At 39.7% G+C, this 57,671-nt stretch carries 55 protein-coding genes, 2 tRNA genes and 1 riboswitch (1 of these 58 cut by a window edge); of the genes, 26 read left to right on the plus strand and 31 right to left on the minus strand.

The features are described from left to right. Window positions 1-263: 263 nt before the first annotated feature. Both M2R48_RS19725 and M2R48_RS19730 read right to left on the minus strand, forming a co-directional pair. On the minus strand, window positions 264-2,636 hold the full coding sequence (locus tag M2R48_RS19725; protein WP_262087226.1) for a Tex family protein: 2,373 nt from the start codon (window positions 2,634-2,636) through the stop codon (window positions 264-266). Between the two features lie 108 nt (window positions 2,637-2,744). Continuing rightward, a complete protein-coding gene (locus M2R48_RS19730) occupies window positions 2,745-3,164 on the minus strand; it encodes a carboxypeptidase regulatory-like domain-containing protein (protein WP_262087227.1) in 420 nt (139 codons plus the stop codon). Window positions 3,165-3,347: 183 nt separating this feature from the next. Here M2R48_RS19730 and ompR point away from each other — a divergent pair, with 183 nt between their 5' ends. The 3 genes from ompR (at window position 3,348) to M2R48_RS19745 (ending at window position 7,680) form a co-directional block, all read left to right on the plus strand. Next, entirely contained in the window at window positions 3,348-4,112 is a 765-nt protein-coding gene (gene ompR, locus M2R48_RS19735; protein ID WP_004816610.1) for a two-component system response regulator OmpR, read from the plus strand. A 378-nt stretch (window positions 4,113-4,490) separates the two neighbouring features. Continuing rightward, on the plus strand, window positions 4,491-5,951 hold the full coding sequence (locus tag M2R48_RS19740) for an ATP-binding protein (RefSeq protein WP_262087228.1): 1,461 nt from the start codon (window positions 4,491-4,493) through the stop codon (window positions 5,949-5,951). Between the two features lie 205 nt (window positions 5,952-6,156). Beyond that, window positions 6,157-7,680, plus strand: a complete 1,524-nt coding sequence (locus M2R48_RS19745) for an acetyl-CoA hydrolase/transferase family protein (protein ID WP_004816606.1) — start codon at window positions 6,157-6,159, stop codon at window positions 7,678-7,680. Between the two features lie 105 nt (window positions 7,681-7,785). Here the strand turns inward: M2R48_RS19745 and M2R48_RS19750 are convergent, their stop codons facing one another. Continuing rightward, window positions 7,786-9,432 (minus strand): GMC family oxidoreductase, encoded by a 1,647-nt coding sequence (locus tag M2R48_RS19750; RefSeq protein WP_262087229.1) that lies wholly within the window; start codon window positions 9,430-9,432, stop codon window positions 7,786-7,788. 213 nt (window positions 9,433-9,645) lie between these two features. Here M2R48_RS19750 and M2R48_RS19755 point away from each other — a divergent pair, with 213 nt between their 5' ends. Then, on the plus strand, window positions 9,646-10,065 hold the full coding sequence (locus tag M2R48_RS19755; RefSeq protein ID WP_004725355.1) for a GNAT family acetyltransferase: 420 nt from the start codon (window positions 9,646-9,648) through the stop codon (window positions 10,063-10,065). A 45-nt stretch (window positions 10,066-10,110) separates the two neighbouring features. Here M2R48_RS19755 and M2R48_RS19760 read toward each other — a convergent pair whose 3' ends face one another. The 5 genes from M2R48_RS19760 to M2R48_RS19780 all read right to left on the minus strand — a co-directional run bounded on the left by M2R48_RS19760 (window position 10,111) and on the right by M2R48_RS19780 (window position 13,441). Beyond that, window positions 10,111-11,382, minus strand: a complete 1,272-nt coding sequence (locus tag M2R48_RS19760) for an OmpP1/FadL family transporter (protein ID WP_262087230.1) — start codon at window positions 11,380-11,382, stop codon at window positions 10,111-10,113. Between the two features lie 85 nt (window positions 11,383-11,467). Continuing rightward, complete coding sequence (locus M2R48_RS19765; RefSeq protein ID WP_262087231.1) at window positions 11,468-12,229, minus strand: class I SAM-dependent methyltransferase; 762 nt, start codon at window positions 12,227-12,229, stop codon at window positions 11,468-11,470. Between the two features lie 201 nt (window positions 12,230-12,430). Beyond that, window positions 12,431-12,506, minus strand: a tRNA-Phe gene (locus M2R48_RS19770). Between the two features lie 132 nt (window positions 12,507-12,638). Further along, window positions 12,639-12,714, minus strand: a tRNA-Phe gene (locus M2R48_RS19775). 349 nt (window positions 12,715-13,063) lie between these two features. Then, window positions 13,064-13,441, minus strand: a complete 378-nt coding sequence (locus tag M2R48_RS19780) for a GNAT family N-acetyltransferase (RefSeq protein ID WP_004816597.1) — start codon at window positions 13,439-13,441, stop codon at window positions 13,064-13,066. A gap of 102 nt (window positions 13,442-13,543) precedes the next feature. Here M2R48_RS19780 and hisB point away from each other — a divergent pair, with 102 nt between their 5' ends. The 3 genes from hisB (at window position 13,544) to M2R48_RS19795 (ending at window position 15,484) form a co-directional block, all read left to right on the plus strand. Further along, window positions 13,544-14,137 (plus strand): imidazoleglycerol-phosphate dehydratase HisB, encoded by a 594-nt coding sequence (gene hisB / locus M2R48_RS19785; protein WP_004725347.1) that lies wholly within the window; start codon window positions 13,544-13,546, stop codon window positions 14,135-14,137. Then, window positions 14,137-14,754: an imidazole glycerol phosphate synthase subunit HisH gene (gene hisH / locus M2R48_RS19790; RefSeq protein ID WP_262087233.1), complete on the plus strand. Its 618-nt coding sequence runs from the start codon at window positions 14,137-14,139 to the stop codon at window positions 14,752-14,754. Before hisB ends, hisH begins: the two co-directional genes overlap by 1 nt. Window positions 14,755-14,947: 193 nt before the next feature. After that, the gene (locus M2R48_RS19795) at window positions 14,948-15,484 is read left to right on the plus strand and encodes a DUF805 domain-containing protein (protein ID WP_262087234.1); all 537 of its coding nucleotides are present in this window, start codon (window positions 14,948-14,950) and stop codon (window positions 15,482-15,484) included. A gap of 41 nt (window positions 15,485-15,525) precedes the next feature. Here the strand turns inward: M2R48_RS19795 and M2R48_RS19800 are convergent, their stop codons facing one another. After that, window positions 15,526-15,927, minus strand: a complete 402-nt coding sequence (locus tag M2R48_RS19800; RefSeq protein ID WP_004725342.1) for a transcriptional regulator — start codon at window positions 15,925-15,927, stop codon at window positions 15,526-15,528. A 124-nt stretch (window positions 15,928-16,051) separates the two neighbouring features. On the opposite strand from M2R48_RS19800, the gene M2R48_RS19805 reads away from it, so the two are divergent. Beyond that, window positions 16,052-16,714 (plus strand): 3'-5' exonuclease, encoded by a 663-nt coding sequence (locus M2R48_RS19805; protein ID WP_262087236.1) that lies wholly within the window; start codon window positions 16,052-16,054, stop codon window positions 16,712-16,714. 77 nt (window positions 16,715-16,791) lie between these two features. Then, the gene (gene hisA / locus M2R48_RS19810; RefSeq protein WP_004725338.1) at window positions 16,792-17,523 is read left to right on the plus strand and encodes a 1-(5-phosphoribosyl)-5-[(5-phosphoribosylamino)methylideneamino]imidazole-4-carboxamide isomerase; all 732 of its coding nucleotides are present in this window, start codon (window positions 16,792-16,794) and stop codon (window positions 17,521-17,523) included. 89 nt (window positions 17,524-17,612) lie between these two features. Here hisA and M2R48_RS19815 read toward each other — a convergent pair whose 3' ends face one another. After that, window positions 17,613-17,906 (minus strand): antibiotic biosynthesis monooxygenase family protein, encoded by a 294-nt coding sequence (locus M2R48_RS19815; RefSeq protein ID WP_262087238.1) that lies wholly within the window; start codon window positions 17,904-17,906, stop codon window positions 17,613-17,615. Window positions 17,907-18,058: 152 nt separating this feature from the next. Here M2R48_RS19815 and M2R48_RS19820 point away from each other — a divergent pair, with 152 nt between their 5' ends. Then, complete coding sequence (locus M2R48_RS19820) at window positions 18,059-18,994, plus strand: DMT family transporter (RefSeq protein ID WP_262087240.1); 936 nt, start codon at window positions 18,059-18,061, stop codon at window positions 18,992-18,994. An 83-nt stretch (window positions 18,995-19,077) separates the two neighbouring features. Here the strand turns inward: M2R48_RS19820 and M2R48_RS19825 are convergent, their stop codons facing one another. The 3 genes from M2R48_RS19825 to M2R48_RS19835 are packed head-to-tail and all read right to left on the minus strand — an operon-like array spanning window position 19,078 to window position 21,112. Beyond that, window positions 19,078-19,470 (minus strand): DUF4870 family protein, encoded by a 393-nt coding sequence (locus tag M2R48_RS19825; protein ID WP_004725331.1) that lies wholly within the window; start codon window positions 19,468-19,470, stop codon window positions 19,078-19,080. A gap of 31 nt (window positions 19,471-19,501) precedes the next feature. Continuing rightward, window positions 19,502-20,140 (minus strand): DUF1294 domain-containing protein, encoded by a 639-nt coding sequence (locus M2R48_RS19830; RefSeq protein ID WP_262087241.1) that lies wholly within the window; start codon window positions 20,138-20,140, stop codon window positions 19,502-19,504. Between the two features lie 21 nt (window positions 20,141-20,161). Next, the gene (locus M2R48_RS19835) at window positions 20,162-21,112 is read right to left on the minus strand and encodes a homoserine kinase (RefSeq protein ID WP_244014317.1); all 951 of its coding nucleotides are present in this window, start codon (window positions 21,110-21,112) and stop codon (window positions 20,162-20,164) included. A 110-nt stretch (window positions 21,113-21,222) separates the two neighbouring features. On the opposite strand from M2R48_RS19835, the gene hisF reads away from it, so the two are divergent. Beyond that, complete coding sequence (gene hisF / locus M2R48_RS19840; RefSeq protein ID WP_303576666.1) at window positions 21,223-21,984, plus strand: imidazole glycerol phosphate synthase subunit HisF; 762 nt, start codon at window positions 21,223-21,225, stop codon at window positions 21,982-21,984. Window positions 21,985-22,447: 463 nt separating this feature from the next. Then, complete coding sequence (locus M2R48_RS19845) at window positions 22,448-22,750, plus strand: sel1 repeat family protein (RefSeq protein ID WP_262087242.1); 303 nt, start codon at window positions 22,448-22,450, stop codon at window positions 22,748-22,750. Between the two features lie 45 nt (window positions 22,751-22,795). On the opposite strand, the gene ettA is transcribed toward M2R48_RS19845, so the two are convergent. From ettA to M2R48_RS19860, 3 genes are all read right to left on the minus strand, one after another. Beyond that, window positions 22,796-24,457, minus strand: coding sequence for an energy-dependent translational throttle protein EttA (gene ettA, locus M2R48_RS19850; RefSeq protein ID WP_004816581.1), 1,662 nt, complete (start codon window positions 24,455-24,457; stop codon window positions 22,796-22,798). Window positions 24,458-24,637: 180 nt separating this feature from the next. After that, the gene (locus tag M2R48_RS19855) at window positions 24,638-25,510 is read right to left on the minus strand and encodes a hypothetical protein (protein WP_262087243.1); all 873 of its coding nucleotides are present in this window, start codon (window positions 25,508-25,510) and stop codon (window positions 24,638-24,640) included. A 69-nt stretch (window positions 25,511-25,579) separates the two neighbouring features. Next, the gene (locus M2R48_RS19860) at window positions 25,580-27,154 is read right to left on the minus strand and encodes an esterase-like activity of phytase family protein (protein ID WP_262087244.1); all 1,575 of its coding nucleotides are present in this window, start codon (window positions 27,152-27,154) and stop codon (window positions 25,580-25,582) included. 241 nt (window positions 27,155-27,395) lie between these two features. On the opposite strand from M2R48_RS19860, the gene M2R48_RS19865 reads away from it, so the two are divergent. After that, entirely contained in the window at window positions 27,396-28,673 is a 1,278-nt protein-coding gene (locus tag M2R48_RS19865) for an O-acetylhomoserine aminocarboxypropyltransferase/cysteine synthase family protein (protein WP_004725315.1), read from the plus strand. 408 nt (window positions 28,674-29,081) lie between these two features. Here the strand turns inward: M2R48_RS19865 and phoU are convergent, their stop codons facing one another. Continuing rightward, window positions 29,082-29,804 (minus strand): phosphate signaling complex protein PhoU, encoded by a 723-nt coding sequence (gene phoU / locus M2R48_RS19870; protein ID WP_004725313.1) that lies wholly within the window; start codon window positions 29,802-29,804, stop codon window positions 29,082-29,084. Window positions 29,805-30,066: 262 nt separating this feature from the next. Here phoU and M2R48_RS19875 point away from each other — a divergent pair, with 262 nt between their 5' ends. The 8 genes from M2R48_RS19875 to M2R48_RS19910 all read left to right on the plus strand — a co-directional run bounded on the left by M2R48_RS19875 (window position 30,067) and on the right by M2R48_RS19910 (window position 38,245). Continuing rightward, the gene (locus M2R48_RS19875; protein ID WP_262087246.1) at window positions 30,067-31,272 is read left to right on the plus strand and encodes a hypothetical protein; all 1,206 of its coding nucleotides are present in this window, start codon (window positions 30,067-30,069) and stop codon (window positions 31,270-31,272) included. A 65-nt stretch (window positions 31,273-31,337) separates the two neighbouring features. Next, window positions 31,338-32,390, plus strand: coding sequence for a hypothetical protein (locus M2R48_RS19880; protein WP_262087247.1), 1,053 nt, complete (start codon window positions 31,338-31,340; stop codon window positions 32,388-32,390). 53 nt (window positions 32,391-32,443) lie between these two features. Further along, window positions 32,444-32,577: riboswitch (TPP riboswitch) on the plus strand. A gap of 135 nt (window positions 32,578-32,712) precedes the next feature. After that, window positions 32,713-34,608 (plus strand): phosphomethylpyrimidine synthase ThiC, encoded by a 1,896-nt coding sequence (thiC, locus tag M2R48_RS19885; protein WP_262087248.1) that lies wholly within the window; start codon window positions 32,713-32,715, stop codon window positions 34,606-34,608. Window positions 34,609-34,683: 75 nt separating this feature from the next. Then, window positions 34,684-35,304: an NUDIX domain-containing protein gene (locus M2R48_RS19890; protein WP_004816566.1), complete on the plus strand. Its 621-nt coding sequence runs from the start codon at window positions 34,684-34,686 to the stop codon at window positions 35,302-35,304. Between the two features lie 9 nt (window positions 35,305-35,313). Next, window positions 35,314-36,123 carry a 3',5'-cyclic-AMP phosphodiesterase gene (gene cpdA, locus M2R48_RS19895; RefSeq protein WP_262087249.1) on the plus strand — a complete coding sequence of 270 codons (810 nt, stop codon included), beginning with the start codon at window positions 35,314-35,316 and terminating at the stop codon, window positions 36,121-36,123. A 208-nt stretch (window positions 36,124-36,331) separates the two neighbouring features. Then, complete coding sequence (gene dksA, locus M2R48_RS19900) at window positions 36,332-36,859, plus strand: RNA polymerase-binding protein DksA (protein WP_004725300.1); 528 nt, start codon at window positions 36,332-36,334, stop codon at window positions 36,857-36,859. A gap of 4 nt (window positions 36,860-36,863) precedes the next feature. Further along, window positions 36,864-37,778, plus strand: a complete 915-nt coding sequence (gene gluQRS, locus M2R48_RS19905; protein ID WP_262087250.1) for a tRNA glutamyl-Q(34) synthetase GluQRS — start codon at window positions 36,864-36,866, stop codon at window positions 37,776-37,778. Window positions 37,779-37,858: 80 nt separating this feature from the next. Then, on the plus strand, window positions 37,859-38,245 hold the full coding sequence (locus tag M2R48_RS19910; protein WP_262087251.1) for a hypothetical protein: 387 nt from the start codon (window positions 37,859-37,861) through the stop codon (window positions 38,243-38,245). 61 nt (window positions 38,246-38,306) lie between these two features. On the opposite strand, the gene ftsW is transcribed toward M2R48_RS19910, so the two are convergent. From ftsW to glnK, 9 genes are all read right to left on the minus strand, one after another. Then, on the minus strand, window positions 38,307-39,503 hold the full coding sequence (gene ftsW, locus M2R48_RS19915; protein WP_004725295.1) for a putative lipid II flippase FtsW: 1,197 nt from the start codon (window positions 39,501-39,503) through the stop codon (window positions 38,307-38,309). Window positions 39,504-39,526: 23 nt separating this feature from the next. Next, on the minus strand, window positions 39,527-40,873 hold the full coding sequence (gene murD, locus M2R48_RS19920; protein WP_262087252.1) for a UDP-N-acetylmuramoyl-L-alanine--D-glutamate ligase: 1,347 nt from the start codon (window positions 40,871-40,873) through the stop codon (window positions 39,527-39,529). 846 nt (window positions 40,874-41,719) lie between these two features. Continuing rightward, the gene (locus M2R48_RS19925; protein ID WP_004725292.1) at window positions 41,720-42,265 is read right to left on the minus strand and encodes a VTT domain-containing protein; all 546 of its coding nucleotides are present in this window, start codon (window positions 42,263-42,265) and stop codon (window positions 41,720-41,722) included. 109 nt (window positions 42,266-42,374) lie between these two features. Continuing rightward, entirely contained in the window at window positions 42,375-43,034 is a 660-nt protein-coding gene (locus tag M2R48_RS19930; RefSeq protein ID WP_096735324.1) for a riboflavin synthase, read from the minus strand. 91 nt (window positions 43,035-43,125) lie between these two features. After that, window positions 43,126-44,430, minus strand: a complete 1,305-nt coding sequence (locus M2R48_RS19935) for a DNA adenine methylase (protein ID WP_004725289.1) — start codon at window positions 44,428-44,430, stop codon at window positions 43,126-43,128. Beyond that, complete coding sequence (gene ribD, locus M2R48_RS19940; protein WP_262087253.1) at window positions 44,427-45,539, minus strand: bifunctional diaminohydroxyphosphoribosylaminopyrimidine deaminase/5-amino-6-(5-phosphoribosylamino)uracil reductase RibD; 1,113 nt, start codon at window positions 45,537-45,539, stop codon at window positions 44,427-44,429. Before ribD ends, M2R48_RS19935 begins: the two co-directional genes overlap by 4 nt. A gap of 33 nt (window positions 45,540-45,572) precedes the next feature. Beyond that, window positions 45,573-46,037 (minus strand): transcriptional regulator NrdR, encoded by a 465-nt coding sequence (nrdR, locus tag M2R48_RS19945; RefSeq protein ID WP_004725286.1) that lies wholly within the window; start codon window positions 46,035-46,037, stop codon window positions 45,573-45,575. 144 nt (window positions 46,038-46,181) lie between these two features. After that, complete coding sequence (locus M2R48_RS19950) at window positions 46,182-47,588, minus strand: ammonium transporter (protein WP_262087254.1); 1,407 nt, start codon at window positions 47,586-47,588, stop codon at window positions 46,182-46,184. 67 nt (window positions 47,589-47,655) lie between these two features. Continuing rightward, complete coding sequence (gene glnK / locus M2R48_RS19955) at window positions 47,656-47,994, minus strand: P-II family nitrogen regulator (RefSeq protein WP_004725283.1); 339 nt, start codon at window positions 47,992-47,994, stop codon at window positions 47,656-47,658. Window positions 47,995-48,285: 291 nt separating this feature from the next. On the opposite strand from glnK, the gene M2R48_RS19960 reads away from it, so the two are divergent. The 3 genes from M2R48_RS19960 (at window position 48,286) to M2R48_RS19970 (ending at window position 50,615) form a co-directional block, all read left to right on the plus strand. Beyond that, window positions 48,286-48,513 carry an accessory factor UbiK family protein gene (locus tag M2R48_RS19960; protein WP_004725282.1) on the plus strand — a complete coding sequence of 76 codons (228 nt, stop codon included), beginning with the start codon at window positions 48,286-48,288 and terminating at the stop codon, window positions 48,511-48,513. A gap of 71 nt (window positions 48,514-48,584) precedes the next feature. Then, entirely contained in the window at window positions 48,585-50,072 is a 1,488-nt protein-coding gene (locus M2R48_RS19965; RefSeq protein WP_262087255.1) for a YifB family Mg chelatase-like AAA ATPase, read from the plus strand. A 33-nt stretch (window positions 50,073-50,105) separates the two neighbouring features. After that, window positions 50,106-50,615: a GNAT family N-acetyltransferase gene (locus tag M2R48_RS19970; RefSeq protein ID WP_262087257.1), complete on the plus strand. Its 510-nt coding sequence runs from the start codon at window positions 50,106-50,108 to the stop codon at window positions 50,613-50,615. A gap of 64 nt (window positions 50,616-50,679) precedes the next feature. Here M2R48_RS19970 and M2R48_RS19975 read toward each other — a convergent pair whose 3' ends face one another. After that, entirely contained in the window at window positions 50,680-51,450 is a 771-nt protein-coding gene (locus M2R48_RS19975; protein ID WP_262087258.1) for a TorF family putative porin, read from the minus strand. A gap of 499 nt (window positions 51,451-51,949) precedes the next feature. Next, window positions 51,950-52,720: a TorF family putative porin gene (locus tag M2R48_RS19980; protein ID WP_262087260.1), complete on the minus strand. Its 771-nt coding sequence runs from the start codon at window positions 52,718-52,720 to the stop codon at window positions 51,950-51,952. Between the two features lie 309 nt (window positions 52,721-53,029). Between M2R48_RS19980 and M2R48_RS19985 the strand changes: the two genes are divergently transcribed. Next, a complete protein-coding gene (locus tag M2R48_RS19985) occupies window positions 53,030-54,355 on the plus strand; it encodes an OprD family outer membrane porin (RefSeq protein WP_096735327.1) in 1,326 nt (441 codons plus the stop codon). 103 nt (window positions 54,356-54,458) lie between these two features. Here the strand turns inward: M2R48_RS19985 and ppa are convergent, their stop codons facing one another. Together ppa and M2R48_RS19995 are read right to left on the minus strand one after the other, a co-directional pair. Beyond that, complete coding sequence (gene ppa / locus M2R48_RS19990; protein ID WP_004725270.1) at window positions 54,459-54,983, minus strand: inorganic diphosphatase; 525 nt, start codon at window positions 54,981-54,983, stop codon at window positions 54,459-54,461. 121 nt (window positions 54,984-55,104) lie between these two features. After that, complete coding sequence (locus M2R48_RS19995) at window positions 55,105-55,503, minus strand: MAPEG family protein (protein ID WP_004725268.1); 399 nt, start codon at window positions 55,501-55,503, stop codon at window positions 55,105-55,107. A gap of 67 nt (window positions 55,504-55,570) precedes the next feature. Between M2R48_RS19995 and M2R48_RS20000 the strand changes: the two genes are divergently transcribed. Further along, complete coding sequence (locus M2R48_RS20000) at window positions 55,571-55,996, plus strand: hypothetical protein (protein ID WP_051065591.1); 426 nt, start codon at window positions 55,571-55,573, stop codon at window positions 55,994-55,996. 84 nt (window positions 55,997-56,080) lie between these two features. Here M2R48_RS20000 and M2R48_RS20005 read toward each other — a convergent pair whose 3' ends face one another. Beyond that, window positions 56,081-57,671, minus strand: the 3' portion of a protein-coding gene (locus tag M2R48_RS20005) for a long-chain-fatty-acid--CoA ligase (protein ID WP_004816532.1). Its footprint extends 83 nt past the window's final position; 1,591 of the gene's 1,674 nt are visible here — the last part of the coding sequence; its start codon lies off the right edge, out of view; it ends in the stop codon at window positions 56,081-56,083.

Below are 57,671 nucleotides of genomic sequence, written 5' to 3' on the forward strand. Positions count from 1 at the left end.
GACATTTCATAAATGGCTTGCGTTGTAGGTTAAAATTGAGCAGGCAAGGCATGAAACGAAGAGAATAGCGAGACTATTTTCGAGTTTCATAACGTAGGCTGAGATAATTTTAGCCACAACCCTTCGGGACTAGCGTGTTTTTTGCCGCTACGTCGTTACGAACTACTCATTTAGAATGACTAAATTTCGTATTTCGCGCCTAGTATCGCCTAAAAAACACACGTAGTCGCAAACATAGACGAATTGTCAACAGACCCTAAGGCTTATTTAGACCCTTTAATCCCTGCTTGTAATAACAACGCACCTAAACCACCAATTTTGTTTTCTTGAGGTTTAGCTGCTTGTGGTTTCTTGTCATGACGTGGTGCTTTGTCTTTATTGTCATGGTTTGGACGACCTTGCTGTGGACGTTTACCCTGAGGCTTACGCTCACCACGTTGTTCATTGTTATTGAACTCACGCTTTTGACGTGGTGCTTTAGTTGGTGCTTCCGAACCTTCTGGGCGCATCGATAAATTCACACGATTTCGCTCAGCATCTACAGTCAATACACGTACTTGTACGATTTGCCCTGGTTTCACCACTTTATGTGGATCAGAAACAAATTCATTGGCAAGTTCTGAAATATGTATTAGACCATCTTGATGCACACCAACATCGACGAATGCACCGAAGTTAGTCACATTGGTAATCACACCCTCAAGCTGCATTCCTTCAGTCAATTGACTGACTTCAGTGATATCTTCACGGAATTTTGCTGTACGGAATTCTGGACGAGGGTCACGACCTGGTTTTTCCAACTCGCTTAACACGTCTTGAATTGTGGGTAGACCAAATTTGTCGTCCGCAAAATCTTCTGCTTTCACTTGACGAATAATTTCAGTATTACCAATGATATCTTTCACTGTAGTCGCTTTTGCTTCAACAATTTTGTTGACCAAACCATACGATTCAGGGTGAACAGATGATGCATCTAAAGGTTCTGAACCATCTTGAATACGTAAGAAACCAGCAGCTTGCTCAAAGGTACGCTCGCCTAAACGTGGTACATTTTTCAATGCTTGACGATTGTCAAAACGACCATTTTCTTTACGATAATCTACAATTTGCTGCGCAATGGCTTTATTTAAACCTGCGATATAGCCCAAGATTGCTGGAGAGGCTGTATTTACATCTACACCTACCGCATTCACACAGTCTTCAACCACAGCATCCAATGTTTTTGCCAAATTGGTTTGATTCACATCATGCTGATATTGACCAACACCAATAGATTTAGGATCAATTTTTACCAGTTCAGCCAATGGATCTTGTAAGCGACGTGCAATTGAAACAGCGCCACGAATCGCAACATCAAGCTCAGGCAGTTCAGCAGAAGCCAATTCTGATGCTGAGTAAACAGATGCACCCGCTTCACTTACTGAAACACGCGTTAATGTAAGATCTGCATTTTCAGCCATCATTTCTGCAACAACAGCTTCAGTTTCACGACTCGCAGTACCATTGCCAATTGCGATTAAATCCACATTAAATTCACGGCAAAGACGTGCAAGTTCAGCAATCGAGCCGGCTTTATCTTCTTTTGGTGCAAATGGATAAATCGTGCTATGTGCAAGCACATCACCTGAATTTGAAACAACCGCCAGTTTCACCCCTGTACGAATACCAGGGTCAACACCTAAAGTTGTACGTGAACCTGCAGGTGCAGAGAGTAATAAATGACGTAAGTTTTCTGCAAACACGTCCATTGCTTCTGATTCCGCTGCAAGGCGCTTTTCAGTCAACAAAGAATGCTCAATCGTTGGGCGAATTTTGCCTAACCAAAACAGCTTTGCGATTTGCTTTAAGAAATCTTGACGTGCTTGTGGTTGCACACTTTCAAGCGCGTATTCAGTTTCAATACGTGCAAGTGGTGCATGATCATCACCATCAACTTTAAGTCCCAATACATTTTCTTGGCGGCCACGTAGCATTGCCAATAAACGATGCGAAGGCACTTTATTTAAATTCTCAGAGAAATCAAAGTAATCACGGAATTTCTTACCGACTTCTTTTTTCTCATCAGACGCCACTAAACTTTTTAACACCGCTGTTTTGGCAAATGTTGATTTAAGTTCTGTGGTTAATGAAATATTTTGTGCCCAGTCATCAATGATGATGTGTTGAATCGCGTCTAATTGGCTTTCAACATCTGGGTATTCTTCATGGCTAAAACCAGCCAAGGCTTCAGTCGGATCAATTTGCTCTGCGATAATTTTCTCAGCAAATTCCCCTAATCCTGCTTCTCTTGCTTTGAATGATTTACTGGTACGTTTTGGACGGTACGGTGCGTAAAGTTCTTCTAATGCATTTTTTGTTTCAGCGCCATTGACCCGAGCAAGTAAGTCATCAGAGAGCTTATTTTGTTCTTTTAATGATTCGATTACTTTTTCACGGCGTTCAAATAAATCACGTAGATAAACAAGGCGTGTATCAAGTTGGCGTAATTGGATGTCGTCTAAGCCTTGCGTTACTTCTTTACGGTAACGTGCAATAAATGGAACACTAGAGCCTTCATCTATCAGTTTAATGGCAGCTTCTACTTGGTTTGGACGTACGGCAAGTTCACTTGCCAACTGCTGAACTAAGTCAGTCATCGTGTTTAATTCCACAAGGATAAGGACTAAAAGTTAGTGATTATAAAGACCAAGACCATAAAATCCACAATTGTTTTGCAAATTAGCAGTGAAAAAAGTGATAAAAGATCATTTTTCTTGAGTTTTTACAGTGCAATCGGGTATTTCATCCTGCTTTGCTGTATTTAAATTGCTTTGTAAAATAATTTTTCCAACTTTCCATTGTGCACCTTTGCGCTGTCCACCGCCATGAGAATTGAAATATTGCAAATCACACGGCTGATAACCCTGTTTACTTAGACGTTCTTGTACAAATACTGGTGGCGCTTCCATATACATGATTTCTTTCAGCAAAAATGCAGCATAGCGTCGCTCCTTGAGTCGAAAGTTGCCTTGCATGTCGGTTTGCGTTTCACCGACTTGGACCTGACCAAGCGGTTGGTCAAATTGGTCAATCACTTGTCCTGAGATTTCAGGTCTGGAAAGTCGGCTAATACATGCACTTAAAGCAAAACTTATTGCCAAAATACATAAAACTTTCATTTGCATATGGTATATCTTTTTATTTATAAACATAGAATCATCTCAAATCGTTATAGATGTTGTTTTTTGGTTTCAAAACAGCCTGAAAATTGTATTTTTGAGCAATTTGATACATAGTCTTAACAAGAGCTTAGGCAGTATACTGAGATTGACGAATATTTATAATTTACAACATTAAGGGAGTACATCATGAGTTTGGTTGTACCTGCTGAAAATACAGATATCGTACAAAACGAAACTGACCGTGTCGAACGCATTTTAGTGGTCGATGATGATGTGCGTTTACGTACCCTTTTACAGCGTTTCCTTGAAGATAAAGGCTTTGTGGTAAAAACGGCCCACGACGCAACGCAGATGGATCGCCTATTACAACGTGAGTTATTTTCACTCATCGTTTTAGACTTTATGCTTCCTGTAGAAGATGGTTTAAGTATTTGTAGACGTTTACGCTCATCAAATATAGATACACCTGTCATTATGCTGACCGCACGAGGCAGTGACTCTGACCGTATTGCTGGCTTAGAAGCTGGTGCGGATGATTATTTGCCAAAACCATTTAATCCAAATGAGTTATTAGCACGTATTCGTGCCGTACTGCGTCGTCAGGTTCGTGAAGTTCCAGGTGCACCAAGTCAAAACGTAGAGGTTGTGTCTTTCGGCCCTTGGTCTTTAGATTTATCAACACGTACCCTGACACGTGAAGGGCAAGTGGTCACATTAACCACAGGTGAGTTTGCAGTCTTGAAGGCATTAGTTCAGCACCCACGTGAACCATTAACACGTGACAAGTTGATGAATCTTGCACGTGGTCGTGAATGGGGTGCTATGGAACGTTCAATCGATGTTCAAGTTTCTCGCTTACGTCGTCTGATTGAAGAAAACCCTGCACGTGCACGTTATATTCAAACAGTTTGGGGCGTAGGTTATGTGTTCGTTCCAGATGGTGCGGAATAAATAGATCTTGATTCGATAACATGAATCAGTTTCAAAAGTACTGGTCACATATTTGGTTTTGCATGTGACCAGTATTTTTTTATCCATATTTATTCATCCAAAACAATAGTCTTGATGGCTTTGCCCTAGAGCGACGCTTTACTAATGATTTCACTGGTATTTTAAATATAAGCATATTTGGCGATTCTACAAAAACGGTGTGATCTCAATGCCATGCATCTCTTATTTTGTTGAGTTTAAAATACTTTAAATCTGAGTATTTATGACCATAAATAAGTTAAAGCCGAGTAACCTAACATTTTTAATATTGCGATAAATCTACCATCCTTTAAACTAAAATCCATAGATTAACAATATCGCACAGATTGGAATGCTCCTGTGAAATTAGAACCCATAGACCCACAAGAATTTACCGACTTTGTCAGCTACAAAGAACGCAAACGTACACCTTGGGAACGCTTCCTCGATAAAGTTAAACCGCGTTCGGCAGCAATGCGTACTACGGTATTGGTGGTATTCGTGGTGTTCTTTAGCCTGTTTATGTCATTGTGGTTTTTCTGGAAAACACTTTATTTACCTGAAATTCAACAGCATGCACGTTTTTTGGCGGTTGAGCTGGAAATGGTCAATAATCCGCGCTTGCAGATTTACCATGACGAGATTCAACTCGATATTGACGAATGGTTAAAGCAACGGGTTGGCGTTGAATATGTTACAGATCCCAAAGAATACCCAAATGTAAAAGACAAAATTATTGCGGATTTCTTTACCAATCGCATTGAGAATCAGCTTGCAGAAGAATTAAAAATCAAAGATGTGACGGTTTATTTCCAGTTTAAACCCAGTCCGCGCATTTGGGTCCAAACCCCTGAAATGAATGGCAATTGGGTCCGTGAACCTCTGAATACCTATGCCAACTATAGTCCTGAACTCATTTTAGCTTGGTTATTGGGTATTCCACTGATTGCTGCGGCGATCATCCTGACACTGGTCAGACAGCTTAATCGCCCGTTACGTCGCTTACAACATGCTGCGAATAGCTACAGTAAAACAGGGAAAGCACCCTACTTGGAAACCAATCATGGACCACAAGAAATCCGTGAGGTAAACCAAGCTTTTAACCAGATGATCTATACACTTGAACAAACTGAACGTGATCGCCAAATCATGTTGGCAGGTATCTCGCATGATTTAAGAACACCGCTAACACGGATCCGTTTAAGTGCAGAGATGATGTCTGATGATGACTTCTTAAAAGAAGGTTTGATTTATGATGTCGATGATATGGATGCCATTTTAAGCCAGTTTATTTCCTATATGCGTGATGGCTCAGATGAAGAGCTTCAAGACACCAATATCAATGCTTTGCTACAAGAGCTGATCATTCAGTTTAAACCTTTAGATATTCAGTTCACGCCGCAAGAATTACCCGTCATTACTGCTCGCTCACTGTCGTTAAAACGTTTGATTGGTAATCTCATCAACAATTCAAAACGCTATGGCGCAGAACCAATTGAACTCAGTGCTTTTGTAGAAGATGAGCATATTAAAATCTGTGTAGCAGACAATGGTGAAGGAATTCCCGAAGACCAAATTGAAGGGCTTATGCAACCTTTTGTGCGTGGTGATGCTGCACGTACAGTGCAAGGGAGTGGTTTAGGTTTGGCGATTGTCAAACGAATTGTTGATATTCATCAAGGTGAACTGTTGATTTCCAACCGTCCTGAAGGCGGCTTACAAGCCATCATTTCACTACCAACTTCAATAAAAGTTGAGGAAGAACCGACACCTACAAATCCAATTCAAAAATTCAAACAAAGTTTGAGTGATCACTTTTAGTGATTGCTCAATAAATCAACACTTAACTTTGTTTATTTAACAAACAGCTATCATTATTTTATTAATAAATAATAACTTAAAAACCATCACCAGAATTTATACCTGCATTTATTGAAAAAATTAGACCTTAGCATTAGAGGCATGCACAATTCAGTTTGAGGGCGGTACAATCCGTCTAGTTTTGAACAAGAATTGAGCGTAAACCATGTCTTTAGATCGTATTCGTTTAGCATCTCTCCATGACAAAGTCATGAGCGCAGAACAAGCTGCAACTTTTATCCAAGATGGGATGACTGTGGGGATGAGTGGATTTACTCGTGCAGGTGAAGCAAAAGCTGTACCTTTAGCGCTGGTAAAACAAGCCAAAGTGAATCCGTTGAAGATTACTTTAATCACAGGTGCAAGTTTAGGTAATGACCTAGACAAACAATTAACTGAAGCTGGTGTACTTGCGCGTCGTTTACCATTCCAAGTCGATAACACTTTACGTAAAGCTATCAACAACGGTGAAGTGATGTTCATCGATCAGCATTTGTCTGAAACTGTTGAGCAAATGCGTAACCTTCAGTTGAAAAAACCTGATGTTGCGGTGATTGAAGCGATTGCGATTACTGAAGATGGTGGCATCATTCCAACAACATCTGTGGGTAACTCTGCAAGCTTTGCAATTTTTGCTGAAAAAGTGATTGTTGAAATCAACACCAACTTAAGCCCTGCTTTTGAAGGCTTACACGATATTTATATCCCAACTTACCGTCCAACACGTCAAGCAATTCCTTTGACACATGTTGATCAACGTATTGGTACACCTGCAATTAATATTGATCCTGCAAAAATCGTGGGTATCGTAATTAACAACGAATATCATGATTCTCCATCAACAGTGACACTACCAGATGATGAAACTCAAGGTATTGCCAACCACTTAATCGCATTCTTTGAAAAAGAAGTTGAAGAAGGTCGTTTACCTTCGAATCTTGGTCCTTTACAAGCGGGCATCGGTTCGATTGCCAATGCGGTATTAACCGGTCTTAAAGATTCTAACTTTGAAGATTTGGTGATGTATTCAGAAGTACTGCAAGACTGTACTTTCGAATTGATTGATGCGGGTAAAATGAAGTTTGCTTCAGGTTCATCAATTACCCTTTCTGCTAAATATGGCGAAAAAGTATTTAACAACCTAGAACAATACAAAGACAAACTGGTTCTACGTCCACAAGAGATTTCAAACCATCCTGAATTGGTTCGCCGCTTAGGCATCATCGGGATCAATACTGCACTTGAGTTCGATATTTACGGCAACGTCAACTCGACCCATGTCTGCGGTACCAAGATGATGAATGGTATTGGTGGTTCAGGTGATTTCGCACGTAATGCACATTTAGCAATCTTCGTGACCAAATCGATTGCAAAAGGTGGCGATATCTCTTCTGTTGTCCCATTTGCTTCACATATCGACCATGCTGAGCATGATGTTGATATTCTTGTGACTGAACAAGGTCTTGCTGACTTACGTGGTTTAGCGCCTCGTGAACGTGCTCGTGCAGTCATCAACAACTGTGCTCACCCAATGTATCGTGATGCATTGAATGATTACTTTGATCGTGCATGTGAAAAAGGCGGTCAAACGCCGCATATTCTTCGCGAAGCACTTTCTTGGCACTATAACTTTGAAGAAACAGGCCATATGCTTGCTTCTTTAGAAGATCAAGCTAAAAAATCTGCATAAGATTTTAAATCTGATATAAAAAGTAAAAACGCCCTTCAGGGCGTTTTTTTATGAGCTTATTTGGGTTTGAATGCTCACCCACTCATTTTTTAAATATCTAAAGACTCAGATTGCAACACGCACTTTATCTTTCTTTTCAATAAACGCCACACCCGCTTGATCCTGATTAATCATCTCAACCGCTTTCTCTGCAATCATAATTGCAGGGGCATTGGTATTGCCATTCACCACTTTTGGCATGATTGACGCATCGACCACACGCAGGTTTTGAATACCATAAACGCGTAACCGTGGATCAACCACAGCCATATCGTCTATCCCCATTTTACAACTTCCCACAGGGTGATAAACGGTATCTGAGCGATCTCTTAAAACTTGGCGAATGTCCTCATCTGTTTTTACCGCGGCTGTAAATAAATCTTCTTTAATCATGCTTTTAAAAGCATCAGATTGCATTAATTTCTGAGTGAGTTTAAAGCCTTTAACCATTTCTTCTAAATCAGATTCTTCACCATAAAAATTCGGATCAATCAATAAAGGATCATCGATACTTGGCCCACTTATCTTAATCGAACCACGACTGACTGGATTTAAAAGGCAGACATGACAGGAAATACCATGCCCTGTGTGCATCGTTCGTGCATGGTTATCCACCAGTGCAATCACAAAATGTAATTGTAAATTCGGTAGACTTTGCTCATTTGAACTTTTAATAAAGCCGCCACATTCAGCAAAATTCGTGGTCAACAAACCACGGCGTTCTTTACGATAACGTCCAATTTGTTTAAATAAATCAATTGAACCTGGAATAGATAAGCCAAAGGTACCTTGAATTTCACTGACTTTATAACCAAAAATAAAATCAGGATGATCGTGAAAATTTTTACCCACACCAGGCAAGTGTTGTTTTACCTCAATGCCATGTTGCGCAAGTTCTTGTTGTTCGCCAACACCTGACAACATCAGAATCTGTGGCGACTGCATCGCTCCCGCACTCAATAACACTTCTCGACGTGCAAAGATTTGTTTCAGCTGACCAGCCTGTTTGTATTCCACCCCAACAGCCACGCCATTTTCAATCAAGATTCGCTGAGTCTGTGCATGGGTTTCCACCGTTAAATTTTTACGATCTCGATGTGGAAATAAATAAGCCCGCGCGGAACTACAACGCTCCCCATTGATATGGGTCACTTGATAAATGCCTAAACCTTCCTGCTCTTCTCCATTGAAGTCATCCAGAATTCGATAACCCTGCTCTTTGGCAGCTGCGATATATTTTTGCTGTAAGGGATTATCACTACGTAAATCAATAACTGAAAGTGGGCCAGCATTACCGTGATATTGATTTTTAATTCTTTGGTTATTTTCAGACTTAATAAAATAAGGCAAGACCTCATCATATGACCAACCGGTATTGCCTAAGGCTGCCCAATCATCATAATCTTGTCGATGCCCACGGATATACACCATGGCATTAATTGCCGATGAGCCACCCAAGCATTTTCCACGAGGCTGATAGCCTTTACGACCATTTAAGCCCTTTTGCGGTACAGTTTCAAAGGCCCAGTTATTGATCTTGGTTGGAATACTAATCACTGCTGCACAAGGAACTTCTACTTTCCAGCCCTCTCCAGCCCCTCCTGCTTCAAGTAGACAAACAGAAACTTGCGGGTTTTCTGATAAACGCCCAGCCAACACACAGCCTGAGCTTCCACCACCGATAATAATATAATCAAATTCCTGTTTATTCACGTGAAGTTCCTTTTTTGTTTTAAATTATGCCTCCATTATTATGCACACTTTCAATCAATAAAAAATCACTATTCTCAGCCTATAACGTTTTTATAAGTTAACAAACTCAGCAAAAAGTATTTACGCATTGTCTAAAAAATAAACTTATCAACTGCGGTTTTTTATATTAATCTGCTGTAAAGATTGTTTTAAAAAACAAGAGATAAAAATTCTATGTTTATTATCAGACAGTTTCAGGAAACCGATTTAGACGAAGTCATCGCACTGTGGGAAGTCTGCGATTTAACCCGTCCTTGGAACAACCCAGAAATTGATATCTTCCGTAAAGTCGCACAAAAAGACGGATTGTTTCTATTGGCGGTCAAAGATGAACAATTGATCGCTACGGTTATGGGGGGCTATGATGGGCATCGGGGCTGGGTCAATTATCTTGCTGTCCATCCTCATGATCAACGTAATGGTGTTGCAACTGCATTGATACAACAACTTGAAAAGCGTTTAGTTGCATTAGGTTGCCCCAAACTGCAACTGTTAATCCGTAAGGATAATATTGATGTACAAAGCTTTTATGAGCAACTCGGCTATGAAGAAATCGAAGTCGTGTGTTTGGGTAAACGTCTTATTTCAGATTAAAAATCTGTCGAATCCATCTGCTTTCATGGCGATTGACAGAAAAACTTAGAATTTATAGCCATACGACAACCCTAAAATGTCCTGACTCATTTTGAGTTTCGCTTCACCTCCACCAAACGCAGGGGAAATTTTGCCTTTTACTTCATCTTCCAAGGCATGTGTATAGGCAATACTGATTTCTTGATGTTGATCGAGATTCCAAGTTGCACCCACGCTGAGGTGGTCTTGAATTACCCCAGGAGCAAGAATATTTAAAAACACTTCACTGTCTGGAATCGGTTGATCATTATGACTATAACCAGCTCTTAGTGTGAGTTTTGGATGGGCTTGATAAGACACACCCAGTTTATAGATATTGATATCATTCCAGCCAAATCCTGGCCCTTGTGGTGTACCAAAAGCATGACCTTGTTGTAATTGTGCAAGATCAAAAGGATTTCCTACCGATTTCACATCCGAATAGTTAATTCGTTGTATATCCGCAGCCACTGTTAATTGAGGTGTGATGTTGACAGCTGCACCCACACCATAACTTTCAGGAACATCAAAGTCACCGCGTTCAGCAAATAATCCACGATATCGATCAAAGCGATCTGCATTAATTTTTGAAGAATAATTTGCGCCTAAGGTTAAACGTTGATCAAAGAATTTTCCAGCCCAACCAATACGTGCACCAATGCCAGTCGCAGAATCCTTACCACGATTGCTTAAATTTGAAGCATCGGCTGAAAATCCGCTAAATCCAGCAATTCCCCGTGCTTCAAAACGTTGATAGAGAATATTGGTTGCAATGCCGATAGATTGATTTTCTGCATATTTCCAAGCAACTGCTGGAGTAATGAAAACCTGGGTTAAATCCACTCCTGCTGTTCCACTGTTGCCAAATGCTGCAAATGGATTATTTTTATACCCCGTATTCATTCCTCCATTCCCATATATTGCTAAACCTAAAGCAACTTGATCATTGATTTGATGGTTGAATGCAAGCTCTGGGAGTACAAAATATTTGCGTCCATTGCCATCATATCGACCATTGGCGTTGGGATAAGCTTGTGGCATTTGATTCGCGATAATCTCAGCTGAACGATCAGGTGAAAATACGGTTGCACCCACATCTATACGATCACCAATCCAGCTTAAGCCTGCTGGGTTATTGGCAATCGTTAATGCATCTTGAAATTGAGCGATTGAAGTCCCTGCATTGCCTTGGGCTTTTACCCCATAGCCATGCATAAAATAGCCCGTCGTTGCAAAAGCGGTAGAACTGAATGCCGATAGCCATACAGCAATGGATAATATTTTAACTGGAGCTTTCATGATTTATCTTACTTTTAAATAATATATAAGTAAGTATATTGTTAGCTATATCTGTTGTAATCGAAGATAAAATGCGATCCTTATTTTATTTGTGCATAAAGCATTTTTTCTTTGATTTTTTAATTTTACCCACTCTTAAAAAAACTGGGAATGTGATGGTCAAATCTGCAAGCTCGCTGGTTAATGCTTCAGCTAGATCAAGTAATGGATGATCCTGATTTCTTTCGCAATAGTGTTTAATTGCAGACCAAGTAGATAAATACTTTAACAGTTGTGCAGAGGACCACTGATACTGCATCTTAAACTCAGCAACATTTATTTCATCAAAAGGGAAGGGAAGGGTTTTATATTCTTCATCGATATAACGGCGCTCCGCATCCCAATAACCATCTAGTTTTTCAGCATATAAGTTTTGAATCATGGTATTGATGGCTGCATTTTCGACATGAATTAAGCCGTAACCGATCACAGCAAGAATACCTTGAGGTTTTAATGTACGTTCAACTTCTTTATAAAAACCATCAAAATCAAACCAATGAATAGCCTGAGCCACTGAAATCAAATCAAAACTTTGTGCTGTAAATGAAGTCTGTTCTGCAGATTGGACTTGATAGCTCACATTGTCGAAATAAGGCGCAAGGTTTAATTGTTTTTCGCTCATATCTGTTGCAACAACATGATCGAAATAAGGGCTAAGCAATTGAGTAAATTGACCTGAACCCGCACCACAATCCCAAGCAAAACCGCGCTCTGGAACATGATTTAAAATTTCCTGAACCACTTCTTGCGGATAACTCGGTCGAGCTTGCTGATAAAGCTGGCTGCCTGATGAAAATAAATCTTTCATTGTTCTTATAACAATCTATTTCACTTACCAAAGGTTTATCTTACGATATTTATAGTCCATGGCAAGATATTTTGTAAGACAATGAGTTCAATTTACGCATTCAAAATGACATGCTGTTCTAACGATGAGCATCAATTTTTTAATTGATGATAAAAAGCAGACAATAAAAAACCCCAAACAATGTTTGAGGTTTTTCAAATATGGTGGCGAGACCCAGGATCGAACTGGGGACACACGGATTTTCAATCCGTTGCTCTACCTACTGAGCTATCACGCCGATGCGGTGTATTAAGCCGTATCTCAGTTCAATAGTCAATAAAAATCATGACTTTTTTATTCAACCGAATATTTTTTACCCAAAAAAAATCCCTGATGGGATCAGGGATTGAAATCTCAAAGATTTTAAATATGGTGGCGAGACCCAGGATCGAACTGGGGACACACGGATTTTCAATCCGTTGCTCTACCTACTGAGCTATCACGCCGATGGGGCGTATTAAACAATTTAATGGTTTAGTCGTCAAGCATTGAAATCACTAAAATCATTCAATAGTTTATTTTTACAACAAAAATCGCCTATTTATTCTAAATAAGGCTGTTTTTTATACATTTTTCAGCTTTGGAACGCAAATTTTGGCATGCTCAATTTGCTGAGCGAAGGTACTCCTCCTTGCTTTAAGTTTTGCAAACTCGATTTAATTTTTTCCCAAAGTGTTTTGCTCGTGACTGCAATATGCTACTGAGATCAGCTTAACTTTATAGTTGTGGAAAAAGAGCCAAATAAAAAAGCAACCTGATCAGGTTGCTTAAATTAGTCAAAGATCCAAGATCACCTTAGATTTTACCTAAGTGAGCTAAACAACGATGGATTGCTCCACAGCCCGGCTCAAAGTTTTTAATGCCCTTTTCTTCCTCGATACGACAAACTTCTTCGACCAAACGCTCTGCAACGCCACGTCCGCGGTTAGCAGGATGTACCACAATATTTTCCAAAGTCCGACTTTCACCTTGTCCCGTACACCATAACGCACCAATAATCTTTGTATTAAATTCTGCGACATAAAGTAAGGTATAATGAGCCAAGTTTTGCTCAAGTTGTTCTATGGCATCATGACCATCCCCAAACTCGGGACTGGTGTCATATAATCGCTCAAGCTGATCGCGAACTTCTTCATTTTCTAGTGAAGTTTTAGCATGTACGGTAATAGGCATTGATTAACCCTCCTGAGCAATCTAATATGCTGTCACTTTCGTCACAGCGAAATATCTTTACATCAAACTTTTAATTTTTGACGTTTTTTGAGGAACGTGTCTATGGCGCAACGTATCAGTGAAGTGGTAAGAAACACCAACGAAACTAAAATTCGAGTTCGTGTGAATCTTGATGGTACTGGTCAAGGCACGCTCAATACAGGTGTTCCCTTTTTAGACCATATGGTTGATCAAATCAAGCGTCATGGTTTATTTGACATCGATATTCATTGTGATGGCGACTTAGAAATTGATGATCACCATACTGTAGAAGACTGTGGAATCACACTAGGCCAAGCATTTGCGCAAGCACTCGGTGATAAAAAAGGCTTAAAACGTTATGGTCATTTCTATGCGCCACTTGATGAAGCTTTAAGCCGTGTCGTGGTTGATTTATCAGGTCGCCCAGGTTTATGGATGGATATCCCATTTACACGTGCCCGTATCGGCAGTTTTGATGTGGATCTATTTTCCGAGTTTTTCCAAGGCTTTGTAAATCACGCTTTAATGACTTTGCACATTGACAATTTAAAAGGCAAAAATAGCCATCACCAAATTGAAAGTGTTTTTAAAGCATTTGCACGTGCGCTTCGCATGGCCTGTGAAGTTGATCCGCGTGCAGAAAATACTGTTGCATCGACGAAAGGAACCTTGTAATGACCCGTATTGCCCTTCTTGACTATGGCATGGGAAATCTTCATTCAGCAGCCAAAGCACTCGAACATGTTGGCGCAACTGTAGATGTCACAAATGATCCAAAATTAATCGCTCAGGCAGATAAAATCGTATTTCCGGGTGTAGGGGCAATGCGTGATTGTATGCAGGGGATGCATGAAGCAGGTATTGATGAGGTTGTGCGCCATGCTGCGTTTAATAAACCAGTACTTGCCATTTGTGTCGGCATGCAAGCTTTGCTTGAATCATCAGAGGAAAATGCGGGTACTCAAGCGCTGGGTATTTTTGAAGGTATGGTAAAACATTTTCCAGATATGGACGGCTTAAAAGTCCCTCATATGGGCTGGAACCAAGTCCATCAGGCAGATCCAAATCATCCGATGTGGAAAGATATTGATCAAGATAGTCGTTTTTACTTTGTACATAGCTATTATGTCGAACCCAAAGACCCGTCTCTTGTTGCTGCAACATGTGATTATGGTTTGCAGTTCTGTACGGCTATTCATAAAGAAAATTTATTTGCGACACAGTTCCATCCTGAAAAGAGCCATACAGCAGGTTTACAGTTACTGAAAAACTTTGTGGAATGGAAAATCTGATTCATTCAGGTCAATTTCATCCCGATTTATATCTCTAAAAATCAAGTCAATTGCAGTTGGCTTGATTTTTTTATTTTATTTGGACTTTATTTTTTATCGTCTGTTTATTATGATTCAACCAAATTGAATAAAAATCCAACAATTGATTTTAAAAATTGATTTAAAAACCTTAATTCATTCTAGGAACATAACAATGTCTTCTAATTTTCAAACCCATGATTCAGCTTTAAGTGCCAGTGGCCGTTTTGGTCGATTATCCTATTTGGGCTGGAATATGCTGTTGGGTCTATCTATGTTTGTACTGGGTATTATCGCTGCACTATTCATCCCAGCTTTAAGTAACTCCCCTTCAAATACGCTCATCTTTATTCTCGGCACAGTTGCGATTATTATTTATATCGCAGTGATCTACTTTAGCTTTATTTTTACAATTCGTCGCTTACATGACAAAAACCAAAGTGGTTGGTTATCTCTTCTTATGCTTTTACCTTTGGTGAATTTATTCTTTTTTGTTTATTTAAGCTGTGCAAAAGGAGATGCTGGGACAAATAACTATGGCGCACCTCGGATTACCCGTGGTTGGGAAAAAGTATTGGCTTGGATTTATATTGTGATCTTCCCGATTAGTATTCTAATCCTTGCAGTTACAGCAATCCCAGCCTATCAAAGCTACCTTGACCAAGCGCAACAGTTTCAGCAATATCAACAACAAATCAATCAGTCTGAATAAATCAGCCGAAATAACCACCCTATTTTTATAAGGTGGTTATTTTACTCTTTGGTGACAAAACCACCTTCTAATGGCTCAACACTAATTTTAATATCCGCTTTTAAATTTAAAGCTGCATAACGGTCTTTAATTTCGTTGATCAACTGTTCCATGGTGACATGGCTTAAATCCAATTCAGACTCAGCATATGCTTTGGTCACTAGATCTGCTTTATCTTGCTGTTTAGATTCCATATTCCAGCGTTCAGTCATCCCAACTAAACGCGCCAATTCAATTAAGCTTTGCGCACTCGACGGTGTTGAGTTTTGCAACCATTTGGTCATGGTTCCTTTTGAAGTTTCGAGTACGTTAACAATATCACTGGCTTTTATATTTTTATCCTGAATTAATTGCTTTAAACGCTTGGCGCCTTCTATAAAAAGATCATCATCTTTTTCAACCATACAATTTATTCCTGTGTTTTTGACCCACAAAACTATCATCTTTTATTCAAAGTTTGTTATAACACAATATGGTTAATATTTTTAATGCTTAAACTGGTCGACTAAAATTTGTGAGCTTAAATTTGTGAATATTCAAACTCAGCAACTTCCTAGTAAAGAACAAATTCAGAGCTTTCCCCGTTTTCAAAATTTGCCTTTGAGTAACATTGTTGTGGTCAATAGCTTGCAACAATGCCAAGCAATTGAAGCAGAATTAAAAACGGCGCACATTTTTGGTTTCGATACCGAGTCAAAACCTACCTTTAATAAAGGTGAAATACAAACTGGCCCACATCTTATTCAACTGGCGACATTTGAAAAAGCCTATTTATTTCAAGTTTCAGCAGATATTTTGGCTTTTCTAGCGACCTTTTTTGAAAATCCTGATCAGATTAAAGTCGGTTTTGGCTTAAAAAATGATGCACATTTATTTCGTAAAAAAGGCATGCAACTCAACAGTGTCATCGAACTTTCTAAATGCTTTTCGAGTTTTGGCTTCAATAATCCTTTAGGAATTAAAAATGCCATGGCATTATTATTCCAAGTCAATTTCCCTAAAAGTAAATCTATTAGCACCTCAAATTGGGCACGTAAAATTCTCACAACACCACAAATTGAATATGCAGCAGCCGATGCCTATGCTGCACTTTTAATTTTCGAAGCCTTACTAGATTTAGACTTAATACCTGACACGATTGCACATACTCAGCTTAAATTGAGCATTCGCGCCAATAAAAGCCTAAACTGACACTTAGAAATTGATCAAGTTTTTGCTAAGATGAAGATCAATAAATTCTTCATTGAGATTAAGCAAGGAGCGAAAGCATGCTGATCATCCCGGCAATTGACCTGAAAGATGGTAAATGTGTTCGTTTAAAACAAGGTCGTATGGAAGACGATACCGTATTTTCTGATGATCCTGTTGCAACAGCACAGCATTGGGTAAATGAAGGCGCTCGTCGTTTGCATTTGGTTGATTTGAATGGGGCTTTTGCTGGAACACCAATTCATAAACCTGTCGTTGAAGCAATTGCAAAAGCACAGCCTGAACTGCCAATCCAGATTGGCGGTGGTATTCGCTCTTTGGAAACAATCGAACATTATTTAGATGCGGGCGTTTCTTTTGTCATCATCGGCACCAAAGCAGTTCAAAATCCTGAATTTGTTGAAGAAGCCTGTAAGAAGTTTGCGGGACACATTATTGTCGGTATTGATGCGATCAATGGTATGGTTGCAACTGATGGCTGGGCAAATGTCACTGATGTAAAAGCCACTGATCTTGCAAAACGTTTTGCGGATGCCGGTGTGTCTAGCATTGTTTATACCGATATCGCACGTGATGGTATGATGCAGGGTGTCAATGTTGAACAGACGGTAAACCTTGCGCAATACTCAGGTCTTCCAGTGATCGCCTCAGGCGGTGTAACCAATCTGGATGATGTGCGTAATTTAAAAGGTAAACCGGGTATTTTAGGTGCGATCACAGGACGTGCAATTTACGAAGGCACATTAAACCTACGTGAAGCGCAGCTGTTATTGGATGAACAAGGCTTTTAAGTTCCCAGTATAGATTGGATTAAAAAAGAGAACCGAGCTGTTCTCTTTTTTATGTGTTAAAGAAGGTATTTAAATCACTACATCCAGATTTAAACCAATGTATTTTCAAAATGTTGCATTTCAATTTTACTTGCTAAAAAGGGCTTCATTGCCATAAACCACTGTTTAAATTCATCTGTTTTCATAAAAACATCTGTATGGGTTTTAAGATCAATCCAGTGAATTTGTAGAATATATTTTTGATTGTCTTCTATACCACGAATCAATTTAAATTTTTCACAACCTTGGGCATTCCGAAAGGTGTCTGATAATTCATAAAATTTCTTTTCAAAAGCCATTTGTTGACCATCAACAATATGAAATAAAGCCTGTTCGATCACCATGATTTATTTCTCTTTATCAAAATTTTGATTCAATATGCTAGCACGACTGCATGACAATTGAGTGATTTAAATACCCGATTACTCAGCTTAAGATCTGCACAATACTGTGCTTTCGCGTAAAATAGCCCTGCTCTTCTACATTACTTTATTTTATGTCTTCCTCTCCCCTCGCTTTATTTTTAAAGTCCAGAACGCCTCAAATTGCACTGATCCTGATGACTATGATTTGGGGTGGTACATTTGTCATTGTACATTATGCCCTAAACTATAGTTCCCCTATGTTTTTTGTCGGTTGTCGTTTTGCTGCAGCGACCATTGCTGTTGGATTACTGTCTTATAAATATCTAAAAGGTATCAATTTAAAAGAACTCATCGCTGGTGCACTGATTGGCGGTATGATTGCCGCAGGGTATGGCTCGCAAACTGTCGGTATGCAAACCATCAGCAGCAGTGAGTCTGCCTTTTTAACAGCATTATATGTCCCCCTTGTACCGATTCTTATCTGGGTGATTTTTCGCAAAAGACCACATATCATGACTTGGCTCGGTGTTTTACTGGCGTTTATCGGTTTAATTTTTTTGACAGGAAATGGTTTTCATCACATTGATTTAAATACGGGGCAAATCGTTACATTGGTTGGTTCGTTTGCAATTGCTATGGAGATTATTCTCATCGGGCACTTTGCAGGGAAGGTCAATATTCAGCGTGTAACGGTGATTCAGCTTGCCTTTGCTTCATTGATTTCATTTGTCAGTATGCCTTTTGTGGGTGAGCTGCATATTCCACCCTTTTCATGGCAATTGGTGATGCTTGCAGTTGGACTGGGCTTAACCAGTGCTTTATTACAATTGACGATGAATTGGGCACAACGCTCTGTCGATCCTTCTCAAGCGGCCGTGATTTATGCTGGCGAACCAGTTTGGGCAGCTTTATTTGGAAGAATTGCAGGTGAACGCTTGCCTTTGCTGGCTCTTTTTGGTGGTTTACTTGTGGTATTGGGGGTGATCATCAATGAATGGAGACCCAAATTTTTATACACACGACAGCTTAAAGAAAATTCAGTTGAGATAGAAAAACAGCGTTCTTAATCAGAACGCTGTTTTCACTAAAATTACGTTTTGATCAAGCTGTATTGCTCGGCAACAAGATCCATCAAGCATTATTGATTCAGTTATATTGGTAAGGCTTGATCATCATTCAGCGCAATAATGCCTCGAATGGCGCGATAGACAATCCATATCCAAGAAATAAATAAAGTGGCAGCACAAAAAATCGTAGCACCCACGGCAACACCCGCAAAGGCATTGACATTATCCATGGTGAAAAATAGAAAAATAAACGGAATAAATGCAATTACCGTCCAGACTAAATACCACCAAAAAGTGCGAATTTGCCATCTAAAATGACTTTCGAAAATCGTACCACGGACTGAATTCAATTTTACATAATTGATAATCAATGCAATGATTGCAAGAATTCCCGCAGAAAAAATTGCAACAATGTAAAGGATATATAAAATTAAAGTCAGAGATTTACTATTATTTGGATCAACATAATTATTCATTGTAAGCCCTTTTCAATTTGCTAACGCCCGTTTAAATCTTAAACATATTCAAAGGCGAAATTAACCATAAAATCAATAAAATATTAAAGAATATGGTACACAAATAAATCTTTTTAAAGGGTTGTTTTTGTGTTTTATGTCGTAAGCGTTGCTGTGCTAACCAAGCCGCAGGCCAACCACCTAAAAAAGCTAAAATATGCAGAGTATTTTCAGGAACACGACGCTGATTGCTCTGCGCGGCTTCTTTATCTTGTGCATAAAACCAATAGGTCATCACATTGATAATACAGACAAAAAGAATAAACATGCCATTGAGCAAACCGCTTATGGCCAAGATTGCCAAAGCAATAATATAAACAGCGCACAAAATTTGCATCGGCTGTAATTTAGCCTGCTTTGCTGTATGCAACTGCTTGGCTTTAGCCGCTTGCTGGCTTGTCACTTTCGCCATTTGTGTGGCTTTTAAATACGTGACTTGTTTTGCTTTATAACGCCCTTGGCCGTCTAATTGCACCACATATTCAAGGGCACAGCCCACGATTGGGCGTGGCCCTTTTTGTGCAAAATCTTTGATGTGTAAAAATACGCGATCTTTTACACCATCATTTGGTTGAATAAAGCCATAGCCTTTATCATCGAACCATTCAACTAAACGACCTTGATCACGCATTTTATTTCCCACAAAAAACTATTAAGCAGTCACGAACTTTAATCTTTCAATCAACATATTACGCATTTCTTGCGGATTTTTCTGCAAAATATCATCACCTGTGCGTGCTTCAGCGGCATTCATCTGAGCGATTTGTAAACGCATCATCCAAAAGCGACCTGCGGCCATCGCCAAATATAACTCTAAACAAGCTCTTTCATCTTCAGTCAAAGGACGAATCGAAGTATATGCATTTAAGAAAGCCGTTGCTTTGGCTTCATTCAAAGCAACACTCGGATATTCTGTGCAAAAGTCATTTAAGGTAATCGCAATATCAAAAAGTAATTCATCTTGATTCATTTCATAAAAATCAAGAATGCCTTTTAACTCATCACCTTCAAACAAAGTATTGTCACGGAACAAATCCGAATGAATAAAACCTTTCGGTCGATTTGGATACATCATGGTCAGTGCTTCATATAAACCTAAAAGGTTATTCAACAAAGCACTATCCGCCACATCCAACGTTGGTTTAATTTGTTGAGCAACGTTATACCAATAGGCATGATCACGCGCCACTTGACGCTGTAATGGGAAGTCTTGTAACGCCACATGCATTTTGGCCTGTGCTACAGCAATTTGCTCAACTTGAGCGATTGTAGAAGGCATGGGATGTTTACCTGACATCCGTGGCGCAATTTGTGCAGGCTTATCTTTTAAGCTATGAATCGACTGACCACTATGTTTTAACGGAACAGGAACTGCCAAACCTTGTTGCCCCAAGTGTTCTAAGACAGGAATTAACTCCCCTGCTGCTTGTGCATCCATATTTTCAAATAATGTTAATACAAACTGTGTTCCATCAGCACAAATGATAAAATAGTTGGTATTTTGCACACCGCCTTGAATTGGTTTAAGTTCAACCACCTCTAATCCATAAGGTGCTGCAAAGTGTTGAACTTCTTTTAAACTCAAAGTGGTATAAACCGACATAGAAAACCTGCGAAAAAACTTACATAAGTTTGATAGAATAACCGCTTCGACTATCGAGGTGTAGCACCTAAGTCACGAACTTTCATAATCGCCTGTTATTTTTGGAAAAAATTATGCTCGCTAAACGTATTATTCCTTGCCTGGACGTAGATAATGGTCGTGTGGTGAAAGGTGTCCAGTTTCTGGATATCCGTGATGCAGGAGATCCTGTAGAAGTTGCCCGTCGTTATAATGAGCAAGGTGCAGATGAAATCACCTTTTTAGACATTACCGCAACATCAAATGGCAGAGATACCACTTACCGTACTGTTGAACGTATGGCTGAAAGTGTGTTTGTTCCACTTACAGTCGGTGGCGGTGTTCGTAAAGTTGAAGATATTCGTTTGTTATTAAATGCAGGCGCAGATAAAGTCAGCATCAACTCTGCTGCAGTATTTAATCCTGAGTTCGTTCAAGAAGCATCTCAGCGCTTTGGTGCACAATGTATTGTTGTAGCAATCGATGCGAAAAGAACGGGTGAAAATAAATGGGAAATTTTCACCCATGGCGGCCGTAAACCAACAGGCATAGATGCAATTGAATGGGCGGTCAAAATGGCAGAATTCGGTGCAGGTGAATTATTGGTTACCTCTATGGATGCGGATGGGACGAAAGCGGGTTATGACATTGGTCTAATGCGTCAAATCAATGATCGTGTCACCATTCCGACCATTGCATCAGGCGGTGTGGGTAATTTACAACATTTAGCAGATGGTATTTTAAAAGGTGGTGCCGATGCTGTATTGGCAGCCTCGATATTCCATTTTGGTCAATACTCTATTCCTGAAGCGAAACAATACCTTGCTGAACAAGGGATTGAAATGCGCCTCTAATTGATTGTGAGCGCACATATATAGAAGAATGTTATTTTGGCATTCTTTTATATATGCAATTGATTTAGTCTGATTCAAATAGCAAAAATTAAAATACCGAGAATTAAAACACCAAGATAAAACTGATCAATCAACATAAATCCACCCTCATCCTAGCTTTCTCCCAGAGGGAAAAGGAACTTTTAATACCCATATGATTCACTCAACATAATCACTTTTTGATTTATAAAAGAGATCAAATGATTTATCTCGAATCAGTTTATCAATGCTTCTATATGAAAAAAAATCATGGTTATTGGGATTACTTATTCTGGTTATTTGCTTTAATCTTGTAAGGGTAATTTCATAAAAATAAGTGTGAGACATTATGGATTTAATAAAAATAATACGAAGCCTCAACCAAATCATTCGCTATAAATACTATTATTCCAGCCCCTACCCTACATTTAAAATGTCTGAATCAATGCATACTTACCACCGTGCAACCAGTTATGAACATCTGGCGCTTAACCAGCACGATCCACTTGATTTAGATCAGCGATTAAATGAAAAAATTCAAAAATATCAACGTAACGCGATTTGGTATTTTTTACATTCAGCACTCAAAGGATATAGCACAGCACAATATAAATTGGGCATGATTTACCTACAAGGCCAGCTCGGCCTATCGCCAGATAAAAAGAATGCATACAAATGGTTATTACTTGCTGCAAATCAAGGTCATCTCGAAGCACAACACCAACTTTATCGGCTTTATTTACAATAAAAAACCAGCTCGAAAGCTGGTTTTTTTGATCTACAAAACTAGTGATTAACCACCAATTTTTTTGTATTTGGTGCGTTTTTGCACAGCAGCATCACCCAAACGCGCTAAACGATATGCTTCATATTCAGCATAGTTACCTTCGTAGAATTCTGGCTGTTCATTTTCAAATGACAAGATATGTGTAGCAATACGGTCAAGGAACCAACGGTCATGCGATACCACCATGACAGTACCAGGGAATACAAGAATTGCATCCTCTAGCGCACGTAAAGTTTCAATATCCAAGTCATTTGATGGCTCATCCAGTAAGATTACGTTGGCGCCCATCTGAAGGATCTTCGCAAGTTGTAAACGGTTACGTTCACCACCTGACAATTCACCAACACGTTTTTGCTGATCTTGGCCTTTAAAGTTAAAGCGACCGATATAGGCACGAGATGCGATCTCATATTCGCCAATTCTTAAGATATCTAAACCGCCAGAAACTTCTTCCCAAACTGTTTTATTGTTATCTAAAGTGTCACGAATCTGACCAACATAAGCAACTTTTACAGACTCACCCAATACAACTGTACCTGTATCTGGTTGCTGTTCGCCAGTCATCATACGGAATAAAGTGGTTTTACCTGCACCGTTTGGACCAACAATACCGACAATCGCAGTTGGTGGTACTGTGAACGATAAGTTTTCATAAAGTAGACGGCCATCAAACGATTTGCTGATGCCTTCAACTTCTACAACCTTATTCCCTAGGCGTGGACCAGGTGGAATATAGATTTCAGAGGTTTCATTACGTTGTTGGAACTCACGTGAGTTAAGCTCCTCAAAGCGCTCCATACGTGCTTTGTTTTTCTTTTGTTGACCTTTAGCATTTGAACGAACCCATTCCAATTCTTTTTTCAATGCTTTAGCAAAAGATTCTTCTTGTTTATTTTCCTGCTCTAAACGAGCATTCTTTTGTTCCAACCAAGAAGAATAGTTACCTTGATAAGGAATACCATGTCCACGGTCAAGCTCAAGAATCCACTCTGCAACGTTATCCAAGAAATAACGGTCATGGGTAATCGCAACGATAGTACCAGCAAAGTCTTTTAAGAAACGTTCTAACCAAGATACAGATTCTGCATCCAAATGGTTAGTCGGTTCGTCCAGCAATAACATGTCTGGTTTAGACAATAACAAACGACACAATGCTACACGACGACGCTCACCACCTGAAAGTAAGCTTACGTCAGAATCCCATGCTGGAAGATTCAATGCTGCTGCAGCTTGATCCATTTGGTTGCTAAGGTTGTGTGCATCCCAAGCATGAATAATTGCTTCTAATTTCTCTTGCTCTTTTGCAAGTGCATCAAAGTCAGCATCTTCAGCTGCATATTCAGCAAAAACTTCATCTAAACGTGCCAATGCATCTAATGGTTCACGTAAGCCATCTTCAACGTTTCCACGTACATCTTTATTTGGATCTAATGGTGGTTCTTGCTCTAGATAACCGATTTTAATACCTGGTTGCGCACGAGCTTCACCTGAGAAATCTTTATCTACGCCAGCCATAATACGGAGTAGGGTAGATTTACCTGCACCGTTTAAACCAAGTACACCAATTTTTGCACCTGGGAAAAATGATAAAGAGATGTCTTTTAGGATTTCGCGCTTAGGCGGAACCATCTTAGACACACGGTTCATCGTGTAAATATATTGGGCCACGTAGGACTCCTCTATAATGAATAGAAATTCGCAAAATGCGAATAAATAAATACCGTCAATTATACGCTGAATTTATCTATTTTTGTTCAGATTTGTCCAATTGATTGAGATATTTTAAAAGCATCAAGAAAACATTTTTCCACACCAATACACGTAATCAAATCGCGATCTCAAACATGATCACGAACAAAAATTCGGCTGATACTGATATACAAATTGCGTCTTGGTCTGAGTTGAACTTGGTGCATTGTAGTTTGACAATGATTTCAAAGCAGAAAAACTAATGGCAGCACGTTGTACAACCTTATTGGTGTAATTTGCATTTGGGTCTTGGTACTTAAACGAGACTTCAACTACGGCAGGTTTTAATCCTGCATAGGGTGCTTGGGTATACCATAAACTCATATCTACCTCTGCATCAAACTCGCCTAAATCAATGCTAACCCCACGATAACTTCGTTCATAAATGGTGAGTCCACCTACAGGTGATAACAGCTGATTATCACTGATAGCAAAAGTTTCTTTAAATTTTGGAAAATGCGTATGGATATCTAAAAACTTATTGATTGTCCGTGTATTTACCACTGTGGTGGATTTACTGGAACCCACCAAAAATCCTTGTGTTGCTGTTTGAGTAATATCATCTTCAAGCTTGGTTTTGGCTCCCGCAGTTGAGCTACTCAAATCGGAAAAATCAGACAGATAATGATCATAGCTTCTAAATTTAAGCGTCACTTCAGATGCTCCGTTTTCAATCCGTTCTCGAAAGCTATAGCCCATATTATTGAGTAGGCAGCTGCTGGGTGAATCATAAAAACGTATTTGGCGTTGCTTGTCTAAGATCATCGTTCCTGAAACTGTACGGTTAATTTGTTGTGCAATAACCGTTTTGGCTTGTTGCATATAGCTATTTACGTTAGCGGACTCATTGGCATAGCTAAATTTGTCTGGCTGTAACAACAATTTATATTCACGCGATGTCACTTGCGGTACAGACCAAGCAGTTGTAGTGATTAAACTTGTTAGAACGGTGAGAATTGCTATTTTTTTCATTGAGGAACCTATTATTTTTAAATGATGCTGATAGAAAAAGCCGCCTCTTGGGCGGCTGTTGCTATGCAATTATTGGCCTTTTAAATTTAATTTATCCATGATGTATAAGGTATTGATATCAATACGTGTACGCGCCGCATCCAGATACTTTGGCTCCATACCTTTGGCATTATTCCAAAGTCCCATATCGTCATCATTTAAAATCCCAAGTGTCGTACTATTGATCAACCACAGACCTTCCATTTTATCATGTGGATATTTAACCGCTTTCCCCATATCCAGTACCAATGTTTTAGGTGCTGGAACAATATTAAATGCTTTTAAACCATCCCAGCCTTTATCCAATTGGTATTCTTCTAAGGTCTTGCCCGCAATGGTTAAACCAAGCTTTTCATCTTGTTTGACATCATTTTGTGTTTGAATATCTTCTAAATTGGTGGCTTTGCTTAAATCAATACGATAGACATTTTTCATCACATTGGGCGTATCTTTATAAAACAATCCATCACGTTCTAAAACCAGAAATTGTGTTGCACTGAGGGCAATAATGGCAGAGTTTGAATTTTCAGCTATCTCTTGCTGATATAAATATTGTGCGACTTTGCCTGTTTCAAGATTAATCGTCACAATACGCGTCAACGTTGATTTATTGACATTTTTATTCGGTAAACTCATGGTCGATTGCATAATCCCAACCAAAGTTTTTTGGTCTGGGCTAATAGTTAAGCCTTCCATCCCTCGATTGGCACGGCGATAGCTAAACTCATTCGGCAAAGTCCAATTGTTGCGTTTATCAGCCTTAAATGGGTTGATACGCCCTATTTCTTTACCATTGGCATCATAATGCACAATATGCGGTCCATATTCATCGCTGACCCAGAACGTACCATCGTTAAGTGCAGTGAGCCCTTCACTATCCAAACCATAATCATCCAATCGAATTGGATTATTCACCACATCGTAAGGTTTGGTTGGATCTACGGTAATCACTTTTCCATTGACATCATACGGTGTTTCCCCTGTGCCGCCTAAAGCAGAAGTGTTGGGTAATCCAGTGATATCTTTTCCATCGCGATCTTTTAAATTGATGGTTTTAATTAATTTCACAGTACCATTGTCTTGAACTTCAAATAAACCAATTTTCGGCACATAGTCTGGAATGGCGAAAACCTTACCAGCACCATATAATTTATCAGTAAAGTCTGCATTTGGCCCCCGATCGGTCAATGCATAGAATTGTTTTTTATTGCTTGGATGCGCAGCAACATCAGAACCAAAACCACCCTGACGAATATCAAACGTGCTATCAATGGTCGTACTATTCGCAGGGTAACATCCCAGTACGTTAAATGGCAACGCTACACCTTGTGCAAACAAATTGGGCTTACAACTGTTTTCGGTTTTAGTAATTTCACTGGCTTCAAGTTTGCCATTACCATTGCGGTCTAAACCGCTCTGCATACGTGTTCCCCCCATTACACAGGCTTCATCACCAAATGCCAATGTTATATTTTGGGTTAAGGTCTTCTGTGTTGTTGAATCTTGATCATCATCAGAACATGCGGTCAAACCCAGTAAACTACAGAGGACTAAAGTTAAAGTGCTTTTATGGCGGGTCAGTTTATTTATTGCTGCTTTTTTCATTGTGTTTTTAATAACTGAATTTGTGGAATTTGTTATGCTAGTTTCAGCAAATGACACCACAATGACAGCTCACAAACTCAGCGATATTCGGTCTATTTTTCCTCGTTGAAACTCAATTTATCTCGGGCTGCATTGTTGGCTTTATCTGTTTTTATGATTTTAAAATATATAAACCCTTGTTTACTTCATATATTTATTTGTTACACTCTATTGAAATTTAATAAAAAGTTGACGGAAGAACATGACATATAAAGACGAAACTCTTGCCATACATGCAGGCTATGAACCAGAAGCAACCACTAAAGCGGTCGCCGTTCCAATTTATCAGACCACCTCTTATGCCTTTGATAATACCCAACATGGTGCGGATCTATTTGACCTCAAAGTTCAGGGTAATATTTATACACGGATCATGAATCCAACGACCGCTGTGCTTGAGCAACGTCTGAGTGCGCTTGAAGGTGGTATTGGTGCTTTAGCATTGGCTTCGGGTATGTCTGCGATTACCTATTCTATCCAGACCATCGCAGAAGCGGGTGACAATATTGCATCAGTTTCAACACTCTATGGTGGAACATATAATTTATTTGCCCACACTTTGCCAAAACAAGGCATTGAAGTGCGTTTCTTTGATTACCAAGATCCTGAAGCATTGCGCGGCTTGATTGATGAAAAAACCAAATTGGTTTTCGTTGAGTCGATTGGTAATCCGCTGGGTAATATTATTGACCTAGATGCCATTGCTAAAATCGCACACGAATATGGTGTACCCGTGATTGTGGATAATACCGTTGCAACACCTGCCCTACTGAAACCTTTTGAACATGGTGCAGATATCGTGGTGCATTCATTGACCAAGTATATTGGCGGTCATGGTAATTCGATTGGTGGCGCGATTGTCGATAGCGGTAAATTCCCTTGGGGCAAATATCCCGAGCGCTTCAAAGTCTTAAATACCCCAGATCCAAGTTATCACGGGGTGAACTATGTAGAAGCTTTAGGTGCTGCGGCATATATTGCCCGTGCACGTGTTGTTCCATTAAGAAATACAGGCGCAGCGATCAGCCCGCTCAGCGTATTCTTAATTTTACAAGGCTTAGAAACACTCAATTTGCGTATGGAACGCCATACTGAAAATGCACAAAAAGTTGCTGAATATTTACAGGCACATCCAAAAGTAAAATGGGTCAACTATGCTGGTTTAAAAGATCATCCACAACATGCTTTGGCACAAAAGTACGTCAAAGGTAAACCGTCTGCAATTCTGTCTTTTGGTGTTGAAGATGGTCGTGAAGGTGGCACCCGTTTTATCGATGCATTACAGCTGTTTACTCGCCTAGTGAATATTGGCGATGCAAAAAGTTTAGCCTGTCATCCAGCAACCACCACCCATCGTCAACTGAATGAAACAGAGTTAAAAGCAGCAGGCGTGAGTATTGATATGGTGCGTTTATCTGTGGGGATTGAACATATTGATGACTTGATTGCAGACTTAGAACAAGCACTCGCTCAAGTGTAATTTTCTTTTTGTGATCTTAGGGTCTGTTGACAATTCGTCTAGGTTTGCGACTACGTGTATTTTTTAGGCGATACTAGGCGCGAAATACGAAATTTAGTCATTCTAAATAATGAGAAACATCGTTTCGCAAGGTAACACGTAGCGGCAAAAAATACGCTAGTCCCCCGCTGCGCCTTGCGCTGCAAACAAAGCAGTGCTTTGTTTTTGCTCAGGGTTGTGGCTAAAATTATCTCAGCCTACGTTATGAAACTCGAAAATAGTCTCGCTATTCTCATTCATGCTTTACGACGTATACGTCTCATGCTCAATTTTAACCTACAACGCAAGCCATTTATGAAATATCAACAGGCCCTAAATTTTCCAAATAAGAAGACCTGAGTCATCAGGTCTTCTTATTTATAAATTCAATTATTTACCTTGAACTTTTTGTTCAATCTCTTCAACACTGGTATGTCGCGCATCAAAACCTTTTGCCATATAAATCACTTGTTCTGAGATATTACGTGCATGGTCACCAATTCGCTCGAGTGAACGCAATACCCACATCACATTGATAACACGACTAATATGACGTGGATCTTCGATCATATAGGTCATCAGTGTGCGCGTCGCGGATTGATATTCACGGTCAATATCTGCATCGGCCAACAAAACTTTTAATGCTTGTTCTGCATCCACACGCGCAAAAGCATCTAAAGCATCATGAATCATGACACGCACTTGATTGCCAATATGCCTTGTTTCCATATAGCCACGTGGCGATTCGCCCTCTTCACATAAAGTCTGTGCAATACGGGCAATTTTTGCAGCTTCATCACCAATACGCTCTAAATCGGTATTGGCTTTACTCATGGCAATTACCATACGTAAGTCGATTGCAGCAGGATGACGACGCGCCAAAATCAAAGTCAGTGCTTCATCAATTTCTCGTTCATAACGATTAACTGTATTGTCTTGGAATTGAACATCAATCGCCATATTGGCATTGGTATCCAATAACGCATGCACTGCATTTGCGACTTGTTGTTCTACCAAACCGCCCATGGTCATAAATTTGGTATTCACATCCTGTAAGTCCTCATTAAATTGAGAAGATATATGATGGTTTAATACAGGATTACTTGGGCTCAAGGTCAGATGCTCCACATGCAACAAAAACTATTTTTATGGGTTAATATTAAAGCATATTCATTATGAATGTTTTATGACAAGTATTTTTCTTTCAAATGAATTTCTCAATATCGCTCATTTCACTTCTGATCAAAGCAATTTAGAGTAAAGATACTACTACAATTTGCTGAATTTACATATGTCACTTTGCTGTGAGCATCCATTTATCGCAAATTCACGATGCTGTACTCAGCTTAATTTTTGCAGATCTTAAATCAGACACATGACTCAGTTTCTTGCAAAAAGTAACGTTTCATTATCACAAAACTACAAAATATTTCATTTATTTAGCCTCGATTCAGCGACAATGGCATCGAACAAAACTGAGCTTCTTTTAAATGCTGGTCGAATGAAATTTCCTCGCAATACCCTTCATTTTCTCATTTCAGGCATACTCGTTATCTTGAGTTGCATGGTGGTTATCGCGTGTCAAAAACCCACAACCGACATTGTCAAAGAATCCAAAGAAGCGCCGCAAAAAGAAAATCCAATTCCTGATTTAACCCAAATTTGCCAAAATCTCAAAAATGAGATGCTGGCAATCAATGCAAAAAGAACCACGCTTGCGATAGAACAAGTCAATCAAGATATTCGTATGTGTTTGCCCTTGATGAAACCTGCGGAACAAATGGAATTGATGCATCAGTCGAAACGTATGTATCAACAATTTTTACAAATTGAGCGCACTTCAGAACAACAACAAGCATTTGAAAACTATGCTTTAGATCAAGCTGCATACCCGACCATTCAACAGAGTAAATTTGAACAACTTAATCTGCGTGACCAATATTTATTACGTCACAAAGGCCAAGCGTATATCGAATTGACCGAACAAACAGATGATAAAATTGTCTATCGAAGAAGCCCGCAATATTTAGCAAAAGTTTTCGCGCCGTATCTGACTGCACCTGAACAAGTTTTTATCGAAAATCTTGCACAACAAAATACACAACCGCTTTTTAAAAACCATAAACCCGATATTGAGGCTGAAGAAATTGCAAAAAGAGCTAAGTTTTGGCAAGAATATCTGCAAACTTATCCCAATAGCCCATTTTTACATGATGCGCAGTTCTTAAAAAATGCCTATAGCAGTTTATTGTTTTTAGGCACTGAAGAAGCACCTATATCGAGCAGTTTTGAAAATCAAACTGATATCGATGCAGCCAGCTGGTTGGTGATTGAACGCTTGGCAAAATCCAATGATGGTGAGCTTTCAGCTCAGGCCAAGAAGTTTGTTCATTTTTTAGCGATGAGCAAAGAGCAAAGACAGCAAAAAATTCAAATTAGTGAAAAAGAACGCACTAAACTGAAAAATATCCCTCAATTATTGGCGCTGTCCCAGCTCAATCAATATCTAAATTTAAGCCCGATCGACTTTAAGCATGTTAAAAAAGATTGCTTTAGTGATGCGATTTGTTCTAACAGTTAGATGTTATTTTAGCTCAATTTTTATTATCCTTGTGACATTCAAAAATACACAACAACAGTCATACTATGAAAGCTTTAAAACAACATCTATCACTCACAACACTCTGCCTGTGTACCCTATTCAGCGCTTGCCAAAAGCACGAGAACAATCAAACAATTGAGACAACTAAAGCAGCTTCTAAAGCGACTCAGACCAGTACAGCTGAAATACCAGCACTTCCACAAGACTGTAACGAGATAGATACAAGCATCAAAAAATTAGAAAAAACGGTCATCGTTGAAGATTTAAATGACCTCAATCAATTACTAAAAAAATGCCTCGCATCTGCACCGTTAAAAACACGTTATCAATGGCAAGCAAAAATTGAAAACATTTATCAAAAACTCATTGCCGATGCCTCGCCTGAAGTCTTTCAATATATGACCGATACACTTGCAGACGGTCAGTCTATGACAGCTCAACAAAAACAAGAACTGTATAAAAAGTTAAAACCGCGTGAGAAATATTTAGTTGATCACGCAAAGGACTTATATTTAGCAAAATTTTATATCGGTGAAGGTGAATACACCTTTGTACAGCATCCACAATATGATCTGGATATTTTTGCACCCTATTTAGAAAAATCAGATCAGGTCTACTTTAAACAGATCCGTAAAGAATATACAGGCGCCAACTATATTATGGACGCAGGGCTAGCAATTAGTTTTGATGAAGTGGCCAATCGATTGTTATATTGGGAAAAATTCAATAAAGATTATCCCAACAACCATTTTAAACCTCAAGTCATAGAGAACATTGAACAATACCGTAGTGCACTTTTTCAAGGCGAGGATAACACCCGCACGCTCTGGTTCGATGACGATAAAATTGCAGATGAACAAGCAATCAAAGCGATTGAAAAAATTGCAAAAAGTAAAACTGCAAGTAGCCAAACTGCGCAGAAATTTGTGAATTTAATCAACGCAAGTGAAACGCTTTGGCAGCAAATGCCAAAACCATCTAGGCAGTATCCTGAAGATAACTCACCTGAACAGCAAGAGATCCGAGCACAACGTGAGGCATTTGAACAAAAAATTAGAAAATCTGTCGGGGAAATTCTGGCTCAAAAAAATAATTGAAATTGATATCGGCATGCCAGCATATTTTCAATGAGAACATGCTAAGATTTAAATATCGCTTGACGGAGCGCGAGTAATTCCTCGCTGAGATTTAGTCAGTTTTGCATCTCCTTGCCAAAACTTAAACTAAAGTACCGTTGAACCTGATCAGGTTAAGACCTGCGTAGGAATCAAGCATCTAAAAACTGACAGCCCATAATTTATCTATTTTTTCGCAATAGCGCTTTATTCTGATGATGGATTTAGCAGATAAAATAGACTAAATTTGCCACCGTTTTTGGTCGTGCTTGATTCGTTGATGTCATTCATAAGGATCATTGTAATGAACCAATTAACGAATCTATCCCCTGCTGATCAATTGGCTCAACACGAGCAAGAAGCCAAAGATCTGACTCGAATTTTACCCGCATCTAAAAAAGTTTATATTCAAGGTTCACGCCCAGATATTCAAGTACCGATGCGTGAAATTGAGCTCACGGATACACCGACAGGCCTTGGTGGTGAAAAAAATCCACCAATTATGGTCTACGATACTTCAGGTGTTTATACCGATTCCAACGTACACATTGATTTGAATAAAGGCTTACCCAATGTCCGTGAAACTTGGATTGAAGAACGTGCCGATACTGAGCATTTAGCCAGCTTAACCTCTAAATTTGGCCAAGAACGTCTGAAAGATATTCGTACTGCTGAAATCCGTTTTGCCCATATTCAAAAACCACGTCGTGCAAAAACAGGCAACAATGTCACACAAATGCATTATGCCAAACAAGGCATCATCACGCCTGAAATGGAATACATTGCGATTCGTGAAAATCAGCGCCAGCATGAAGGTGTCGATATGCGCCAGCATGCAGGACAAAATTTTGGTGCACACAACCTCATGGAGATTACCCCTGAATTTGTGCGTAAAGAAGTCGCTGAAGGCCGTGCCATTATTCCAGCCAATATTAACCATCCTGAATGCGAACCCATGATCATTGGGCGTAATTTCTTGGTAAAAATCAATGCCAATATTGGCAACTCAGCTTTGGGTTCATCGATTGATGAAGAAGTGTCGAAAATGACTTGGGCAACCCGTTGGGGTGCTGACACCATCATGGACTTATCGACGGGTAAAAACATCCATGAAACCCGTGAATGGATTATCCGCAACTCACCAGTTCCAATTGGTACAGTACCAATTTATCAAGCACTTGAAAAAGTCGATGGTGTTGCTGAAGACCTGACATGGGAAATCTTTAAAGACACCCTGATTGAACAAGCTGAACAAGGTGTCGATTATTTCACCATTCACGCTGGGGTCTTATTACGTTATGTGCCGATGACAGCCAATCGTTTAACGGGGATCGTATCACGCGGTGGTTCGATCATGGCGCAATGGTGTTTGGCGCATCATGAAGAAAACTTCCTCTATACGCATTTTGATGAAATCTGCGAAATCATGAAAGCCTATGACGTGTCTTTCAGCTTAGGCGATGGTTTACGTCCGGGCTGTATTCAGGATGCCAATGATGAAGCGCAATTTTCCGAATTACGCACTTTAGGTGAACTGACTCATCGGGCATGGAAACATGATGTTCAGGTCATGATCGAAGGACCAGGCCATGTTCCAATGCATATGGTCAAGGAAAATATGGACTTGCAACTTGAAGTTTGTCAGGAAGCACCTTTCTATACCCTTGGTCCGCTCACCACCGATATTGCTCCGGGCTATGACCATATTACCTCGGCAATTGGTGCAGCGATGATTGGTTGGTACGGCACTGCAATGTTATGTTATGTGACCCCTAAAGAACATTTGGGTCTGCCCAATAAGAAAGATGTTAAAGACGGGATTATCACCTATAAAATCGCAGCCCATGCAGCGGATTTAGCCAAAGGTCATCCGGGCGCACAAGTTCGTGACAATGCTTTATCTAAGGCACGCTTTGAGTTCCGTTGGGAAGATCAATTCAATCTCAGCTTAGATCCAGATACTGCTAGATCGATGCATGATGAGACTATGCCTAAAGAAGCACATAAGTCTGCACACTTCTGTTCAATGTGCGGACCTAAGTTCTGCTCGATGAAAATCACCCAAAACGTGCGAGATTATGCACAAAATCAACAAAATGCAGGCCAACCTATAAATAGCGAAACGCTTATAGAAGATGGTCTCAAAACCATGAAATCCGTTTATCAGGAACAAGGGCAAAAGTTGTACCATAAAGTGTAAAGATTAAAAAAAACTTTTGTCTTTCCCTATTTCTCAGTTAGGATGAAGTGAATATGTTTCATCCTAACTGTGCACATGAACATCATTCAGCAAGCAACCTACACCCATAATGATGTAGAAATACAATCTCGTGAATATGCCTTTAAAGGTTTTGTTCAAGTCGAAAAAGTGAGCTTGCGACACCGATTATTTAATCAAACTGAATATACCTCAGCCATTCAACGTGAATTAATTCGCCGTAAAGAAGCTGCTGGTGTACTGATTTATAATGATCAACAACAAAAATTTGCATTGATTGAACAGTTTCGTGTAGGGGCAATTGATGATGAAATTTCACCTTGGCAACTCGAAATCATTGCAGGCGTACTTGATGGAGATGAATCTCCAGAAAGTTGCATTCGACGGGAAAGCATCGAAGAATCTGGATGTGAATTAAACCAAATCAAACACCTGTTTAGCTTCTATCCATCTGCTGGTGCATGTGATGAAATCTTTCATCTCTATGTAGCGCAAGCCGCATTACCTGCTGAAGGTGGTGTGTTTGGTATGCCAGATGAAGGTGAAAATATCCAACTTCATATCATTGATTATTCAGATCTGAGTCTATTATTAAAAAGTAATCGTTTAAAAAATGCACCTGTGATTATGGCTTTGCAATGGCTACAACAGCACTTGCATGCATTTGAAGATGTCTAGGGGAAAGGCATGCAATCAGAGATATTGCCGCAAACAGATAAAGATAGAGTGATTATCCAAATCACAGATACACACCTGATGGATAAACCTGATGCAGAGTTTGTCGGGATTAATCCTGAAGAAAGCTTTCATGCCGTCATGGATGATATTCAGCAACGTTATAAAAATATCGATCTGATTTTACATACTGGTGATTTGGCTCAAGCTGCATTTCCAGAAACTTATGCGCGCTATTTAGAATATATGCAGCGTTTTGGTGTCGATTTTTACCAAATTCCGGGAAATCACGACAATCTCAACTTGTTCCCGTTCCATTCGCCAGAACCTATTCCAGCAGTGATTGAGTTAGATCAATGGCGTATCATTTTGTTGAATAGTGCTGTGGGTGGACGTACCGATGGAAACATTCAAACAGAACAATTGGTCCATCTAAAACGGCTATTGGAACAATTGCGTGATAAGTTTATCCTTATCGCCTGTCATCACAATCCTTTTGATATGCATTCCAAATGGCTCGATCAACATAAGCTCAAAAATGCCGATGAATTAAAGGCCGTACTTGAACCCTTTGATAACATCAAAGCCGTGTTACATGGTCATGTCCATCAAGAATCCTACAATGTGTGGAATGGAATACAGTTTATTTCTACTCCTGCGACGTGTGTACAATTTAAACCTCTCAGCCAAGAGTTTTCATTTGATCCGATTGCGCCTGGTTACCGTTGCTTACATTTAAAAGCCAATGGTGAATTTGAGACCTCTGTACACCGCTTGGATCACTTCAAAGTTACAATTAATGAAGAAATTTCAGGTTACTAGCTTTTCATTTTGGTTTTTTTCTATTAAGTTATTCGTCCAACGAGATATGCAGAAAGTCGAATTCAGGGTTAGGTGACTTTCATCTTGGTAAAAAAATCTATATGATGACGCCCCCGATAGATTCATTCTGTTGGTAGTGATAAAAATACTTGCATATCACCATATTTTTTGCGTATAGATAATACGTATATGATGAGGAATGCCCTTTATGGCGAATGACAACCAAAATCAAGTCTTGGAAGAACAAACAGCAATTGCAGATGATAAGTCTGTAAAGCGAGTGCGTAAAACCAAGCCGAAGACCAATGAAAACGGTACTACAGCAAGTCTATTCGGTATCGAGCCTTATCAGCCAAAGAAAAATGAAGAATACATGTCTGAGGGGCAACTCGAACATTTTCGTAAAATTTTGCTGGCATGGAAAGCAGAATTGATGTCGGAAGTGGATCGCACCCTAAATACAATGCAAGATGAATCTTCTTCTTTACCTGATGTAAATGACCGTGCGACGCAAGAAGAAGAGTTTGCCATCGAATTACGTACCCGTGACCGTGAACGTAAACTTATTCGTAAAATAGAGCAATCTATTGAAGCGATTAAAAATGATGACTATGGTTTCTGTGAAACTTGCGGTATCGAAATTGGTTTACGCCGTTTAGAAGCACGACCAACTGCAACTTTATGTATCGACTGTAAAACCCTTGCAGAGATCAAAGAGAAGCAAAATAACGGTTAATACTGTGTCAAATTCCTCCCCAACCCTCTCTTTTCCAAAGGGAGGGAGGAAGAGTACCGTATACAAAGGTCGGTTTGCACCCTCCCCCACAGGGCCGTTACATTTTGGTTCCTTAGTGACCGCTGTCGCGAGCTATTGCGATGCGAAAGCGCATCATGGGCAATGGATCGTCCGCATCGAAGACACGGATATCCCTCGTATTTACCCAGATAGTGAACAGCATATTTTAAAGTGCTTAGATGCTTTTGGCTTCCAATCCGATGCTGAAATCATTTATCAAAGACATCGCTTAGATATTTATCAATCTGTAATCGAACAACTCAAACAAAAACATTGCGTTTATGCCTGTGAATGTACTCGTAAAATATTAGGCTCAAACCATATCTATGCTGGCACCTGCCGAGACAAACAGCTCGACTTTCAAAACCAAGCCATTCGTGTAAAAGTTTCTGATCAAAACATTTGTTTCAATGACCGCTTACAAGGACAACATTGCGCCAACCTACAACGCGATTTGGGTGACTTTGTACTAAAGCGTCGTGATGGCATTATCAATTACCAACTGGCAGTCGTTGTCGATGATTATTTACAAGAAATCAGCCATGTCGTGCGTGGTGCGGATTTATTGGATAATACTGAACGTCAAATTTGGCTAGGACAGCTTTTGGGTTATCCAGCTCTTGAATATATGCACTTACCCCTCGCCATGAATCATTTGGGGCAAAAACTCTCTAAACAAAACCTTGCGCAAGCACTTGATCTCAAACATGCACCTGAATTGCTGTTACAAGCGATTATAGCACTTGGACAAGCTCCAGTAGACCTAGATCAGCCAGATCTCATGTTGGCTCAAGCTGTCGCTCAATGGGATATCTCTCGCATTCCTCAAGGGACAACGCTACAATCCATTTATCAGTAATCCCTGATTAAGCAACAATACCAACATCATTCAGGATTGAGATGAACCTTTTAAAAAAACTAATAACGCTGAGTTTTCTCATGCTCATGGGCCTTACACAGGTCTATGCACAAATGGCAATTTTATGTATTTCCCCGATTTCTAAAACTGCTGTTGTTGATGAAATGAGTGGCGCGCCACGTGAACAATGGGGTAAACCATTACCAACTTATTCAGTTCAAGTTGATCACTCTGCAATCATCAAGGTCGATCACAAAACCCCAATCAAACTCAAACTTGCAAATACCTCTGGAAAACATCAGATCAAGATTTATGCCAATGGTGTATTGGAAACTTCGTTTTATTATTCCCCAACAGTGATAGATGTATTACGACTGAGTGAGTCCGGTTATCAAACTTGGGATTGGGTAAAATTTAAGACCACCCAATCAGCATTAAAATATTGCAATACGCAAAATCCAAAATAAATTACCCATAAAAAAAGCCATTTGTGATCAAATGGCTTGTCTATTTAAGTTCAATAAAAAATTAAAAACTAGACTCTTCTCGCGCTGGATTGGCATCCTTGGTGGTTGCATCAATTTTGAGAATTAAACTGATCATCACCGCACACATAATTAAAGATGAACCACCATAACTAATAAATGGAAGCGTTAGCCCCTTGGTCGGTAACATGCCCATATTCATACCCGCATTCACCAAGATCTGTAATAAGAAAATAATACTGATCCCGTAAGCCAAGTAACCTGCGCGCAAATATTGATGATTGAGCGCACGCTGACCGATACGAATACAGCAAATCAACATCACAAACGAGAGCAGCAAAACGGTCGAAATACCAAAGAAACCGAATTCTTCACCTAAAATTGCCAACATAAAGTCAGTATGTGCTTCAGGCAAATAAGACATTTTTTGAATACTATGTCCTAAGCCCACCCCAAACCATTCACCACGACCAAAGGCCATCAAGGCATTTGACAATTGATAACCAGAGCCCAAAGGATCAGCCCAAGGGTTTGAGAATGACATTAAGCGTTCATAACGATATGGTTCAAACACGATTAAGGATACAAATGCCACCAGAATCGCACCGAATGCAAAGCCGAACTGGATCATGGGTGCGCCAGCTAAGAAGAACACACCCAGCATCGAAACAGCAATCACCACCGTTGCCCCTAAGTCAGGCTCTGCAATAATTAGTCCGACCGTCAGCAACATCACCACACCTAGACGTACCAGACCCTTAATATTATTACGGACTTCTTCAGCACGACGAACCACATAGTCTGCGGTAAATATGGCCATCATCACCTTGGCGACTTCGGTTGCCTGCAAGGTAAATCCACCTACACGAATCCAGCGTGTTGAACCATTGACCTCTGTACCCACCACTAAGACGGCGAGTAATAAAGCAATAGTGATCAACCACAATGGAAAGGTATTTTTAAACCAAAGGTTGAGTGAAACTCGATAGGTAATTGCCGCCGCAACAAAAGCCACCACGATCGAAATTGCATGACGAATCACATAGTGAAATTCGTTTTCATGCATTCGTTCGGCATAAGGCATTGAAGCCGAAGCCACCATCACCGTACCAATACACAACAATGAAATGACGCAAAATATCAGTACATTACGCGGTGTAATCTCTGCCGGCAATTTTGGCATCCAGCGATCATACACTTGGTGAATCTTACTTATAGTCGTCTGAGCTAACCCAGCCATACTTTATTTCCTTATGATTCTTTTTAGTTTAGAGCATTTACATATTCAACAAAGCGATGACCACGCTCAGGATAGCCTGTAAACATATCAAAGCTTGCACATGCAGGTGATAATAGCACTACATCTTGCGCATGCGTATGTTGTTGACAAAGTTCTACAGCTTGTTGCAAAGATACTGCATGTAGCAGCGTTGTTGTCCCTGCAATGGCATTTTCAATGATTGAGCGATCTTCACCCATCAGTACCGCAACTTTGGCATATTTTTGCAGAGACTCACGTAGTGCAGTAAAGTCCTGCCCTTTGCCCTGACCACCCAAAATAATTGCAACCTGACCACCTTGAGCTTCAATTGCAGCACCTAAACCGTCCAATGCTGCTAAAGTTGCACCGATATTGGTGCCTTTAGAATCATTATAATAACGAACGCCATTCACTTCTTTAACGAATTCGCAACGGTGCTCTAAACCTTTAAAGGTTTTTAAGGTTTCAAGCATTTTGTCCATTGGTAAACCAATTGCTTCACCCAAAGCTAAACATGCCAAAGCATTGGCAACATTATGCGTTCCTTGGATATACATCTCTGAACTTTTGAGCAGACGTTCACGACCTCGCGCTAACCAAATCGTACCGTTATCTTCTCTTAGAATACCGTATTGTTTTAAATCAGGTGCATTGAGCCCAAAGCTTTGCATTGGTGTGACATCTGGTACCAATGGACGCGTCAATGAATCGTCACGGTTATATACGACTTTTTTCACACCTTGGAAAATACGATGTTTTGCCGCATGGTAACCTGCCATATCCCCATGACGGTCCAAGTGATCTTCACTCATGTTCAAGACCACAGCCACTTCTGCATTTAAACTTGAGGTTGCTTCCAATTGAAAGCTGGAAAGTTCAAGGATATAAACATCTGGATCATCATGGGTTAAATCCAAAGCAGGACGCCCCAAGTTACCCCCTACCGCAACCTTAATCCCTGCGTCTTGTGCCATTAAACCAATTAAAGTGGTCACGGTACTTTTTGCATTTGAACCAGTAATCGCCACAATCGGTTTATCTGTAGCACGGCGGAGAATTTGAATTTCACTGATGACGGGAATACCTTTTGCAATCGCAGCTTGAATTGCTGGCAACTGAGGATCTAACCCCGGGCTAATGACAATTTCTTCAGCTTGTAAAAGTAAATCTTGATCGAGTTGACCAAAGCTGGTTTGAACTGCTGCTGGAATTTGCTCATGTCCTGGTGGAACTTCACGAGAATCTGTGACTGCAACACGGTAGCCATTTTCATGAAGAAAATTTACGGCTGAAACGCCTGAAATTCCAAGCCCAGCCACAACTTTTAACCCACCACGTTGTATTAACATTTTTGCTCACCAGCATTAAGATTTTAAAACTTGCAAAATGTTAGCACTTTGGCGATTTGAAAGCTTTTTCTGTTTGCACTTTCTGGATATTTTTTTGTGTCAGTGCGTAAAAATAGCAGCAGATTATTTTGAGCAATACCGCTGATTTTTTAAATGAAACCACTCGCGTTTTTATTCTATTCTCAATAATTTTATTGATGTTTGAGATGATATTTCTTCCATCAATCAAAAAATGATCATGTTGAATGAGCCATATTGATATTGAAGACTATAGTTAAACCACCTCATTATTCACACAATTAATTTGCATCAAGTCATTAATCATAAATGAAGCTTATATTTTGTATAAACATTTAGAAACTATTGGTTATCAATTCGTTTTTTTACTTTTGAATCATCGATGGTTATCCTACCGTGGGGCGACAGGGATGTCGCCGTTGGGCGGGGGTATATGAGCAAAAATAAAGCACTGCTTTGTTTGCAGCGCAAGAGCCCTGTTAAACAGAAGATTTTTGTCACTTTTCATCTCTGAAAAGTGAGGCATCGCCTACGCAATGGTATTTAAACTTTGAATGTAAGGTGTGGCATTGCAAGCTTTTTATAATCAAACAATTTATTTTTCTATATAATTGATTTAATTTAAAATATTAATTAATAGAAATTATATTCTTGTGCCTGAGTTTTTTGATAGGTTGACTATAGGATGAAGCGGATTTTATGTTGATCTATGGTTTTAAGAAAACTGATGCGACAAGCCAAATAAGAATAAACCATGTAAATAAGCCGAATGTTGAGGTTCAGCATTCGGCTTATTCATCGGGGCAGTTTATGACGGTTTGAAGCTGATTAAAATGAATCGAGCAGCAAAGATAATAAATTGCCCGCGCCATAACCCGCACCAAGCAACAGCGCAATCCAAATCCATCCGCCTAAAATGTTATACAACATGAATACAGGCATTTTCATATGCCCTGCACCCGCTGCAAAAGGAGCAAAAGAACGAACAAAAGGCACAAAACGGGCAACCAGAATGGTTTTCCCGCCATGCTTTTCAAAATAATGGTTGGTCTTTTTAATATATTCAGGCTTAAACCAACGTGAATGCGCGTGGAAAAACTTAAAACCTAGCGCACGCCCAGTATAATAGTTCACCATATACCCCAAAATTGAAGCAATAATCAGCAACACACCCATATAGTGCAAATGCACAGATTCAGCGGTAGAACATAAAGCACCAACAGCGATCAATAAACTATCGCCTGGGAGAAAAAACATAAAGACTGAGCCAGTTTCTGCAAAAATGATTAGAAACAAAATGGCATAAATCCACAGCCCGTAATTTTCTAAAAAAGTGGGCAATAATTGTTCTAAATGCAATAAAAATTCAAGCAATACTCAACTCTCTTACAGAAGAATTCACGATATATTAGCCTAATTTAATCATGTATATATTAAAAGGCCTAAATAAATTAGGCTTTTTTTAATCGGGTTTGGTTTTTATTTACTTTAAAAAACCATTGGCTGCGAGAAATTCCATACTGAGTTTAGATTCTGCTTTTGGCTCAGCAGCTTTATCACCAAGCAACAATCTTTCAATATACCGTGCCAATACATCGACTTCTAAATTGACTTGAGAGCCCACTTTCCACGTTGCAATATTGGTCCGTTCAGCAGTATGTGGTATTAAATTTAAACTTAAGATATTTCCACGTAAATGATTGATGGTGAGGCTAATTCCATCTACAGTCACAGACCCTTTTTCAGCCAAATATTTAGCAATTTCAACAGGTGCAGTGACTTCAAAATATAGCGAACGCGCATCTGAGCGCACTACAGTGATTTCACCCACAGCATCGACATGTCCACTGACGATATGTCCACCGAAGCGTGTTGTCGGCAACATTGCTTTTTCCACATTGACCGCTTGCCCCGCTTTCCAACTTGCTAAAGTCGAACGATTTAAGCTTTCACGGGATACATCCGCAGCGTACCAGTTTTCACCCCAGTCAATTACAGTTAAACAGATGCCATTGGTTGCAATAGAGTCGCCCAAATGTACATCAGACATATCCAAGTCTGTCTGAATGCGTAAGCGCACATCACCGCCTACATTTTGTAAACTCTCGACTTTACCCAAACTTTCAATGATACCTGTGAACATAATTCTACCTACTGCTGCAGTGAGAGGAACTGATGAAGTTCAATCGTGTTTATTTGCACTCGCCCCATATTTTAATGGTAAAGGCGAGTTGTTACCATAAGGCCAGTTGTGTACTTACACCCGAAGTATCCACACCACCCAATTCCGCAAAATGATAAAGTTGTCCCAACAGCTGACGCAATGGTGGTCCAGACTTGGCATGGGTATCAGTGATCACAATAAACTCAAGCACACGTGCACGTTCAGACTGACGCTGTTTACTGACACGATAACGAGGCACATCTTGAGTCAATAAGGTGACTTTGCCACGCTTCAGATTGGCTGCCAATAAGTCTTTGGCCTCAATATTTCCATCAGTTGAGTAACTGGTGAGAATATAGCGCGCATTAATGGTTTCCAACAAATTCTCATAAGCTTCTTGAGCATGCTTAGAAGAATTATAAGGACTTGGGCGTTCTTTACGCCATGCACGGTCAATCCCGCTTTTAAAACCTTTGGTATCCGGTGTCGGTAAATCAACTTGATCCCACAGTGTTAGCGAGTTAAGTACATGATAATTACTACTATAAGCATGTTGGTTATACGGTGGATCTAGATAAGCCACATCGACTTCAAAACCACTCATTTGATTTGCCAAGTGTTGTGCATCTACACACCACACTTCTGCCATTGGGGTTTTCTGTTTATTCTGCCCGACTTCACTAAAGCGACTCGGTGTAAGCCACAATAACGACTCAATCCGTTCCAATGCAGTTTGGGTCTTACCGCCCCAACCATGATGGAAGCTTTTAAATACACCACTGGTATTACTGACAAAACTTGCTGAATAGAGCAAAGGTGCCAATAAGGCACTCATTTCCACATCGTCAATTGCGCCCTGTGCTTGCCAAGTGGCAATTTGCTGGCGAATTGCATCTATACGCATCCCATTACGGCGTTTAAAAAACAAACGGTCTCGTGCAGGGTCATAAATTTCATCATTCCGTGGACAAAGATTATGCGTAACCCATCCTTTCACTTCAGGTAAACGGTTTAAATAATCGATAGCTTTTTGATACCCACCCAATTCTTTAAATGCAGGCGCATCTGTGCATGCCAAAATGGCATGATTTAATGCATGACTATACGGTTCCCAGTCATTGGCAATCACCCGATAGCCATTTTGACGTGCTAAACGTGAAACCACCCCACTGCCTGCAAAAAAATCGGCAAAAATCGGGGCACGTTTACCCTTAGGATTCAAAGTACCTGTGATTTCAAGCGCTTCAAGAATCAGATGCAACAAACGACGTTTGTTTCCCAAATAGGGAACCAACTGATGAAAAAGATATTCATCTGTTGTACGCGCAGCATGACGACGTTTATGGTAAACCGATGATGTTGACTCTGGATTCATACTGACTCTTGTGAAGGGATAAGTCTTAAGCGAATGTCATCACCAAACTGATGAACATCTTGTAACTTAAAACGTAATTGTTGTGCCATCGTTTCAAATTCGGCATTGAACATGGCACGTGCTGATTGTCCTAAAAAGGTTGGCGCAACATAACTGATTAATTCATCCACCAGTTTTTCCTGCAAAAATGCAGTGGATAATGTCGCACCTGCTTCAACCAACACATCATAAATTTGGAAGTCTTTTAAAGTTGCAAGCAAATCTTTTAAAGATTGCACTTCTAATTGTACCACGCCCAGCTTGGCAAGTTCTTGACGAAATGGTCCCATGACCATCACTGTTTCAGGCGTGCTAAGAATTTGAGCATTGAGTGGCAAACGCCCTTGTCGGTCTAAAATCACCCGCTTAGGCTGGACAATCGTTGCAATATCAATATCGTCCAATAAACGCACATTTAATTGAGGGTCATCTGCCAAAATGGTATCGATACCGGTAATCACTGCACCTGAAATAGCCCGCCAATGCTGAACATCTTGACGTGATTCAGCCCCAGTGATCCATTTAGACTCACCAGACGCCATTGCCGTACGGCCATCTAAACTTGACGCAACCTTTAAACGCACATAAGGCACACCCGTTGCCATTGCTTTTAAAAAGCCTTGATTGAGTTGAGCCGCTTGTTGCTCACAAACCCCTGTTTCAACCTCAATCCCTGCCTGACGTAAGATATCCACGCCTTTTCCCGCCACCAAAGGATTTGGATCAGCGCATGCAACGACAACTTTGCTGACACCCGCTTCAACCAAGCCTTTGGCACAAGGCGGTGTACGGCCATAATGCGCACAAGGTTCCAAAGTGACATAAGCGGTTGCACCTTTCGCAGACTCGCCAGCTTGACGCATGGCAAAAACTTCGGCGTGTGGCTGACCGGCTCTAGGATGAAAACCCTCTCCCACCCATTGCCCATCTTTTACAATGACACAACCGACGTTCGGGTTTGGTCGTGTGGAATATTGTCCAAGCTTCGCGAGCTCAATTGCTTTCTGCATCCAAACCTGATCTATGTTGACATAATCTTCGGGTTTAGAATTTGAATCAAACTCAGACATAAAATTCCTAATCAATAACGTTCAAAAATAAAATTAGTGGTCTTGCCCACGATCTTGCATTTGTTCAATTTGATGACGAAACGCATCAATATCTTGGAAATCCTGATACACCGATGCAAAACGTACATAAGCCACATGATCCAATGCAAACAACGATTTCATGACAATTTCACCAATGGTGCGTGAACGTACATCACGTTCACCGAGGCGGCGAATTTGCAATTGAATATCACTAATGACGGTTTCAATCTGTTCTTGAGTCACGGGTCTTTTTTGTAAGGCGTGCATTAAAGAGCGTCGTAATTTTGCTTCGTCAAACGGTTCATTTTTACCATCTGACTTGGTCACGCGTGGCATCACCACTTCATAACTCTCAAATGTCGTAAAACGTTCGCCACAACTGATACATTCACGACGTCGACGAATCTGGCTACCTTCAGCGGCCAAACGAGAGTCGATTACTTTACTATCTGCAGCGTTGCAAAATGGACAATGCATAGTGGTTTTATTGAACAAAATTCATGATTTCAGCTAGTGTAGCAAAAAAACCTGATTTTGTTGAGCCTTTCGCAAGATATGGAAAAAAAACAGCCCTTACGGACTGTTTTATACTATATATAGTTATTATTCTAATTAGATTGATTATTCGATACGTTCGCCATGTTGGCTTAAATCAAGACCCATACGCTCATCATCAGATTCAACACGGATCCCAATCACCACATCGATAATTTTAAGTAGGATAAAGGTCACAACTGCTGAGTATGCGATTGTTGCTAACACACCTTCAACTTGTACCCATAATTGATGCATAACATCTGTCGGTGCTTTGTCGCCCATAATGAATGAGCTGGCAAATACTGCTGTTAAAATCGCACCAACAATACCACCTACACCATGTAAACCAAATGCATCCAATGAATCATCTGCTTTAAGGATACGTTTAAGACCAGAGATCCCCCAGAAGCACACTACACCACCGATTAAGCCCATGATCAACGCACCGCTTACTGTCACAAAACCTGCCGCTGGCGTAATCACAACCAGACCAGCAACTGCACCCGATGCTGCACCCAATACTGAACCTTTACCACGAACAATTTTTTCAACCACTAACCAAGCAATTGCTGCCGCTGCGGCTGCGATTTGAGTTGTGACCAAAGCATACGCTGCTGAACCATTGGCACCTAAAGCAGAACCACCATTGAAACCAAACCAACCGACCCATACCAAGCTTGCACCCAATACAGTTAAAGTTAAGTTATGTGGTGCCATAGATTCTTTGCCTAAGCCCATACGTTTACCCAGTAAATACGCAGCAACTAGACCAGCAACACCCGAGTTAATATGAACAACCGTACCACCAGCAAAATCAAGTGCGCCATCATTCATTAACCAGCCACCACCCCATACCCAGTGTGCAATCGGTGCATAAACAATAATGACCCAAATCGTAATGAATGTGATCCAAGCACTAAATTTCATACGATCAGCCACAGAACCACTGATGATGGCAACAGTAATGATCGCAAAAGTCATTTGGAAAATAACGAAAAGAATTTCTGGAATTGTGCCACTCAGCGCATCTGTTGTAATTCCAGATAACATGATTTTATCGAAACCACCAATAAAAGCATTACCAGAACCAAATGCAAGTGAATAACCAATGACCACCCATACGATGCTGACCACTGCTGCGGCAGTAAAGCTTTGCGCCATGGTGGCAAGCACATTTTTCTTACGAACCATACCGCCGTAGAACAATGCTAAACCGGGAATTGTCATTAGCAATACAAGCGCTGTAGATACAAGAATCCACGCTGTATCACCTGTATTTAAAGTTGGTTTTTCTGCTTCTGCTGCTGGCGCAGCTGCGGCAGTCACCGTTTCAGGCGCAACGGTTGCCGATGTATCGGCGACTGTTGCAGTCACATCACTTGCCGTTGCAACAGCTGTAGATGCAGGCTCAGCTACGTTTTCTTCTGCCCATGCAACTGATCCGCCAAGAAGTGCGCCAGACAGGCTGAGCGCTAATAGCATTTTTTTCATTCGTATCCCCCAACCTAATTTTGTGAGTTATGTATTGATATACATAACCAGCAATCTTCGTGCCAAATTAAACAGCGTCTGGACCTGTTTCACCTGTACGAATACGAATTACTTGCTCTAAATTAGTCACGAAAATTTTTCCATCACCAATTTTGCCAGTGCTAGCAACGCGTGTAATAGATTCAATCACTGAATCTACCATGTCATCACTGATTGCGATTTCGATTTTCACTTTAGGCAGAAAATCAACAACATACTCAGCGCCACGATAAAGTTCAGTATGCCCCTTTTGACGACCAAAACCTTTAACTTCAGTTACGGTAATCCCTTGAACGCCTATATCAGACAGTGCTTCACGCACGTCATCTAATTTAAACGGTTTTACAATTGCAGTTACGAGCTTCATATTGTTTTCCTTCGGCTTATTTCACCAGTAAGGTTTTATGTTCAATTTTCATGCCAATCTTATTAATGGTTGGGGTGATTAATTCAATCAACATGCATTGCCTTTATAACCTATTGTATATACTTAGGTGAAGTTGCAACTTTAAAAAACACATAATATTGCGTGTTTTTTTAGATTTCATTGCTAAATTATAGGAGACATCATGCTTTACGCATCGGATAAAAAATTACTTAAATAAAATCAATACGCGATGTTACACTAGGCAAAGAACATTACTCATTTGGATTCCTCATGATTGAAACATTATTACAAGCAATTTTGGAACAGGTTGATCAGCCTAAAAAAGACATAGAACATAATTTACGCGCCTTGCTGAATGAAGCCATTTCTAAAATGGATATCGTTTCAAAAGACGAAATTGAACGTCAAAAGACTGCACTAAATAATGCCAATTTACGTTTGACCGATTTACAAGAACAGGTCAAAGCACTTGAGGTGCTGATTCAGGATAAAAAATAAACTAAATTTGCACATTATTGGTGCAAAAAATATAATAATGATTAAAAATAAAGCAAATGTGGAAAACAACAATGTCTTTAGCCAAAATTTATACCCGAGGTTTGCTCGGGCTACATGCACCTTTAATTGAAGTTGAGGTCCATGTTAGTGCAGGGCTGCCTTCTTTAACAATTGTTGGCTTAGCTGAAGCAGCAGTTCGTGAAAGTAAGGATCGAGTTCGATCTGCCATTATCAATAGTGGTTATCAATTCCCTACCAAGCGCTTAACCATCAATCTCGCACCTGCGGATCTTCCCAAAGATGGCTCTCGTTTAGATCTGCCCATTGCACTCGGTATCTTGATTGCCACAGGGCAACTTCCTGAAAATGTCACAGATCATTTTGAGTTTATTGGTGAATTAGCGCTGGATGGACACTTAAGACCAATTACAGGGACCTTAACCATTGCAATGGCATGTCAAATGGCCAAGCATCAATTGATGTTGCCGCAGGAAAATGCTGCTGAAGCAGCGCAATTGCCTGAGTTTCAGGTATTTGCTGCACAGCACTTAAAACAAGTCTGTGAGCATTTCTTAAATCTACAAAAAATTGATGCAACTGCTCGGCAAAAAATACCGCAAGACAATACCTACAAATTTGATTTGGCAGATGTCAAAGGGCAATTACGCCCACGACGCGCTTTAGAAATTTCAGCAGCAGGTGGACATTCCCTTTTATTTAAAGGCCCACCGGGTACAGGTAAAACCCTATTAGCGTCACGCTTACCGAGTATTTTACCAGCCTTAAATCCACAAGAAAATCTTGAAGTTGCCAGTATTTATTCAATTGCCAAGACCAAACACCATTTTGGACAGCGCCCATTTCGCGCCCCACACCATACCGCGTCTGCAATCGCTCTCGTCGGTGGCGGTTCAAATCCAAAACCCGGAGAAATTACGCTGGCGCACTTAGGTGTACTATTTTTAGACGAGCTGCCTGAGTTTGACAAAAAAGTGCTCGAAGTTTTAAGGCAACCTCTCGAATCTAAAGAAATCGTTATCTCTAGAGCATCACGCCAAATTACATTTCCCGCCAACTTTCAATTGATTGCAGCAATGAACCCCTGCCCTTGTGGTTATGCATTTAATCAAGACAGTCGCTGCCAATGTTCGGCTGAAGCAATTAAGCGCTATCAAAATCGAATTTCAGGTCCATTATTGGATCGTATTGATTTACATATCGATGTGCCACCATTAAAAGCCCAAGAATTGCAGGATCAAACGCCTGTCGAAGATTCAGCAACTGTACGGGAACGGGTAATTGATGCGTGCGATTTTCAAATCCAAAGACAAGGCTATTTAAATCACAACTTATCGCCAAAAGACTTAGAAAAATATGTGATTTTAGATGAAACATCCAAGCAAATATTGGAAATGGCACAACAACGTTTGAATTTATCCGCGCGGGCATATCATCGAATTTTACGTGTTTCAAGGACCATTGCAGATTTGGCTCAAAGTGAGCAAATCCAAAGTACCCATTTAACCGAAGCCTTGTCATATCGTGGAACTCAATCTTAGAATCCAAACTATGACGTATAGAAGATAAATAACATGCTAAATCTAACCCTACGCAACGAACAAGCAGATGACATTGAAAATATTTTCAATCTCACTCAATTGGCTTTTTTAAATGCAGCGCATACTGACCACACAGAACACTTAATCGTCAATGCACTCAGAGAGGCAAATCAATTAACCATTTCAGTTGTTGCTGAATTGGATCAACAGATTATTGGGCATGTGGCAATTTCACCTGTGGAGATTTCTTCTGGCGCACAACATTGGTATGGTTTAGGTCCAATTTCAGTTGCACCAGAATACCAACACCAAGGTGTGGGTAAGGCGTTAATACAACAGTCCTTACAGCAACTAAAACAACTTGGCGCTGCTGGGTGTGTAGTCCTTGGCGATCCTGCCTATTATTCCAAATTTGGCTTTCAACCGCATGACAGTTTAATCCTTGAAGGTGTGCCTGCTGAATATTTTCAAGCCCTTAGCTTTGACCAAAGCATTCCACAAGGAACGGTAAAATATCATCCAGCATTTGAAGTGAAAGCCTAATTTATTTCAAAATCGCAAAAAATAAAGGTGACTCAAGGTCACCTTTATAGATCTTAATTTGCGCTTAGAACGCTTTAGTTAAAGTAAACACCGCACCTGTTTCAACACCACGTTTTCCAGAATTAGTGAATCCATCAGTATCAATATTGGTTCCGATTGCTGCAAGTTCCGCTGTTACTCCCGGAATAGATTTAACGGCATAGTTCACCCCGACTTTCCAGTCGACATAATTGTCGTTGCCATCAGGTAATGCTTTTTTATCCATTGTGGTATAGCCCACATTGGCAAGCCCACCAAACCCTGTATCACCAAATGGCGCTGAATAGCCAACGTTAAAATTCCAACTGTTCCCACCAACTGCTGCCCAGTCATTGGTATAGTTCACATTGGTCAATAAACTACTGCCTTTAACCAAGACATCGGCAAATATTAATTTTGCATAAAACTCAGTCCAGTTAAAATCACTGCTTGCACTTGGATAATTATATTCAACAACACCAACATCCAAAGTCGGTTTAAAGGTTGGAGATAATGCCAATGCTGTTGTATAACCAATAGATGGATCTAATTCTAAATGTGGATCTGCCTCACCAAAATTTACATTTGAACCCCAAAGAGCCGCATATAAACCTGAACTATGCGATAAGGTAAAACCCGCTTGTACTGCTGGATCGTTATAATTTTGAGTCATACCGCGAAAACGATAGTCACTCGTTACGGCAGCACTACCTGAAAAGCTTAAACCTAATTTTGACAGTGCGTTGTCTTCCGCCATTGCCATTGTTGCTGTAGACGATAGAACTGCCAATGTTAGTGCTTTAGTTGAGAATTTCATCTTAAGTGCTCCCCCATCATACGATGTTTATTTGTTATGCTAAAATTTGATGAACTCCCTAAGCAATTAGCAATTGCCATGCCAAGATGAAACTCAAGCTGTTTATAAAATTCAGAAATACGCAGTAATATATTGATAATCAATATTTTAAAATTAAAAAATTGTAGATGCTTTTTTTTATTCTTCAATTGTTGAACACATGCTATTTCAAGCATCACTTGATGGAACTGATTCATACCGACCTACTTTAAACATGGTTTTAATGCAAAGTAGTATGAAAAATCTAAGCGTAAATTTTCTATAATGTGCTTTATTGTTGTCATAAAAAGCGTATAAATATTGCTTTAGGCTTTTTATATAAGATGATTTTAGGGGTGGATATTGTTTTTGCTCAGAAAAAGCACACAGTTTAAAAAATGCCTAAAAAAAGTGCATGCCCAATGTTCAGTCATACACTTAAATAAAATGAGTCAGGCTGAATGACTCACGCATGTTCATGTTAAAAACTATAAGCTAAACCAAATACCAGATTGTCCTTATACGCTTCACCTAAACGATCTTTACCGCCGATCACATAGTCTAATGAAGCAGCAACACCTGTATTGGCAATGGTTTTACTGACTCCCAAGCGTATTTCGCTCAATGCAAAATTCTGTTCGGTTTGCACAATACTGTCATCATGATGACTGTTATATAGAGATGCGCCAATAGAACTGTTAAAAATAAAATCTTGAACCAAAGCATGACGGTAAGCAATGCTGAGATAAACATCACCAGCATTGGCAGCGGATGCATCAGCTAACATCACTGAAGCACCCGCAGTTAGATTCTTATAACTTAGCTCAGCAGATAAATCGGTATAGGTGGTTTTACGATGATCAGCTTGATCGGCATAAACAGTACCGCCTTTATGATAAACATATGCAGTGGTTTTTAAGTTATAGCTCCAATTTTGCGCAATTTCCTGAGCATAAGCTAAATAAAAATTATTTTCAAAACCATGATTTTGTCTATCATCTGCGGGGTTATAGCTCAGTGTAGAACCCCAATACCCCACCGTGATGCCACTTTTATGTGCATAACTTAAACCGCCTTGCGCAGCAATATCATCATTTTCAACTCCACCTCGATAGATATACTTGGATACCAGTCCCACATTTCCAGAGATCGTGCCATTTTTAACCAAGACATTTGATTCGTCAGCAAATGTAGGGCACGACGCGATACATATAGGCATTGCCCATAACAGTTTAGAAATAAGTGAGTTCATGATGGCAAACAGGTGGGCGTATAAATAAAGGCGAATTTTACTGTGTTTTTAAATTTTTGGTAAAAAACATGGAGATAAATTCAGCATATTTTCTAATTTATTTTACATTTCACATAAAATCATCATTTTAACAATTCTTTAGAACTTTTTTTCATAAGTAAAGAAATTAATATTGCGTAAAAGATTACAGAAATGTAATATTTTTAAGCAAAAGAGATTCCCTTTTTATAGATTAAATATACAATTCATCCACAATCTGTTCTGAATTCGATCAGTCAGTGCAATTTATTCTCGTTCACGAGGCAATTCATGTTGAATGCTCCAAAACTTACTTTAGCTGTATTAATTAACGCGGTTCTAATATCCCCTACATTTGCTAGCGAACAAAGTGAAGCAAAAGGGTTCGTTGAAGATGCCAAAGGTTCTGTATTGTTTCGTACAGGTTATATCCTTCGTGATAAAAAACACGGTATTGACGATCAAAGCTCATTTGCACAAACTGCAATTGTTGACTTAGATTCAGGCTTCACTCAAGGTATCGTCGGTTTCGGTGTTGGTGTGGTTGGTGATGGTTCTTTTAAAATCGGTCCAAACAACCATGCTGGCAATAACATGATTGCACTCAAAAATAATGGTGCAAGAGACGCAAATGGACGAGTTGATCCATATGATCATTGGGCACGTGGTGGCGCAAACGTAAAAGCTCGTTTCTCAAATACGACTGTACGTTATGGTACACAAGTTTTAGATTTACCTGTACTGGCAAGTAATACAACACGTCTTGTTCCTGAATATTTTACAGGTACGTTATTAACCAGCCATGAAATTAAAAATTTAGAACTTGTTGCTGGTAAATTCACTAAAGACCAAATGTCTGATCAGATCAGTACTGATGGTAATAAATTAGATGATGCAATTGTTTGGGGTGCTAAATACAAATTTGATGACCAACTGAGTGCATCTTATTATGGTTTAGATTCTAAAAATGCGTTAGAACGTCATTATATCAATGCAAATTATAAATACCCATTGGCAAATCAAAGTTCTTTAACTTTTGATTTCAGTGGTTATCACACCAAGTTTGATAAAAATGCCAATACCTATTCTGCAACTGGTCCTGTCGATGTGGATTATGCAAGCACAGGTAAAGCAGGCGTAGAAAAAACCAATAATATCTGGGCATTGTCTTCTACTTATAATCAAGGTCCGCACACTGTGATGTTGGCTTACCAACAAAATACGGGTGATGTGGGTTATGACTATGGTCAAAATGCTGACGGTTTCCAAAGTATTTATTTACCAAACTCTTATATGTCTGATTTTATTGGTAACCATGAAAAATCAGCACAAGTTCAATATAACCTAGACTTTAGCAATTATGGTGTTGCTGGCTTAAATTGGACCACAGCATTTGTTTATGGTTGGGATATTAAAGTCCGCAACGTGACTGATGATGCACAAGAACGTGAATTCTTTAATCAGGTGAAATACACCATGCAAAGCGGTTTTGCAAAAGATGCGAGCTTACGTCTACGTCACTCTTACTACCGTGCAAGTGAAGCGTATAATCCTGTCTATATTGGTGATACCAATGAATGGCGTATTTTCTTAGACATTCCTGTGAAATTTTTCTAATTTAGAATAAGTCTACAGAAACAAAAAAAACCTGCATTGAATCATGCAGGTTTTTTTATGGGTTTGAACATTCATTAATCTTCAAACCACGTTTAAATCAGGCTTATTTTGCAGCTTCGATTGCTTTTAAGACTTCAGCTTTGGCAACTTCTGAACTTTCCCAACCTGTCAATTTAACCCATTTACCAGGCTCTAAATCTTTGTAATGTGCAAAGAAATGTTCAATTTGATTCAATAATAAAGCAGGAAGATCTGAATATTCTTTCACATCTTTATAAAGTGGAGTCAATTTGTCATGTGGAACTGCGATTAGTTTCGCATCAATACCACCATCATCTTCCATGTTTAATTTACCAACAGGACGACAACGAATCACTGAACCATGTACCAATGGGTGTGGAGTTACAACCAATACGTCTAATGGGTCACCATCTTCAGACAATGTATTTGGTACATAACCATAGTTCGCTGGGTAGAACATTGCTGTACCCATGAAACGATCTACAAATAAAGCATCTGAATCTTTATCTACTTCATATTTAATCGGTGCAGCATTTGCTGGGATTTCGATAATTACGTAGATGTCATTTGGTGCATCTTTACCAGCAGGAATATTGCTATAGCTCATAGGATACTCTTTCAAGTGAGGTCTTATTTAAAATCTTGTCGATTATAACGCTAAATTGCGCAAACAGATGCGGATTATACATTTTGCATCATCAAAATGAATGAATTTCATCGAAAACTGTTTAGACGATGCGAATAACCAATAACAATAAAATAATTGGGCAAGCTAAAGACAAAGCCCAAATAATGGTACGTAGCGCTGAAATATTCGCCAGATAGCAAATTCCATAAATAATGCGTAACACGATATAGGCAATCCCTAACATCATAATCAGATGTTGTGATACCACCATATACTCTGCCATTAAAATTGCAGCAATAAATAAAGGTAAGCTCTCAAAACTATTCTGTTGTACTGCATTGGCACGTGCCGCCAAACCTGTGGTTTTGGCTAAAAATTCACGTGGATTCTGATTATCAGCAGCTTTAAAACCACCAGACGCTTTCGCAATAATGGTAAAAACATAAGGAAGTAAACAGGCAATTAGAATTAAATATATGATGCCATCTATCCCAGACATGATTTTTTCTCATGAAGTGTTAATGCGAGTTATCATAGCATGGCATGAACAGAATATTTTTTGTTAAATGCAGAGTTTTGCAAAATTGTGTAGTGAGGACAATAACGTGCAACCAGATCAAAATGAATTGTTTGAGGTTTTAGAAAAGCAGCGCCATCAACAAGCGGAGATTGATCGTATTCTTAAAATTGTATTGCCAATTTTGGCTTTTCTCTTGTGCGTGATTTGTGCAAATTACAATTGGCAATCCACTTTGGGGACACTTATTGTTTTGGTGGTGGCCTTTTTTGCGGTCGGCATAAAGCGTATGAATCTATACTTTTGGTTAGCCATTATTGTCGTATACTGTTTAATCGATATTTATTTTAGCTATGGCAGTATTCATCCTTCTGCACTGGGTCGTCAAATGGGCACCATGCTAACCTTTACAGCAATTGTAGGCTTAAGCCGCCCCTATATTGACGGTTGGTATATTCGTTCGCATAAAAAATAAAAGCACCACATAAAGCGATCGATTGTTTTACCTCAAGCATAAAAAAGCGCCATTATTGGCGCTTTTTTATTTTTAACTTTTCAATTATTTACGTAAATCTTTACGAAGGATTTTACCTACATTCGATTTTGGTAAATCATCCATAAATTCAACATAACGCGGACGTTTATAACCAGTTAAGTTTTCTTTTGCATATTCAAGAACTTCTTCAGTGGTTAAAGACGGATCTTTTTTCACCACAAATAGTTTTGGCACTTCACCAGATTTTTCATCAGGTACACCAATTGCAGCCACTTCAAGCACTTTTGGATGTTGCGCAATCACTTCTTCAATTTCAGAAGGATAGACGTTAAAGCCTGATACTAAAATCATGTCTTTCTTACGATCGACAATTTTGAAATAACCGCGGGTATCCATGATCCCAATATCACCAGTACGGAAATAACCATCCGCTGTCATGACTTTTGCAGTTTCATCTGGGCGATTCCAATAGCCTTTCATCACTTGAGGACCACGAATCGAGATTTCACCCTGCTCACCTTGTGACAAATGATTGCCATCATCATCTAAGATCGCAACATCAGTCAGTGGTAAAGGAATACCAATTGTGCCGCTAAACTCAGTCGTTGCAGGTGGGTTTGCAGTTGCAACTGGAGAAGTTTCAGATAAACCATAACCTTCAATAATGATGGTTCCAGTAACTTTTTTCCATTCTTCAGCGGTTGACGGCAACACGGCCATACCACCACCCATCGCCATTTTTAACTTACTGAAGTCGAGCTGTCTAAATTCTTCATTATGTACCAACGCATTGAACAAAGTATTTACCGCAGGGAAGAAACCTGGTTGGTATTTACGTAATTCTTTAATCACCGCAGGTAAATCACGTGGATTTGGAATCAGAATATTTGCCTGACCTTTATACATACCATACATCGCACACACCATGAATGCGAAGATGTGATAAAGCGGTAAAGCACAGAAGATACGATCATCTTTCGCGCCATCACCTTGACCAAATTTACTTTGGAAAATGCCATCACATTGCAGCAAGTTTGCAACTAAGTTACGGTGCGTCAGTTCCGCCCCTTTGGAAACACCCGTAGTACCACCTGTGTACTGAAGTACAGCAGTATCACTGAGGGTCATGGTTGGACGTTTATAATTGCTTGGACTTACTTTTGCCAATGCTGCATTAAACTTAATATGTCCTGGAATATTCCAGTCTGGAATTTGTTTACGCACTTTACGTAAAACAAAATTCACCAAAGTACCTTTTAAAGTACCCAACATATCGCCAACGGATGCAACAACAACATGTTTTACAGGTGTTTTGCCAATAATCGCTTGATAAACAGTCGCAAAGTTTTCAACAATGACTAAAGCTTCAGCGCCTGAGTCATTAAGTTGGTGTTCTAATTCACGTGCTGTATAAAGTGGATTCACATTCACAAGTACCAAACCTGCACGGAATACACCTAAAGCAACAACGGGATACTGAAGGACGTTAGGCATCATCACTGCGACACGTGAACCTTTTGCCAAACCTAAACTTTGCAAATAAGTCGCAAATTTACGGCTTGCCAATTCAAGGTCACTGAATGACATCACTTTATCCATGAAGATAAAGGCATCACGTGAACCAAATTTTTGGAAATTACGCTCAAAAATATCA

It is taken from the genome of Acinetobacter sp. I-MWF, from assembly GCF_025433935.1.
GTDB lineage: Bacteria > Pseudomonadota > Gammaproteobacteria > Pseudomonadales > Moraxellaceae > Acinetobacter > Acinetobacter guillouiae.

Bases quoted from the DNA above. Each gene is read 5' to 3' on its own strand.
- murD (WP_262087252.1), bottom strand. From the start codon at position 40,873: ATGTTAATACAACGTGGTGGGTTAAAAGTTGTGGCTGGGCTTGGAATT.
- M2R48_RS19760 (WP_262087230.1), bottom strand. From the start codon at position 11,382: ATGAAAGCTCCAGTTAAAATATTATCCATTGCTGTATGGCTATCGGCA.
- M2R48_RS19820 (WP_262087240.1), top strand. From the start codon at position 18,059: ATGTCTTCCTCTCCCCTCGCTTTATTTTTAAAGTCCAGAACGCCTCAA.
- M2R48_RS19910 (WP_262087251.1), top strand. From the start codon at position 37,859: ATGCTCATGGGCCTTACACAGGTCTATGCACAAATGGCAATTTTATGT.
- M2R48_RS19825 (WP_004725331.1), bottom strand. From the start codon at position 19,470: ATGAATAATTATGTTGATCCAAATAATAGTAAATCTCTGACTTTAATT.
- M2R48_RS19835 (WP_244014317.1), bottom strand. From the start codon at position 21,112: ATGTCGGTTTATACCACTTTGAGTTTAAAAGAAGTTCAACACTTTGCA.
- M2R48_RS19780 (WP_004816597.1), bottom strand. From the start codon at position 13,441: ATGCCTATTACCGTACATGCTAAAACTTCACTAGAAAATGAAGAAGTT.
- M2R48_RS20000 (WP_051065591.1), top strand. From the start codon at position 55,571: ATGCAGAGTTTTGCAAAATTGTGTAGTGAGGACAATAACGTGCAACCA.
- cpdA (WP_262087249.1), top strand. From the start codon at position 35,314: ATGCAATCAGAGATATTGCCGCAAACAGATAAAGATAGAGTGATTATC.
- M2R48_RS19765 (WP_262087231.1), bottom strand. From the start codon at position 12,229: ATGAAAGATTTATTTTCATCAGGCAGCCAGCTTTATCAGCAAGCTCGA.
- M2R48_RS19995 (WP_004725268.1), bottom strand. From the start codon at position 55,503: ATGTCTGGGATAGATGGCATCATATATTTAATTCTAATTGCCTGTTTA.
- M2R48_RS19975 (WP_262087258.1), bottom strand. From the start codon at position 51,450: ATGAAATTCTCAACTAAAGCACTAACATTGGCAGTTCTATCGTCTACA.
- ftsW (WP_004725295.1), bottom strand. From the start codon at position 39,503: ATGGCTGGGTTAGCTCAGACGACTATAAGTAAGATTCACCAAGTGTAT.
- M2R48_RS19965 (WP_262087255.1), top strand. From the start codon at position 48,585: ATGTCTTTAGCCAAAATTTATACCCGAGGTTTGCTCGGGCTACATGCA.
- M2R48_RS19800 (WP_004725342.1), bottom strand. From the start codon at position 15,927: ATGGTTGAAAAAGATGATGATCTTTTTATAGAAGGCGCCAAGCGTTTA.
- hisA (WP_004725338.1), top strand. From the start codon at position 16,792: ATGCTGATCATCCCGGCAATTGACCTGAAAGATGGTAAATGTGTTCGT.
- M2R48_RS19890 (WP_004816566.1), top strand. From the start codon at position 34,684: ATGAACATCATTCAGCAAGCAACCTACACCCATAATGATGTAGAAATA.
- M2R48_RS19985 (WP_096735327.1), top strand. From the start codon at position 53,030: ATGTTGAATGCTCCAAAACTTACTTTAGCTGTATTAATTAACGCGGTT.
- M2R48_RS19875 (WP_262087246.1), top strand. From the start codon at position 30,067: ATGACTCAGTTTCTTGCAAAAAGTAACGTTTCATTATCACAAAACTAC.
- M2R48_RS19950 (WP_262087254.1), bottom strand. From the start codon at position 47,588: ATGAAAAAAATGCTATTAGCGCTCAGCCTGTCTGGCGCACTTCTTGGC.
- M2R48_RS19795 (WP_262087234.1), top strand. From the start codon at position 14,948: ATGTCTTCTAATTTTCAAACCCATGATTCAGCTTTAAGTGCCAGTGGC.
- M2R48_RS19960 (WP_004725282.1), top strand. From the start codon at position 48,286: ATGATTGAAACATTATTACAAGCAATTTTGGAACAGGTTGATCAGCCT.
- nrdR (WP_004725286.1), bottom strand. From the start codon at position 46,037: ATGCATTGTCCATTTTGCAACGCTGCAGATAGTAAAGTAATCGACTCT.
- M2R48_RS19865 (WP_004725315.1), top strand. From the start codon at position 27,396: ATGACATATAAAGACGAAACTCTTGCCATACATGCAGGCTATGAACCA.
- M2R48_RS19725 (WP_262087226.1), bottom strand. From the start codon at position 2,636: ATGACTGACTTAGTTCAGCAGTTGGCAAGTGAACTTGCCGTACGTCCA.
- M2R48_RS19930 (WP_096735324.1), bottom strand. From the start codon at position 43,034: ATGTTCACAGGTATCATTGAAAGTTTGGGTAAAGTCGAGAGTTTACAA.
- M2R48_RS19935 (WP_004725289.1), bottom strand. From the start codon at position 44,430: ATGAATCCAGAGTCAACATCATCGGTTTACCATAAACGTCGTCATGCT.
- glnK (WP_004725283.1), bottom strand. From the start codon at position 47,994: ATGAAGCTCGTAACTGCAATTGTAAAACCGTTTAAATTAGATGACGTG.
- M2R48_RS19745 (WP_004816606.1), top strand. From the start codon at position 6,157: ATGTCTTTAGATCGTATTCGTTTAGCATCTCTCCATGACAAAGTCATG.
- M2R48_RS19830 (WP_262087241.1), bottom strand. From the start codon at position 20,140: ATGCGTGATCAAGGTCGTTTAGTTGAATGGTTCGATGATAAAGGCTAT.
- M2R48_RS19845 (WP_262087242.1), top strand. From the start codon at position 22,448: ATGCATACTTACCACCGTGCAACCAGTTATGAACATCTGGCGCTTAAC.
- M2R48_RS19855 (WP_262087243.1), bottom strand. From the start codon at position 25,510: ATGAAAAAAATAGCAATTCTCACCGTTCTAACAAGTTTAATCACTACA.
- M2R48_RS19755 (WP_004725355.1), top strand. From the start codon at position 9,646: ATGTTTATTATCAGACAGTTTCAGGAAACCGATTTAGACGAAGTCATC.
- M2R48_RS19730 (WP_262087227.1), bottom strand. From the start codon at position 3,164: ATGCAAATGAAAGTTTTATGTATTTTGGCAATAAGTTTTGCTTTAAGT.
- hisH (WP_262087233.1), top strand. From the start codon at position 14,137: ATGACCCGTATTGCCCTTCTTGACTATGGCATGGGAAATCTTCATTCA.
- dksA (WP_004725300.1), top strand. From the start codon at position 36,332: ATGGCGAATGACAACCAAAATCAAGTCTTGGAAGAACAAACAGCAATT.
- ribD (WP_262087253.1), bottom strand. From the start codon at position 45,539: ATGTCTGAGTTTGATTCAAATTCTAAACCCGAAGATTATGTCAACATA.
- M2R48_RS19815 (WP_262087238.1), bottom strand. From the start codon at position 17,906: ATGGTGATCGAACAGGCTTTATTTCATATTGTTGATGGTCAACAAATG.
- ompR (WP_004816610.1), top strand. From the start codon at position 3,348: ATGAGTTTGGTTGTACCTGCTGAAAATACAGATATCGTACAAAACGAA.
- thiC (WP_262087248.1), top strand. From the start codon at position 32,713: ATGAACCAATTAACGAATCTATCCCCTGCTGATCAATTGGCTCAACAC.
- ppa (WP_004725270.1), bottom strand. From the start codon at position 54,983: ATGAGCTATAGCAATATTCCTGCTGGTAAAGATGCACCAAATGACATC.
- M2R48_RS19980 (WP_262087260.1), bottom strand. From the start codon at position 52,720: ATGAACTCACTTATTTCTAAACTGTTATGGGCAATGCCTATATGTATC.
- M2R48_RS19970 (WP_262087257.1), top strand. From the start codon at position 50,106: ATGCTAAATCTAACCCTACGCAACGAACAAGCAGATGACATTGAAAAT.
- hisB (WP_004725347.1), top strand. From the start codon at position 13,544: ATGGCGCAACGTATCAGTGAAGTGGTAAGAAACACCAACGAAACTAAA.
- M2R48_RS19860 (WP_262087244.1), bottom strand. From the start codon at position 27,154: ATGAAAAAAGCAGCAATAAATAAACTGACCCGCCATAAAAGCACTTTA.
- M2R48_RS19880 (WP_262087247.1), top strand. From the start codon at position 31,338: ATGAAAGCTTTAAAACAACATCTATCACTCACAACACTCTGCCTGTGT.